The 43,570-nt window shown below is 57.4% G+C and carries 36 protein-coding genes; 28 read left to right on the forward strand and 8 right to left on the reverse strand.

What is annotated here, in order from left to right:
- Positions 1-170 precede the first annotated feature (170 nt).
- The 4 genes from V3W49_RS18270 (at position 171) to fabY (ending at position 4,047) form a co-directional block, all read left to right on the forward strand.
- Entirely contained in the window at positions 171-1,823 is a 1,653-nt protein-coding gene (locus V3W49_RS18270; protein ID WP_500147469.1) for a putative transporter, read from the forward strand.
- A 95-nt stretch (positions 1,824-1,918) separates the two neighbouring features.
- Positions 1,919-2,512, forward strand: coding sequence for a glucose-1-phosphatase (gene yihX, locus V3W49_RS18275; protein WP_500147419.1), 594 nt, complete (start codon positions 1,919-1,921; stop codon positions 2,510-2,512).
- Positions 2,513-2,620: 108 nt separating this feature from the next.
- Positions 2,621-3,058 (forward strand): D-aminoacyl-tRNA deacylase, encoded by a 438-nt coding sequence (gene dtd / locus V3W49_RS18280; protein WP_500147420.1) that lies wholly within the window; start codon positions 2,621-2,623, stop codon positions 3,056-3,058.
- A gap of 47 nt (positions 3,059-3,105) precedes the next feature.
- Entirely contained in the window at positions 3,106-4,047 is a 942-nt protein-coding gene (fabY, locus tag V3W49_RS18285; protein ID WP_500147422.1) for a fatty acid biosynthesis protein FabY, read from the forward strand.
- 3 nt (positions 4,048-4,050) lie between these two features.
- On the opposite strand, the gene V3W49_RS18290 is transcribed toward fabY, so the two are convergent.
- The gene (locus tag V3W49_RS18290) at positions 4,051-5,790 is read right to left on the reverse strand and encodes an AsmA family protein (RefSeq protein WP_500147470.1); all 1,740 of its coding nucleotides are present in this window, start codon (positions 5,788-5,790) and stop codon (positions 4,051-4,053) included.
- Positions 5,791-5,932: 142 nt separating this feature from the next.
- On the reverse strand, positions 5,933-7,339 hold the full coding sequence (locus V3W49_RS18295; RefSeq protein WP_500147424.1) for a nucleobase:cation symporter-2 family protein: 1,407 nt from the start codon (positions 7,337-7,339) through the stop codon (positions 5,933-5,935).
- A 228-nt stretch (positions 7,340-7,567) separates the two neighbouring features.
- On the opposite strand from V3W49_RS18295, the gene gltS reads away from it, so the two are divergent.
- Positions 7,568-8,770 (forward strand): sodium/glutamate symporter, encoded by a 1,203-nt coding sequence (gene gltS, locus V3W49_RS18300; protein WP_500147426.1) that lies wholly within the window; start codon positions 7,568-7,570, stop codon positions 8,768-8,770.
- A 203-nt stretch (positions 8,771-8,973) separates the two neighbouring features.
- Here the strand turns inward: gltS and recG are convergent, their stop codons facing one another.
- The 5 genes from recG to gmk are packed head-to-tail and all read right to left on the reverse strand — an operon-like array spanning position 8,974 to position 14,835.
- Entirely contained in the window at positions 8,974-11,055 is a 2,082-nt protein-coding gene (gene recG / locus V3W49_RS18305; protein WP_500147427.1) for an ATP-dependent DNA helicase RecG, read from the reverse strand.
- A 3-nt stretch (positions 11,056-11,058) separates the two neighbouring features.
- Positions 11,059-11,748: a tRNA (guanosine(18)-2'-O)-methyltransferase TrmH gene (gene trmH, locus V3W49_RS18310; protein ID WP_500147429.1), complete on the reverse strand. Its 690-nt coding sequence runs from the start codon at positions 11,746-11,748 to the stop codon at positions 11,059-11,061.
- Between the two features lie 2 nt (positions 11,749-11,750).
- Positions 11,751-13,862, reverse strand: a complete 2,112-nt coding sequence (spoT, locus tag V3W49_RS18315) for a bifunctional GTP diphosphokinase/guanosine-3',5'-bis pyrophosphate 3'-pyrophosphohydrolase (RefSeq protein ID WP_500147431.1) — start codon at positions 13,860-13,862, stop codon at positions 11,751-11,753.
- A gap of 19 nt (positions 13,863-13,881) precedes the next feature.
- Positions 13,882-14,157: a DNA-directed RNA polymerase subunit omega gene (rpoZ, locus tag V3W49_RS18320; protein WP_000135058.1), complete on the reverse strand. Its 276-nt coding sequence runs from the start codon at positions 14,155-14,157 to the stop codon at positions 13,882-13,884.
- 54 nt (positions 14,158-14,211) lie between these two features.
- Positions 14,212-14,835 carry a guanylate kinase gene (gmk, locus tag V3W49_RS18325; protein ID WP_500147437.1) on the reverse strand — a complete coding sequence of 208 codons (624 nt, stop codon included), beginning with the start codon at positions 14,833-14,835 and terminating at the stop codon, positions 14,212-14,214.
- Between the two features lie 258 nt (positions 14,836-15,093).
- Here gmk and ligB point away from each other — a divergent pair, with 258 nt between their 5' ends.
- Positions 15,094-16,851: an NAD-dependent DNA ligase LigB gene (gene ligB, locus V3W49_RS18330; RefSeq protein ID WP_500147438.1), complete on the forward strand. Its 1,758-nt coding sequence runs from the start codon at positions 15,094-15,096 to the stop codon at positions 16,849-16,851.
- On the opposite strand, the gene V3W49_RS18335 is transcribed toward ligB, so the two are convergent.
- A complete protein-coding gene (locus V3W49_RS18335) occupies positions 16,778-17,395 on the reverse strand; it encodes a trimeric intracellular cation channel family protein (protein ID WP_500147439.1) in 618 nt (205 codons plus the stop codon). The genes ligB and V3W49_RS18335 overlap by 74 nt on opposite strands.
- A gap of 707 nt (positions 17,396-18,102) precedes the next feature.
- Here V3W49_RS18335 and V3W49_RS18340 point away from each other — a divergent pair.
- The 22 genes from V3W49_RS18340 to V3W49_RS18445 form a co-directional block, all read left to right on the forward strand.
- Positions 18,103-18,612, forward strand: coding sequence for an SH3 domain-containing protein (locus V3W49_RS18340; RefSeq protein WP_500147441.1), 510 nt, complete (start codon positions 18,103-18,105; stop codon positions 18,610-18,612).
- Positions 18,613-18,637: 25 nt separating this feature from the next.
- Positions 18,638-19,135 carry a type VI secretion system lipoprotein TssJ gene (gene tssJ / locus V3W49_RS18345; protein ID WP_500147442.1) on the forward strand — a complete coding sequence of 166 codons (498 nt, stop codon included), beginning with the start codon at positions 18,638-18,640 and terminating at the stop codon, positions 19,133-19,135.
- Positions 19,136-19,159: 24 nt separating this feature from the next.
- On the forward strand, positions 19,160-20,503 hold the full coding sequence (tssK, locus tag V3W49_RS18350; protein ID WP_500147443.1) for a type VI secretion system baseplate subunit TssK: 1,344 nt from the start codon (positions 19,160-19,162) through the stop codon (positions 20,501-20,503).
- A gap of 15 nt (positions 20,504-20,518) precedes the next feature.
- On the forward strand, positions 20,519-21,757 hold the full coding sequence (locus tag V3W49_RS18355) for a DotU family type VI secretion system protein (protein ID WP_500147445.1): 1,239 nt from the start codon (positions 20,519-20,521) through the stop codon (positions 21,755-21,757).
- A 2-nt stretch (positions 21,758-21,759) separates the two neighbouring features.
- Positions 21,760-25,389: a type VI secretion system membrane subunit TssM gene (gene tssM, locus V3W49_RS18360; RefSeq protein ID WP_500147446.1), complete on the forward strand. Its 3,630-nt coding sequence runs from the start codon at positions 21,760-21,762 to the stop codon at positions 25,387-25,389.
- A 16-nt stretch (positions 25,390-25,405) separates the two neighbouring features.
- The gene (gene tagF / locus V3W49_RS18365; protein ID WP_500147448.1) at positions 25,406-26,113 is read left to right on the forward strand and encodes a type VI secretion system-associated protein TagF; all 708 of its coding nucleotides are present in this window, start codon (positions 25,406-25,408) and stop codon (positions 26,111-26,113) included.
- 8 nt (positions 26,114-26,121) lie between these two features.
- Entirely contained in the window at positions 26,122-27,129 is a 1,008-nt protein-coding gene (tssA, locus tag V3W49_RS18370) for a type VI secretion system protein TssA (protein ID WP_500147449.1), read from the forward strand.
- A gap of 77 nt (positions 27,130-27,206) precedes the next feature.
- The gene (tssB, locus tag V3W49_RS18375; RefSeq protein ID WP_500147450.1) at positions 27,207-27,734 is read left to right on the forward strand and encodes a type VI secretion system contractile sheath small subunit; all 528 of its coding nucleotides are present in this window, start codon (positions 27,207-27,209) and stop codon (positions 27,732-27,734) included.
- Between the two features lie 3 nt (positions 27,735-27,737).
- Positions 27,738-29,240 carry a type VI secretion system contractile sheath large subunit gene (tssC, locus tag V3W49_RS18380; protein ID WP_500147451.1) on the forward strand — a complete coding sequence of 501 codons (1,503 nt, stop codon included), beginning with the start codon at positions 27,738-27,740 and terminating at the stop codon, positions 29,238-29,240.
- 322 nt (positions 29,241-29,562) lie between these two features.
- Positions 29,563-30,045 (forward strand): Hcp family type VI secretion system effector, encoded by a 483-nt coding sequence (locus tag V3W49_RS18385; protein ID WP_500147453.1) that lies wholly within the window; start codon positions 29,563-29,565, stop codon positions 30,043-30,045.
- Between the two features lie 140 nt (positions 30,046-30,185).
- The gene (tagH, locus tag V3W49_RS18390; protein ID WP_500147454.1) at positions 30,186-32,030 is read left to right on the forward strand and encodes a type VI secretion system-associated FHA domain protein TagH; all 1,845 of its coding nucleotides are present in this window, start codon (positions 30,186-30,188) and stop codon (positions 32,028-32,030) included.
- Positions 32,030-32,824 carry a PP2C family protein-serine/threonine phosphatase gene (locus tag V3W49_RS18395; RefSeq protein ID WP_500147472.1) on the forward strand — a complete coding sequence of 265 codons (795 nt, stop codon included), beginning with the start codon at positions 32,030-32,032 and terminating at the stop codon, positions 32,822-32,824. Before tagH ends, V3W49_RS18395 begins: the two co-directional genes overlap by 1 nt.
- Before the next feature lie 18 nt (positions 32,825-32,842).
- Positions 32,843-33,751, forward strand: a complete 909-nt coding sequence (locus tag V3W49_RS18400) for a hypothetical protein (protein ID WP_500147456.1) — start codon at positions 32,843-32,845, stop codon at positions 33,749-33,751.
- A 14-nt stretch (positions 33,752-33,765) separates the two neighbouring features.
- Positions 33,766-34,581, forward strand: coding sequence for a type VI secretion system accessory protein TagJ (locus tag V3W49_RS18405; protein WP_500147474.1), 816 nt, complete (start codon positions 33,766-33,768; stop codon positions 34,579-34,581).
- Positions 34,574-35,143 (forward strand): type VI secretion system baseplate subunit TssE, encoded by a 570-nt coding sequence (tssE, locus tag V3W49_RS18410; protein WP_500147457.1) that lies wholly within the window; start codon positions 34,574-34,576, stop codon positions 35,141-35,143. Before V3W49_RS18405 ends, tssE begins: the two co-directional genes overlap by 8 nt.
- Before the next feature lie 2 nt (positions 35,144-35,145).
- Entirely contained in the window at positions 35,146-37,017 is a 1,872-nt protein-coding gene (tssF, locus tag V3W49_RS18415) for a type VI secretion system baseplate subunit TssF (protein WP_500147458.1), read from the forward strand.
- Positions 37,014-38,057 carry a type VI secretion system baseplate subunit TssG gene (tssG, locus tag V3W49_RS18420; RefSeq protein ID WP_500147460.1) on the forward strand — a complete coding sequence of 348 codons (1,044 nt, stop codon included), beginning with the start codon at positions 37,014-37,016 and terminating at the stop codon, positions 38,055-38,057. The genes tssF and tssG overlap by 4 nt, the downstream gene beginning before the upstream one ends.
- A 31-nt stretch (positions 38,058-38,088) precedes the next feature.
- Positions 38,089-38,844: a DUF4225 domain-containing protein gene (locus tag V3W49_RS18425; RefSeq protein WP_500147461.1), complete on the forward strand. Its 756-nt coding sequence runs from the start codon at positions 38,089-38,091 to the stop codon at positions 38,842-38,844.
- Between the two features lie 3 nt (positions 38,845-38,847).
- Entirely contained in the window at positions 38,848-39,168 is a 321-nt protein-coding gene (locus tag V3W49_RS18430; protein WP_500147463.1) for a hypothetical protein, read from the forward strand.
- Between the two features lie 44 nt (positions 39,169-39,212).
- Positions 39,213-41,825: a type VI secretion system ATPase TssH gene (gene tssH, locus V3W49_RS18435; RefSeq protein WP_500147465.1), complete on the forward strand. Its 2,613-nt coding sequence runs from the start codon at positions 39,213-39,215 to the stop codon at positions 41,823-41,825.
- Between the two features lie 27 nt (positions 41,826-41,852).
- A complete protein-coding gene (locus V3W49_RS18440) occupies positions 41,853-43,244 on the forward strand; it encodes a serine/threonine protein kinase (protein WP_500147466.1) in 1,392 nt (463 codons plus the stop codon).
- Between the two features lie 57 nt (positions 43,245-43,301).
- A partial coding sequence (locus V3W49_RS18445) for a contractile injection system protein, VgrG/Pvc8 family (protein WP_500147467.1) occupies positions 43,302-43,570 on the forward strand: 269 nt, incomplete at its 3' end.

Below are 43,570 nucleotides of genomic sequence, written 5' to 3' on the forward strand. Positions count from 1 at the left end.
CGGAAACGAGTGAGCGTTTCCGGATTCTTACACAACTATTGGATCGATCAACCGATCCTTAACTGATCGGCATTACCCTGACGGGAGCTTTTTTTGTGCGCCGACCCGCTGTTCATTTGAGAGGGCCCTGTCAGAATCCCTGTTGATAATGTGGTTTTCAGGGGGGGATGATGAGTGGAATCGCATTAACGGTCGGTGTACTGGCACTGGTAGCGATCATTGGGCTGTGGATTGGTGGTATCAAAATTCGCGGTGTTGGTATGGGAATAGGCGGTGTGCTGTTCGGTGGTATTATCGTCGGCCACTTTGTCGATAATGCCGGACTGGCGCTTAACGCTGATATGCTGCACGTACTACAGGAATTTGGCCTGATCCTGTTTGTGTATACCATTGGCATTCAGGTGGGGCCGGGATTCTTTTCATCGCTGCGGGTTTCCGGCCTGCGGCTTAATCTGTTCGCTATTCTTATTGTGCTGCTGGGGGCGCTGGTCACGGCGGCATTGCACTATTTCTTCGCCATTCCTCTACCGGTCATTCTGGGGATTTTCTCTGGTGCGGTTACTAATACGCCGGCGCTGGGAGCCGGGCAGCAGATCCTGAGCGATGTTGGTATGTCGACAGCGCAGGTCGATATGATGGGGATGAGCTACGCCATGGCTTACCCATTTGGGATCTGTGGCATCCTGCTCACTATGTGGCTGATGCGTCTGATATTTCGGGTCAACATCGCGCAGGAAGCCAGCCGTTTTGAGGAAAGCTGTGGCAACAATCAGGAGCGTCTTCATACGCTTAATGTCCGGGTTGAAAATCCTAACATTGATAGCCTTGCCATTCAGGATGTGCCGCTGCTTAACAGCGAGAGACTGGTTTGTTCGCGCCTGAAGCGCGGCGATCTGTTGATGGTTCCGTCGCCGACGACCCTGCTGCAGAGCGGAGACCTGCTGCATCTGGTGGGAAAGGAGCGGGATCTGCACGATGTGCAACTGATCATCGGCAGGGAGGTGGCGACCTCGCTTTCCACTCGCGGTAGCGAATTGCGGGTGGAACGGGTGGTGGTGACTAACGAGCGGGTGTTAGGAAAACGAATTCGCGATCTTAATTACAAACAGCGCTACGATGTGGTGATTTCCCGCCTGAATCGTACTGGTGTGGAGCTGGTGGCGGGAAGCGGCGCCAGTCTACAGTTCGGTGATATTCTGACGCTGGTTGGCAGGCCTGGCGCGATAGAAGCGGTGGCCGCGGAAATGGGTAATGCGCAGCAGAAGCTACAGCAGGTGCAGATGTTACCTGTATTTATCGGCATTGGGTTAGGCATGCTGCTAGGGTCCATACCGCTGTTTATTCCCGGTTTTCCGGCTGCGTTGCGTCTGGGGCTGGCTGGCGGGCCACTGATTATGGCGATTGTTCTTGGGCGCATCGGTAGTATTGGCCGTCTTTACTGGTTCATGCCGCCCAGCGCCAATCTGGCGCTGCGAGAGCTTGGCATTGTGCTGTTTCTGGCTGTGGTGGGGCTTAAGTCCGGCGGTGATTTCCTGGATACCCTGGTACAGGGTGAGGGGCTAAGCTGGATTGGCTATGGGGTGGCGATTACCGCATTGCCGTTGCTTGGCGTGGCGCTACTGGCGCGTCTGTTTACCGGCATGAACTATCTGACTCTGTGTGGGATGCTGGCGGGCTCCATGACCGATCCGCCAGCGCTGGCTTTCGCCAGTAGTCTGCATGCCACCAGCGGCGCGGCGGCGCTCTCTTACGCCACGGTTTATCCGCTGGTGATGTTCCTGCGCATTATTACTCCTCAGCTGCTGGTGGTGCTGTTTTGGTAATTATGGCAATCCAGGATGTTGCGGATGGCTAAAATGGCCATCCATCGCTACGCTTCACTAAGGACTCAAAATGCTACAAAGGGGATAACAGAAAAATGCTCTATATCTTTGATTTAGGGAATGTCATTGTCGATATCGATTTCAGACGTGTACTGGGCGCCTGGAGCGACTTCAGCCGTATTCCCCTGGCGGAACTGCAAAAGAGTTTTGTGATGGGGGAAACCTTTCATCGTCATGAGCGTGGCGAAATCAGCGATGAAGAATTCGCCAGCCAGCTGTGCCATGAAATGTCGCTGCCTCTGAGCTACGAGCAGTTCGCTACGGGATGGCAGGCCGTGTTTGTGGCGCTACGCCCGGAGGTGATTGATATCATGCACCGTTTACGTGATCGGGGACACAGGGTGGTGGTGCTTTCTAACACGAATCGCCTGCATACCACTTACTGGCCGGAACAGTATCCGGAAATTAAAGACGCAGCGGATCGCATCTGGCTGTCTCAGGATATGGGGATGCGTAAGCCTGAGCCGGAAATTTACCATAAAGTACTTAAAGAAGAGGGCTTTTCCGCCGAAGATACGCTGTTTTTCGACGATAATGCCGATAATATTAAAGGCGCCGAAGCCTGCGGCATTACCAGCATTCTGGTTGTCGATAATCGTACTATTCCTGACTGGTTCGCCCGGCGCTAGCCGCTCCGTTGTTCTTCCCCTTCTTGCGTTAATGCTATCCCCGTCTTGCCTGACGGGGAAATAGCTGTCACTCTCACAAGCGGTTATTCCGTCAATAAGAAAGTGAAAATGATTGCATTAATTCAACGCGTCGCCCGGGCTTCCGTCACCGTAGATCGGGAGACGACAGGTGAAATAGGCGCGGGACTTTTGGTTCTGCTGGGTGTCGAAAAAGAAGATAACCCACAAAAGGCCGACAGGCTCTGTGAGCGTGTGCTGGGTTATCGCATCTTCAGCGACGCGCAGGGGAAAATGAATCTCAACGTGCGCCAGGCGGGCGGTAGCCTCCTGGTTGTATCACAGTTTACGCTGGCGGCGGATACCGAACGCGGCATGCGGCCAGGGTTTTCTCGTGGTGCTGCGCCGCAGCAGGCGGAAGCTTTGTACGACTATTTTGTCGAACGCTGCCGCACCCAGGGGGGGAACGTAGAGACTGGTCGTTTTGCCGCCGATATGCAGGTATCGCTGGTTAATGACGGCCCTGTCACCTTCTGGCTACAGGTCTGATACGCCGTCGGCAGTTTCCGGCGGCGGCAACAGGAGAGAGCACGGTTATGTATTACCTTCGCGTACCAGAAACTGAAGAAGAACTCGAATGTTATTACCAGTTCCGCTGGGAGATGCTGCGTAAGCCGTTGCATCAGCCCAAAGGCTCTGAACGTGACGCCTGGGATGCTATGGCCCATCATCAGATGGTCGTGGATGAAGAGGGCAATACCGTCGCCGTAGGGCGCCTTTACGTAAATGCCGAAAATGAAGCTTCTATCCGCTTTCTGGCCGTTCACCCTTCGGTGCAGGATAAAGGTCTGGGGACGCTGGTGGCGATGACCCTGGAATCGGTAGCGCGCCAGGAGGGCGTGAAGAGAATGACCTGCAGCGCCCGTGAAGATGCAGTGGCGTTTTTCTCCCGATTGGGGTTTGTTAATCAGGGCGAGATCACCACGCCTCAGACTACGCCGATACGCCACTTCCTGATGATTAAACCGGTACAGACACTGGATGATATTTTGCATCGCGCCGACTGGTGCGGTCAGCTACAGCAGGCCTGGTATCAGCATATTCCGCTGAGCGAAAAGATGGGCGTGCGTATTCAGCAGTATACCGGCCAGAAATTTATAACCACCATGCCGGAAACCGGTAATCAGAATCCCAATCACACCCTGTTTGCCGGCAGCCTGTTTTCAATCGCCACTCTGACTGGCTGGGGGCTTATCTGGTTGATGCTGCGCGAGCGCCACCTGGGCGGCACCATTATTCTGGCGGATGCCCATATTCGCTACAGCCGCCCGATTAGCGGGCGCCCGAGCGCCGTGGCCGATCTGGGATCGCTGAGCGGCGATCTCGACCGCCTGGCGCGCGGGCGTAAAGCCAGGGTTCAACTGGAAGTGACGCTCTACGGAGATGAAACCGCCGGAGCGGTTTTTGAAGGCATCTTTATTGTCCTCCCCGCGCGGCCCTTTGGGCCGCTGGAGGAGGGAGGAAACGAAGAGGAGTAAGCTTCAGGGAGCAGGCATTGCCGCCTGAGGTACCAGCGGCGGGCGGGGCTGTTCCGCTGCCGCATTGCCTGCCAGCTCGCCGTTAATCCGTCGCTGTTCCGTTTGACGGCCCTGAGCGTCGGTCACCTCCAACAGGCCATTCACGCTGGGCTTCAGCGGCGCTCCGGCCGTCAGGCTGCCATTCAGGTTCAGTTGCAGATGGCCGTTGCCTTCTTGTCCCGGTAGCGACCATCCCCAGTGGCTCAACACATCGAGCGGCACGTTGCGGCCGTTCATCGTCAGCGAGAACTGGCGCTGCGGCAGCTGGGATACCGTGGCATTGGCCTCCATCAATCCTTCTCCGGCAAAGGCGCTCAGCTCGTTGACCCGAATTGCGTCAGACGCTGCTTCCAGCTTGATGGAAGGATGGCGCAGATCGGTACGGTTGAAGGTGGCCGTGGCGGCATTCAGACTCAGGGTGCCCGACCACAGTCCCCATTGACGGTTGCGCACCAGCTGAAGCTGGCGGCCGCTGCCGTCCAGACCCGTCAACTGGAACGGGAAGTCGGGATTAATATCGATCAACAGGTTACGGCTGGCGGAGGCGCTTTTTATCGTAATGGTGTTCAGCCATTCAGGCAGTTGTGTCTGCCACAGTGAACGCCAGTTTTCGGGCAGCGTATACTCAAAGCCCGCCAGCACCAGTTCATTCAGCGCCAGCGTTCGGCTGGCGCGTTGCCAGGAGCCTGTCGCCCGAACCATGCCGTTTTCCCAGCGTGAAGTGAATTGACGTAATTTCACGCCATCGGGGGAAAGGTCGGCATTAAAGATGGGATCGAACAGGTGAACTCTGCCGTAGATGAGTTCACTGGCGTTTAACGACAGGGCGCCGTCGTCGCTGCTCCATGCGCCATGGTTGAGCGTAACGTTACGCAGATTCAGATCCAGATCGGTCACGGCCCATCCAGGCCCCTGGAGACGGGCGTCGGTCACATCCATATTGTTTATCTTCACCGATGGCAAATCCCTTACCGGCTTTAAAAACCCGGTAAGGGATTTGTCGGACTGAAGGCGAATGTTGTTCAGGCGCAGCGTGTTGATTAGCCAGTGGCCGTCAGCATCGCGCCGGGCGCTGGCAGTTAACGCGCCGCGCGAAAGATCGGCGCCAACGGTGGTCAGCGTCAGGTTGCGATCGTGGATATTGCCCTGAATCAGGACATTACGTGCCGGAATACCGTTAAGCGTCAGCTCCCCCGCGCTGATTTCTAATTGTGCCTGGCTGCCGAATGGAGAGCCCGCTTCCGGTAGCCAGGGCGTGATGCCGCCATTGATCCGGCTCCCGCTAAACGCCCATGGCTCACCTGTCCGGTTTAGCGCCATTCTGCGCAGTCGCAGGGTATCGGCCTGCAGCGGGACGGTGAGCGGGCGATTATTCAGGTTCAGGGTACCGTCTGTTAGCGTCAGGGAAGAGACGCGGCGTAGCCCGGTCAACTGGCGAGCGCTCAGGCCAATATCCACATTTTTTGCCACCAGGGAGGCCGGATGACCATTCTGCCCGAAACTGACGTTTTCCAGCATCAGATGGGTTGGGGAGGCCCAGCGGTGATTCAGGCGATCGAAGGTCAGATGGTAGCGGCTGTGTTCGTTAATCCAGCCGGTGATCTGGTTTGCCCCCCAGCGGGTTTGCAGCATGATATACAGCGCCACAACCACCAGCACAATGGCAACAAGTAGCGTAACGATCAGTTTTTTAAGCAATGTGATTACCCCCATCCCCGGAGAAGCCTAAAGGCTGTTATGCACGATTTAACGCGTCGGCTCAAGGAGGAGAATCTCAAACAAAAACGGCGGGCGGTGAACAGAGTGTGCCACCGCCCGCCGTTTCGGGTTCGAAACAACCGAAACGTTATGACTGTTTTTCCTGCTCTGGCGGGAAGATAAGGTTCAACACGATGGCGGTGATACCTCCTGCGGCGATTCCGGAAGAGAGCAGATTTTTCACCCATTCGGGTGCGAACTGCAGAATCAGTGGCTGCTGAGACACGCCAAGGCCGACGGCCAGCGACAGGGCGATAATCATGATAGCGCGACGGTTCAGCGGCTCCCGGGAAACGATACGTACGCCGGATGCTGCGATAGTGCCAAACATTACGATGGTGGCACCGCCCAGTACCGGCTCAGGAATATGCTGCACAAAACCACTAACTGCCGGGAACAGGCCCAGCACCATCAGCATCAGTGCGACTATGAAGCCGACGTAGCGGCTGGCGACGCCGGTCAACTGAATCACGCCGTTGTTCTGGCCAAAGCAGGAGTTGGGGAAAGTATTGAAGATGGCCGAAACGAAGGAGTTCAGGCCGTTCGCCAGCACGCCTCCTTTCAGGCGCTTCATATAGACCGGGCCGGAAACCGGCTGCTCGGAAACATCGGAAGTCGCAGTAATATCGCCGATGGTTTCCAGCGATGTGATCATAAAGACCAGCATCAGCGGTAGCAGTAGATTCCAGTCGATGCCCAGACCGTAATAGAGCGGAGTCGGTACCATAAACAGTGAGGTGTTGCTCGGTGTTGTGTCTGCCGGCAGCATATCCATTCCCCAGGCGATCAGGTAGCCTATCGCCATGGCGATCACCAGCGATGAAATTCGCAGGTAAGGGTTACGCTGTCGGTTGAGCAGAATAATGGTCAGCAGCACCGCGCCCGCCAGCAGCAGGTTTTTCGGCGCACCGAAAGTGTGATCGTTCATTGCTGCGTAGCCGCCGCCGATAGAGGTGAGTCCTACCTGAATTAGCGAAAGACCGATAATCATCACCACCACCCCGGAAACCAGCGGCGTGATAATGCGGCGCGCCAGGTGAAGAACCCGGGAAATAATCATTTCGGTACAGCTGGCAAGCATCAGCGTGCCAAACAGCGCTGCCATCATTGTCGGGACATCGGCGCCGCCGTTTTTCAGCGCCAGCCCACCCATAATTAGCGGAGAAACAAAGTTAAAGCTGGTACCCTGAATCGACAGCAGGCCAGAGCCAACCGGGCCCCATGCTTTGATCTGAATAATGGATGCAACGCCGGAAGCAAACAGCGACATGCTGATAATGTGCTGGGTATCGGAGGCGGGTAAACCCAGCGCCTGGCAGATCAGCAGGGCGGGGGTGATGACAGCGACGAACATCGCCAGCAGATGTTGCAGGGCGGCAAACAGCGTCTGGGGCAACGGCGGTCGGTCTTCCAGACGGTAAATTAATTCGCTGGTGCTGGTCCGGGTTACCGGTGGCGCATTTTCCGGTTTAGCGGCTTTGGCGTTGGCGGACATTATAAAAACAATCCCATAGTGGAAAAGCGGTGATTTTATCGGAGTGTGACGGGTAAAAGCAAACGATTGCTTTGCGTGGGCGCAAATATTCAAAACTATAAAATCGGACTTTTATGTAACTTTTAACCACTTTTTGTATAGAATTCGGTGCCTGTTATTAAAACACAGAGAAAAACAGGGGAAGTGTTTCGCATTTGAGCGAGATGTTGCGTGATAAAGGAGCCAACTATGTTTCACCTCGACACCCTCTCCACCCTCGTAGCCGCCACGCTGGTGCTATTGCTCGGACGCAAACTGGTCCAGGGCGTTCCATTGTTGAAGAAATATACTATTCCCGAACCTGTCGCCGGTGGTTTGCTGGTGGCTGTAGCGTTGCTGGTGCTGAAACTGAGCATCGGGTGGGAAATCGACTTTGATATGAGTCTGAAAGATCCGCTAATGCTGGCCTTCTTCGCGACTATTGGTCTGAATGCCAACCTGGCCAGTCTGCGTTCAGGCGGCAAGGTGTTGGGTATTTTCCTGTTTGTGGTCGTGGGGCTGCTACTGATGCAGAACGCTATCGGAATCGGCATGGCCAGCCTGCTGGGGCTGGATCCGCTGATGGGGCTGCTGGCGGGCTCGATAACGTTGTCCGGCGGCCACGGAACGGGTGCGGCGTGGAGTAAGCTGTTTGTTGAGCGCTACGGCTTTGAAAATGCGACCGAAGTCGCTATGGCCTGCGCCACATTCGGCCTGGTGTTGGGGGGGCTGATTGGCGGCCCGGTGGCCCGTTTCCTGGTAAAGCACTCCTCCACGCCGGATGGGATGCCGGATGATAGCGAGACGCCTAGCGCATTCGAAAAACCGGATATCGGACGCATGATCACCTCGCTGGTGCTGGTGGAAACCATTGCGCTGATCGCTATCTGTCTGACCGTTGGCAAAGTGGTCGCACAACTGCTACAGGGTTCTGTGTTTGAACTGCCGACCTTTGTCTGTGTGCTGTTTATTGGGGTTATTCTTAGCAATACCCTGGCGTTTCTGGGCTTTTACCAGGTTTTCGATCGAGCGGTCTCTATTTTGGGCAACGTTTGTCTTTCGCTGTTTCTGGCGATGGCGCTCATGAGCCTTAAACTGTGGGAACTGGCGTCTCTGGCGCTGCCGATGCTGGTTATTCTGGCGACCCAGGCGCTGTTTATGGCGCTGTACGCTATCTTCGTGACCTGGCGATTTATGGGCAAGAATTACGATGCGGCGGTGCTGGCTGCGGGCCACTGCGGCTTTGGCCTGGGGGCGACGCCTACGGCTATCGCCAACATGCAGGCCATTACCGAACGTTTCGGGCCATCCCATATGGCTTTCCTGGTGGTGCCTATGGTCGGCGCTTTCTTTATTGATATCGTTAACGCACTGGTGATTAAACTTTATCTGCTGCTGCCGATTTTCGGCTAACAAATAACGTTATCCTGTCCACAACGGGTTACTGGCAATGATGCCCGTAACCCGTTTTTTTATGCATCCTGTCGCTGTTGTGCAAAAAACTGGGGGGCAACGTAATAACGTTTTTTGTTTCTCAAAGGCATCTGGTGACGGCGATGGCGCCCCGTCTTTCCCGGGGCTGCTCTTCGGGTTTCTCCTTTCTGGAGAAAGAGAGATCAGGCGTTAGAGTAGCGTTCAGTTTCCGGCATCCAGCGTTCAATCAGCGCCTGAGCCTGTTCCGGCCAGCGTTCATGAATATGGCGGGCCACGCGTTGCACTTCGGGGATCATGGCCTGGTCGCGCAACAGGTCCGCAACCTTGAATTCCGCATTACCGGTCTGGCGGGTGCCCAGCAGTTCGCCGGGGCCGCGAATTTCCAGATCCTTCTGGGCGATAACGAAGCCGTCGTTACTGTCGCGCAGCACCTGTAAGCGCTTCTGGGCGGTTTTCGACAGCGGTGATTTGTAGAGCAGCACGCAGTGAGAGGCCACGGCACCGCGCCCAACGCGCCCGCGCAACTGGTGGAGCTGGGCCAGTCCCAGCCGTTCCGGGTTTTCAATAATCATCAGGCTGGCGTTGGGCACGTCCACCCCAACCTCAATGACGGTGGTGGCCACCAGCAGATGCAGTTCACCCTGTTTAAAGGCCTGCATCACATCCTGCTTTTCCTGAGGTTTCATTCGACCATGCACCAGGCCGATATTCAGTTCAGGCAGCGCCACTTTCAGCTCCTGCCAGGTGGCTTCGGCGGCCTGGGCTTCCAGCAGATCGGACTCCTCTATCAGGGTACAGACCCAGTAGGCCTGGCGCCCTTCCTGAAGGCAGGCATTGCGCACCCGCTCGATAATATCGACGCGGCGGGTATCGGGGATAGCCACCGTGGTCACCGGCGTGCGCCCCGGCGGCAGCTCGTCGATTACCGAGGTGTCGAGGTCGGCGTAGGCAGTCATTGCCAGGGTTCGGGGAATGGGGGTGGCGGTCATAATTAACTGGTGGGGATGGAACCCCTGCTGCTCGCCTTTTTCCCACAGCGCCAGGCGCTGATGTACGCCAAAGCGGTGTTGTTCATCAATAATCACCAGCGCCAGGCTATGGAACTGCACCTGCTCCTGAAAGATAGCATGGGTGCCTACCACCATAGCGACCTGGCCGTTGGCGATGGCTTCCTGCTGGGCTAGGCGCGCTTTTCCCTTCTGCTTGCCAGCCAGCCAGCCGACTTCTAACCCCAAAGGTTCAAACCAGGCGCGGAAATTGTTGGCATGCTGTTCCGCCAGCAGTTCGGTTGGCGCCATCATCGCCACCTGCTGGCCGTTGGCGATAGCCCGCAGCGCCGCCAGCGCGGCGACCAGCGTTTTACCAGAACCCACATCGCCCTGAACCAGACGCATCATCGGGGAGTCCTGGGCCATGTCGCGTTCGACATCTGCCACCACGCGCTGTTGCGCGCCCGTGGGTTTAAAGGGCAGCGAGGTCAGCAGGGCATTTTTAAGGTTATCCCGCGCGTCGAGCGGACGGGCCAGATAACGTCTGGCGCCGGCGCGCAGCGCCAGCATACTGAGGTTATGAGCCAGCAGCTCTTCCAGAATCAGTCGTCGCTGGGCCGGGTGCTGACCGCTTTCCAGGCAGCTTAGTTGCAGCGAAGGCGGCGGCCGGTGTAAGGTGCGTAACGCATCGGGCAGGCTCATCATGCCTGAGGCCAGCTTGGGTGGCAGAAGTTCGGCAATGGCGCAACTTTCCAGTAAATCCAGCGCTTGATCGGTCAGTTTGCGCAGCGTGGCCTGACGCACACCTTCGGTGGTGGGGTAAACCGGGGTAAGGGTTTCCTGAAGCTCCGCTGTCCCCTGTTCTCCCTGGATGCGGTATTCCGGGTGGATCATCTCCGCGCCGTGCTGCCCGCGCTTTGCTTCGCCATAGGCCAGTACGCGTCGTCCCGGCGCCAGACTGTTCTTCATGGCGGCGTTGAAGTTGAAGAAGCGCAGGGTGAGGATGCCGGTGCCATCGCTTATCTGGCAGACCAGCATACGGCGGCGGCCAAAGGTAATATTGCTGTTCAGAACTTCGCCTTCAACCGAGGCGTGGATGCCGGGCAGAAGCTCGTCAATGGGGTAAAGCCGGGTGCGATCTTCATAGCGCAGAGGCAGATGCAGCAGTAAATCCTGAACGGTATGCAGGCCTATCTTTGCCAGTTTCTCACTCTGGCTGGCACCGACCCCGGTCAGCGAATTGAGCGGGATGGCATCAAGAAGTCGGCCCTTCATGGCTCACCCCGCCGCCTGCATGGCGGCCCACCAGCCGGGCTCGGCCTCGATTTCACCACTGTCGTTAATGCGGGGATAAGGCAACCCTTTGCGCTTCGCCACCCTGGCCAGAACCGGGAAACCGCCTTCGAACAGCAGACGTTGCCGATCGGCGTCGGGCAGCATGCTGTTTTGTCGTTCATACATGCCGGCATTCTGGCGCTGGCGTTGAGCCTCGTAGAGAATCAGGGCTGACGCCACGGAAACGTTAAGCGACTGCACCATTCCGATCATCGGAATAATGATGTCTCGGTCGGCAAGTTCAAGCGCTTCCCGGGTAATGCCGGTTTTTTCCTGCCCCATCAACACGCAAGTGGGGCGGGTATAGTCGATTTCGCGAAAGTCTACGGCGCTGCTGGAAAGATGGGTGGCCAGAATCTGCATCCCCTGCCGCTTCAGATGCGACACGGCGTCGCTGATAGTAGGATGAGTTTTTACCTGAACCCAGCTATTGCTGCCGGCGGCCGAGGAATACATGGTGCGCATTCGGCTACCCGGCCAGACGGCGTGAACCTCGTGGACGCCGACGGCATCTGCGGTGCGGATAATGGCCGAAACGTTATGAGGTTTATGCACCTGCTCCATACACACCGTCAGGTCCGGCTGGCGGCGGGCGAGCATTTCACGAATTCGGGCGTAGCGCTGGGCATTCATGGTCAGTTTCTGTTGCGAGTGACTTTTATCACATCCGGCATTACGCGGATCTTACGCATAATGTTCGCCAGATGAATTCGGTCACGGGCCGTCAGGCGGATAAAGGCGGTATAGACGCGGCCATCTTTCTCTTCGGTGTTCAGGCTCTGAATGTTGGAGCCTGCGGTGTTGATAGAGGCCGTCAGATTAGCCAGTGCCCCCTGGTGGTTAAACATATCCACCTTGATTTCGGTAATGAATTCCTGTTCGGTCTCTTTATCCCATTCGACGGCCATAAACTTCTCTGGCTCTTTCTGGTAGCCACGGATGTTTCGACAGGATTCATGGTGGATAACCAGCCCCTTGCCCGGGCTTACGTGCGCTACGATGGGGTCGCCTGGAATAGGGCGACAGCACTTGGCAAAGGTGATTAGTACGCCATCGGCGCCTTTGATCGGCAGGTGATGGTGGTTGGCGGTCACGCCCTGTTCGGACGAGGATTCGCCCTGTAGCAGATTTTTAGCCACTACCACGCTCATGGCGTTACCCAGACCGATTTCCGCCAGCAGATCGTCAAGGGAGCCGAGCTTCATGCGATCCAGCTCGCGTTGGATATTTTGCTGCGGAATTTCCGCCAGTTTGCGGCTGCCACCCAGCGCGTGATTCAACAGGCGGCGTCCCAGGCTGACGGAGTCGTCGCGCTTAAGGTTTTTCAGCATCTGACGGATGCGCGCGCGCGCCCTGGAGCTCACCACGAAGTTAAGCCAGGCGGCGTTGGGGCGGGCGCCTGGCGCGGTAATAATCTCGATGGTTTGCCCGCTGGTCAGCGGCTGAGAAAGCGGGTAGGGCTGTCTGTCGACCCGGGCGCCAACGCAGGCATGGCCGATATCGGTGTGTACCGCATAGGCAAAATCCACTGGCGTGGCGCCGGCGGGTAGTTCGACAATACGCCCTTCGGGGGTGAAAACGTAAATCTCATCCGGGAACAGATCGGATTTAACGCTCTCGATAAACTCAAAAGAACTCCCGGCGCTCTGCTGAAGCTCCAGTAGGCTCTGCATCCAGCGCTGGGCACGGATCTGCGCGGTGGTGCTGCTTTCCCCCTGTTCTTTATAAGCCCAGTGAGCCGCAACCCCCATCTCGGCCATCTGATCCATATCTTCGGTACGGATCTGCACCTCTACCGGCACGCCGTGCGGCCCAATCATTGAGGTGTGCAGCGACTGATAGCCGTTGGCTTTGGGGATGGCGATATAATCTTTTACCCGACCGGGACGCGGCTTGTACAGGCTGTGCATCTGTCCCAGCACCCGGTAACAGGTATCAACATCTTTGACGATCACGCGGAAGGCATAAATATCCATGATCGAGTGAAAACGCTGCTCTTTGAGCACCATTTTGCAGTAGATAGAATAAAGATGCTTTTCACGACCGCTGACGCGGCAGGGGATTCCCGCTTCCTGGAGTCTGCCTTCGATTTCAGAGAGGATTTTTTGAATCATCTCCTTACGGTTACCGCGCGCCGCCTTAACGACTTCTTTTATTACGCGGTAGCGGTTAGGGTAAAGGGCTTCAAATCCCAGCTCTTCCAGTTCAGTCTTCAGGTTATGAATACCCAGACGATGGGCCAGAGGGCTATAGATTTCCAGGGTTTCCCGGGCGATGCGGCGTCGTTTATCCGGGCGCAGGGCACCCAGAGTCCGCATATTGTGGGTGCGGTCGGCCAGTTTGATAAGAATGACGCGGATGTCCTGCACCATCGCCATAATCATTTTGCGGAAATTTTCCGCCTGGGCCTCTTTTTTGTCGCGGAATTTAAGCTTATCCAGCTTAGAAACCCCTTCCACCAGCTCGGCTACGCTTTTGCCGAACAGCTGTTCCATGTCCTGGTAGGTGGCGGGGGTATCTTCAATCACATCATGCAGCAGAGCGGCCATGAGCGTTTCATAGTCGAGTTTCATCTCGGCCAGAATACAGGCCACTGCAACCGGGTGAGTGATATAGGGTTCGCCGCTTGAACGTGTCTGGCCCTCGTGAGCGTCACGCGCAACTAAATAGGCCTGTTGCAGACGCTTAATCTGGTCTGCAGGCAGATAGTTTTGAATCAGCTGATTCAGGCTTTCGAACAGATACAAGGGCTACCCGCTATATGAATTAACGACGACCTTCGGCAATAGCGGTAACGGCCTGCAGTTCTGCGGCTTCCTGCTCCTGCTGCTCCTGGCGTTCACGCACATCAAGAATCTGGTTGTTAATCAGACCTTCTTCGATTTCGCGCAGTGCGATAACGGTCGTTTTATCGTTTTCTTCCGGTACCAGCGGATCTTTGCCGCCTACCTGCATCTGGCGAGCGCGACGCGCGGCGACCAGTACCAGGTCAAAACGGTTACCAATTTTCTCTACAGCGTCCTGAACAGTTACGCGTGCCATATTTAAAGTGCTCCACAGGTGAAGAAATGACTGGGCATGATACGAAAACCAGGCTCAGTCTGCCAATAGTTTGGTGATTAAAGCGTCATGTCGCTGTTTTTGACGACCCATTCGCAGACGCTCTGCGCGAATGATGGTTTTCAGGTCGTTCAGCGCGGTATCGAAGTCGTCATTGACTATCAGATAATCATATTCGGCGTAGTGGCTCATTTCCGCTACCGCCAGCGCCATACGGCGGGCGATGACCTCTTCGCTGTCCTGCCCGCGGCCACGTAAGCGGCGATCCAGCTCCTCTTTCGAGGGGGGCAGAATAAAGATGCTGCGCGCCTGCGGCATCTTGTTGCGAATCTGTTGAGCGCCTTGCCAGTCAATATCCAGAAAAATATCCACACCGGTAGCCAGTACCTGCTCGATAGTTTCGCGAGAGGTGCCGTAATAATTGCCGAACACCTCCGCATGCTCCAGAAAGGCGTCCCGGGCAATCATCTGCTGAAACTCTTCTCTACCGGTAAAGAAGTAATGTTCGCCATGTACCTCGCCGGGGCGTGCCGCGCGCGTGGTGTGAGAGACGGAAACCTGAGTATCGTACAGCGGTTGCGTTTTCAACAATGCCTGAATCAGGCTGGATTTACCCGCACCGCTGGGCGCGGAAACAATATAGAGCGTGCCCTGAACCATGAATTCTTTACTTAGATATGTATAAATGAAGTGTTTATACCCGCCTATTATACACGTCGCCGCGGTCTGACGTAGCTTTTGTCACATTTTTCCTGGCGTTTTGTTCACCTTTGCGAACCGCTTTCCCGTTTTTGTGTCGCCGCTATGTAACTGCGCAATAAGTCCGGAACCTTTCCTGAATAACCATATTTTAATACTGGTCATGATTGGCGGGGGGCCCTAGTGTCTGCCTGAAACACCACGGAGGGGGAGCGGAAGATGTGGAAATGCATGTTGCTGTGGCTGGTGAGCTTCTCTGCGCTGGCGGAATGCCCGGCCTGGTCTGCCGGCCAGTTACAGCATGAAACGAACCGGCTGGCGCAGAAAATCGCGTTATGGGATCGCGCTTATCATCAGCAGGGCGAAAGCCAGATAAGTGACCCCTTGTACGATAGCCTTAGCGAACGTCTGGCGCGCTGGCGCCGCTGTGCGGGTAATCCGCCTCAGGATGCGCATCGCTTGCCTGGTAAAGGGAGTCTGTTGCATCCCGTTGCACATACCGGAGTGGCGAAACTGCGTGACGGCGCGGGCCTGGAGGCGTGGATGAGGGACAAAACAGCGCTTTGGGTTCAGCCGAAAATTGATGGTGTTGCCGTAACCCTTGTGTACCGCGCCGGGCAGCTTGAACGTGCCATCAGTCGTGGCGATGGTGTCAGGGGTGAAGACTGGACGGCGAAAGCCCGGCGCATTCCCGCTATTCCTTCGCGTTTGTCTCCGCCTCTGGCGGATAGCGTACTGCAGGGCGAAATTTTTCTGAAGCGCGACGGCCACATTCAGGAACGTGATGGCGGGTTAAATGCGCGTGCGAAAGTCGCGGGCGCCATGATGCGTAAAGATTCGCCGCCCGATATCTATCGGCAATTGGGGGTTTTTATCTGGGCATGGCCGGATGCCCCCGGCGGGATGCGGGAACAGCTGGAAGCGCTGGCGGCGGCCGGTTTTACCCTGACCCGGGACTGGTCGAAGCCGGTCAGCAATGCCGGGCAGGTCGCGGCATGGCGCGAACGCTGGTTGAATCAGCCGCTGCCCTTTGTCACGGATGGCGTTGTGATCCGTAGCGAATGGGCGCCGCCATCCGTCGCCTGGCGTCCTGGGCAGGGGAGTTGGATCGCGGCATGGAAATATCCGCCCCGCATCCAGGTGGCGTCTGTCAGACGGGTACTGTTTCAGACCGGACGCACCGGTAGAGTCGCGGTGACGCTGGCGCTGGAACCCGTCATGCTGGGTGATAAGCGCGTCAGTCGGGTTAATGTTGGCTCTGTGGCGCGCTGGCGTCAGTTGGATGTCGCGCCAGGCGATTTGATAGGCCTGAGCCTGGCGGGGTTGGGGATTCCGCGACTGGATGAGGTGGTCTGGCGTGCTGCGCGTCGGGCCGCTGTTCCCGATTTACCGGATGAAAACAGCGCCCTGGACTGCTTCCGGGATTCTGAAAACTGTCGTGGGCAGTTTCTGGCCCGCCTGAACTGGCTTGGCCAGCGCCAGGTGCTGGATATCCCTGGGGTGGGGCCGTCAGGATGGAGACAGTTGCTTCAGGTGCATCACTTTGGGCATTTGTTTAGCTGGCTGGCGCTATCGCCAGAGGCGCTGCGTTTGACGCCGGGGTTGTCGCCGCAGCGCGCTATGGCGCTCTGGCATCGCTTTAATTTCACCCGCCGCCTGCCTTTGACGCGCTGGATAAAAGCGCTGGGCCTTCCTTTGCCGGAACAGGCCGTTTCAGCACTGGCGGATGCCCGCTGGCAGCTGATTGTCCGCTGGAATGAACAGGAGTGGCGTCGACTGCCCGGTGTGGGAGCAGTACGTGCCAGAGCGCTGATGGCGTTTCTCCGTCACCCGGATGTGATGATGATGACGCAGTGGCTGGCGCGCCATGGCGTGGAAGCCTTCGCCGGCGCAAACGACGCGATCAATGGGATGAATGCGTATAGTGAAACACCGGCAATCCCAGTCGAAAACGCAGTGCCAGTAAACGAGCGCTAAAACCAAACAACAGAGTGGCGATCACCACCATATCCTGGCTGGTGATCAGATGCTGCAGAGCGATATAAAGCACTGCCGAAGCGAAGGAGACGCCGGCATATAGCTCTTTTTGAAACACCAGAGGAATTCGTTTGCAGAACATGTCGCGTAGCACGCCGCCAAACACGCCGGTAATCACTGCGGCTATCGAGGCAATAATCGGCCCTTCCCCCATATCCAGAGCGATTTGCGCGCCAATAATGGAAAATACCACCAGACCCAGCGCGTCGAGTACCAAAAACAGGCGCCGCAGATGCGGCATCACCGGGGCCAGAATGGTGGTCAGAACCGCGGCTATTGCCACAATAACGACGTATTCTGGATGCCGTACCCAGCCGAGTGGGTAGTGCCCTAATAGCAGATCGCGTACCGAGCCACCGCCCAGCGCAGTAGCTGTAGCAATGATAATAACGCCAAAGGTATCCATGCGACGGCGGCCCGCTGCCAGTGCGCCCGTCATAGCTTCCGCTGTTATTCCAATAAGATAAAGAGTGTGTAGCAGCATAGCGCTCTCCGTAATCATTGCGGCGGAGAGTAACGATTTATATCGGAATCCTCGATTGAGATTTTTTTGCAGGATGTTTTATTGATAAGTTTTATTTATGCGATGTGTGTTTTATTTATATGTTTTTACTTGGTTTTTATGATTTTTCTGTTGGTTATTCTTATAAGTATTTTCTTCCTTTTTGTCAGGGTGAACCGCCGTCTGCATCGTCTTCCGACGCTGACGGTGTGGCTGAATGTGCGTTTCTCTAACTTTTTTGCGCTCTTTGCTGTTTAAATAATACCCAATAAAGTTCGTTTTCTAATTATTTACCAATGCAAAAAAGTTATTTCTTGTAGGATTTAGCTGAAACCTCTTTTTTTATATGGTCATGGTTTTTTCGATTTTTCTTTTTTAAAACGAAAGCTTACTTAAATAATGAGATTATTTGTCTGAATTGCTCCGATTGCGGGGGATGTATTAATGGGATTGAATTGTAATTTTTGTCATGTAAAATCTCGAAAAAACTTTTTAACAAAAAAATAACCATAGGGTTTTTCGGTGTAAAACCCCTGCGGTAGCTATGCCTTAACCCCACAAATATCAGGGAGTGGAGATCCTGCTCCTCAGTCTGAAAATATGCCTTTCGGTACCAGTCACAAAAATAACAACGCGTTATTTTCCTTTGTTAATCAAATAAAAAACGTAATCAGTAGTGGAAGAAAATAATGAAGATAAGAATCACCCTGGTTTGTCTGGTCGTCGCAGCAATTTCTGGTTGTCAGGCTCCCGCACCGAAGCCCTCTATTACCGACGACACGATTGTCTCGTCAGAAGTGAATGGCACTACGTTAACCCACCGCCATGCGGTGACGGCGCCCAGGCAATTCAAGCCCATCAATAAAGAATATCGGGCGCTATATGGCGCTGCGGTTATGAGTACGCCTGGTTTTGGTGGTACGGAGATCCGCCGTCTGCAAAGCGGTGCCACCTACAACGTTTTGGGGCAGGTGGAAAACTTCTGGATGGCGATAGCCGAGCGCGGCAGAGGCGAAATGCTGGGATATGTTCCGCTGCGCTCGGTGGTTCCCAGCGAACGCTATGAGCAGACCATTCGACGCCCGCGTCCGGCTCACCGTGCAGCGCCAAAAAAAGTAAAGAAAGATAACTGTGTCGCAGTAGGTAGCAGTAGCACCGCCTGCCGAAATGCGGATAGCGGTACCTGGATTATCGACTAACTCTGTTGACCTTGAGCGATGCCATATGACGAGAAGCGATCTGTTGCGCCACGCCTGGCTGGCGCTTTTTCTGGCCGCTTTTGCCCTGATAAGCGGCTGTAGTTCATCGACCCACAGCGATACCCCCTCATATCGCCTGACGTTCCGTGCTCACCCGCAGATTAACAACACTGCACCGCTTAAGGTCAGGGTGCTGTTGCTGAAATCTGATGCCGGCTTTATGTCCGCTGACTTCTGGTCGCTGCAGAGCAGTGACTCAAAAGCGCTGGCGGGCAATTTGCTGAACAGCGACGAATTCTTCCTGATGCCGGGTCAGCTTAATAAAACCCTGACCGGACACAGCTCACCCGAGGCTCGCTATATCGGCATCGTAGCGGAATACCAGCAGCTGGATGGAAAAAAATGGCGCATTTCGCTACCCCTTCCCTCCCCCGATGACAGCAGTTTCTGGTCATGGTCTTCCGATGAACTCCAGGCCAGCCTCTTTCTTGATATCAACGGTATTCGGGTCGTTGATAAGTAATGGGTCTCCCGACAGGAAAACAGTATGAATAAAGCAGAAAAGGTGGTCTGGACAGAAGGGATGTTCCTGCGTCCTCATCACTTTCAGCGCGCCGAAAGCTTCCTGCAAAATCAGGTAAGGGAGTGGGGCAGCGTACAGCGACCCTGGCTGTGGGGCTTTCTCGATCTGGAATTTGACGAAGCGATGCTGCGGCAGGGCTGCGTGGCGCTTAGCACAGCCCGCGGTATTCTGCCGGACGGCACGCCTTTCTCCTTTCGCGATGCCAGGCAAGGGCCGGCTCCGCTCGAAATCCCGGATAACCTGAGCAATGCCCGTGTGGTATTGGCGCTACCCGCACGGCGCGGCGGTCGGGAAGAGGTCATCTTCAGCGAAGCCCCGGACTCGCTGGCGCGCTATGTCACCTTTGAAGAAGAAGTGGATGACGATAACGCGCTTTCGGTCGGTCCGGCGGCGCTGCAGTTTGGCCGCCAGCGTCTGAAACTGATGCTGGAAGAAGAGCTTAGCCCGGAATGGACGGCTATAGGCGTTGCGCAGGTGATTGAAAAGCGTAACGACAATCAGGTACGCCTGGATACTGGCTATATTCCTCCCACCCTGAATGCCATCAATAACAGCCAGCTTTACAGTCTGCTCAGCGATATGCAGGGGCTGTTGCAGCAGCGCAGCCAGCAGATTGGTCTGCGTCTGCGCAAACCTGGTCGTTTTAATACCTCCGAGATGGTGGAGTTTTCGCTGCTGGCTCTGGTGAATCACCATATCGGGCTGGTCAGTCACCTGAAAGCGCTGCCACTGCTGCATCCTGAATCGCTGTGGCGCGACTGGCTGGCGTTCGCTACCGAACTGACCACCTGGGGACAGCAGCGTATGCCGGACGCCGTACTGCCAGCTTATGACCATGACGATCTGGCGGGTTGTTTCGGCAAGCTGATGCTGATGCTGCGCCAGTCTCTCTCGCTGGTGATGGAAGAGAGTGCTATCCAGATTCCGCTGGTGGAGCGTACCCACGGTCTGAACGTCGCTACGGTGCCGGACAGCAATATGGTGCGCGACTTCGGTTTTGTACTGGCGGTGAAGGCCAGCGTGCCGGGCGATACGTTACAGAGCCACTTCCCGGCCCAGATGAAGGTGGCTCCGGTCACCAAAATTCGCGATCTGGTACAGCTTCAACTGCCCGGCATGGTGCTGCGAACCATGCCGGTTGCGCCGCCGCAGATCCCCTGGCATGCCGGCTACAGCTATTTTGAGCTGGAAAAAGGGGGGGAGCTCTGGAAAGAGATGGAGAAATCCGGCGCCTTCGCACTGCATCTGGCCGGGGAATTTCCGGGCCTGGATATGGAGTTTTGGGCGATTCGCGGCCCGAAAGAGTAACGAGAAAGAGCATTTATGCAGGAACACCAGGTTACCGGCAGCGATGCCGATTTTTCCGGGGCAGGCGGAACCAATCCATTGGTTTCTGCCGCGAACCCGCTACTCAATGCGATAGTGCAGATCCGCCATTCGGTGTCTCACGACGACCAGAGCGGCCTGCGCCAGCGCCTGATTGATGAAATTCGCCGCTTTGAGGTGCGTTGTCAGAAGGCGGGACTAAGTTATGAAACCATTGTCGGCGCCCGCTACTGCCTGTGTACTGCGCTGGATGAAGCGGCCTCGCTCACGCCCTGGGGCAGTCGCGGCATCTGGTCAGGCAGCGGTCTGCTGGTGACTTTCCATAACGAAACCTGGGGTGGCGAAAAGTTCTTCCAGTTACTGGCGCGTCTGTCCCAGAATCCGCGCCAGCACATCGAACTGTTGGAGCTGATTAATTTCTGTCTGCTGCTGGGCTTTGAAGGGCGCTACCGGGTTATGGATAACGGTCGTACTCAACTGGATACCATCAAACAGCGCCTGGGGCAGATGATTCGGGGGGTACGCGGCAGCTATCCGCCTCCACTCTCTCCACATCCGGAAGATCAGCCGGTGATGGGCAAGCTGTGGCGTCCGGCGATACCGCTATGGGCCTGTGCGGCGCTGGCGGGATTCCTGGCCTGTCTGTTTTACATCATTCTCAACTGGCGTCTGGGCGATGCCACCAGTCCGGTACTGGCGAAGATCTATCAGACGCCGCTGCCGGAAACCAAAATCCAGAAACCCGCGGAGCCGCTTCCGGCTGTGCTGGATCTGCGCGGATTTCTGCGCCCGGAAATCGAAGAGGGGCTGGTGGCGGTTCGTGATGAAGCCGATCGCAGCGTGGTGATTCTGAAAGGAGACGGTCTGTTCGCTTCCGCATCTACTGTGGTGCGCGATCGCTACGAAGCGGTCATCAACCGCATCGCTCAGGCGATGAATAACGTCAGCGGCCGGATTCTGGTGATCGGCTACAGCGATAACCTGCCGATTCGCAGCGCCCGCTTTGCATCAAATTACGAACTTTCCCTGGCCCGCGCCGAATCGGTACAGAGCATGTTGCGCAAACATCTCTCGCAGCCAGACCGCGTTAAAGCGGAAGGGCGGGGCGAAATGGATCCCGTTGCGCCGAATAACTCGGCGGCGAATCGCGCCCTTAATCGTCGCGTAGAGATCACCCTGCTGGTGGCGCCGGGCACTACCCAGGCGGAGTTGAACGGGATGTCGCAAGGAAACTAAGCATGCTGAATACACTCATCGCAATTCTGACTAACCGTCTGCTCTGGGGCTTCCTGGGGGCCACTGCGGTGGCGGCGGTCATCTGGATGATTGGGCCGCTGATGTCTATTGCCGACACCCGTCCCCTGGAGTCCACGCAGAATCGGGTGATCAGCATCGGGCTGATCTATCTGATCTGGATCCACAGCCACCTGGTACCCAGGCTGTATAATGCCTGGCTTAACCGCAAACTGGTGGATAACCTTAACAGTGGCAAAGCCGCTGCGCAGGGAGAAGACGGCGCGGATCGTAAGCGCCTGAATAATGAAGAGGGCATTCTGGCCGATCGCTTTGACGAGGCGGCGCAGATTCTGAAGAAGGCCCACTTCAGCCAGAAGGATAAGCGCAGCGCGCTCTGGTCGCAGCGCTTCAGCAGCCAGTACCTCTATCAACTTCCCTGGTATGTGATTATCGGAGCGCCGGGCTCCGGTAAAACCACGGCACTGGTCAATTCCGGGCTACAGTTCCCGCTGGCGGATCGCTTTGGCCGCACGGCGCTGCGCGGCATTGGTGGCACCCGCAACTGCGACTGGTGGTTCACTAACGAAGCCGTATTGCTGGATACCGCCGGACGTTACACCACTCAGGAGAGCGAGCAGGCGCGGGACGCCAGCGAATGGCTCGATTTTGTCGGTCTGTTGCGCAAATATCGCCGCCGCCAGCCGATTAACGGCGTGATCGTCACCATCAGCGTCAGCGATCTGCTGACTCTGTCGCCGGAAGCCCGCGAACAGCAGGCGGTAAGCATGCGCCAGCGTCTGGCGGAACTGCATGAACAGCTCGGTATCCGTTTCCCGGTGTATGTGCTGGTGACTAAAGCTGACCTTCTGAAAGGGTTCCGCGACTATTTCGCCAGCTTTGATAAAGCGCAGCGCGACCAGATCTGGGGTTTCACCTTCCCCTGGGAGCAGACAAAGCAGGCGGGTTTTGATGTGATGGGGGCGCTACATCAGGAATACGCCCTGTTGCAGCAGCGTCTGGAAGCCGGACTGCCGGATACCCTGCTGAATGAAAGCGATTCCCAGGCCCGCGCCAACAGCTACCTGTTCCCACAGGAGTTCGCGGCGCTGCGCCCACTGCTGACCGATTTTCTGGGCACGGTGTTCGCCCGCTCGAACTTCGAGACCCAGTTTTCGCCGCGCGGCATATACTTCGCCAGCGGCACTCAGGAAGGGCTGCCGTTCGACCGGGTGATGGGCAATCTTAACCGGGCACTGTCGCTGCCCACCGGCGGTGATAACGGCGGTGACTGGGATTCGGTCAGCAAAGAAGCGCCCATTCCCGGCGCTAAAGGGCAGAGCTTCTTTATTAAAAACCTGCTGCATAACGTGATATTCCGGGAAGCGGGCATTGCCGGTCATAACCGCTGGTGGGAGCTGCGCAGTCGAGCGCTGCTCTGGTCTGGCTACGCGGCGTTGCTGGCACTGCTGGTGATTCTGGGCGCCCTGTGGCTGATTAGTTATGGCAAAAATCGCAGCTATCTGGATGAAGTGGATGCCAAAGTCCCGGGGATAGAACAGCAGAGCCGGGAGTTGCAGCAGCAGAATCAGCGCGATCTCTATTCCATGCTGCCGCTGCTTAACGGTCTTGTCACGCTGCCCCACAGCGATGCTTTTGACGTTAACGATCCACCGCTGGCGCGCCGTATGGGGCTGTATCGCGGTTTCGACGTCAGCGACGCTTCGCAGTCGCTCTACCAGAAAGCGCTACAGCAGATGCTGATGCCGGAAGTCGCGCAGCGCATTACCAGCTGGCTGCGCAGCGACGACGGCAGCGACGTGGAGTATAGCTATGAAGCGCTGAAGGCATACCAGATGCTCTACCAGCCGAAACACTACGACGGTAAATTCCTGCACTCCTGGGTGATGCTGAACCTGCAACGCAATTTGCCGCAGAACATCACCCGCGAGCAACTGGCCCAGCTTTCCGGCCACTTGCGTCAACTGCTGGAGCCGCAGATTCAGTCTTCGCCCTGGGAAAAAGACGACGCGCTGATCGCCAGAGAGCGGACGCTTATTAATCAGAACCCGCTGGCGACCCGGGTATATGGCCGACTGAAACGCCTTCTGGAGCGAGATGATGGGCTAAAGCCAGTATCGCTGGCCACTCTGGGGGGGCCCCAGAGCGAACTGGTCTTTTCCCGTAAAAGTGGCCAGCCGGTCAGCGACGGAGTTCCGGGGCTCTATACGCCGGATGGCTACTGGAACCACTTTAATGGCCAAATTGCCAGTGTTGCTGCCGATCTGCACAACGACGATGCCTGGGTGCTGGGCGTCAGCGGCCCTCAGGAATACAAACAGCAGACCGATAACGCGGTGCGCCAGCTCTATATGCGCGACTTTATCGCTCACTGGGACAACTATCTCGCCGATATTCAGCTCAATAACAGCGCCGACCTCTCCCAGCGAATCAACGCTGCGCGGGTGCTTTCGGGCAGTAACTCGCCGCTGCGACGGATGGTGATTAACCTCGGCAAAGTGCTGACCCTGTCGCGCAACGCTCCTCAGGTAGACGGCCAGGCCGACGCCGAACAGAAGAGCAGTAAGGCGACGCAAACGCTGGAAGCGCTGTTTCACAGCGACGGCGATGCAGCGCAGGGAGCGGCGGCCGCTCAGACCCCGGAACAGCTGGTGACCGAACATTATGCGCCCATTATCGAACTGGCTCAGCCGCTGGAAAAGGGCGGCAAAACCATCGTGCTGGACGACTTCCTGCGCCAGCTTGATGAGCTGTACCGCTACCTGACGTCGGTACAGGATGCCGCCAACAGTGGTATGCCCGCGCCGGGTGGCGAGGCCATCAGCCGACTCCAGGCCAGCGCCGGGCGTCTGCCCGGTAGTTTTAAAACCATGTTCAGCGGTATGGCGGTGGGTGCCAGCAGCGATACCCAGCGTCGAGAACTGGAAAACATGCGTAAGCGCGTGAATGTTGAAGTGGGCGGCTTCTGCCGTCAGGCCATCGCCGGTCGCTACCCGCTGGTGCGCTCAGCGCGCAGTGAAGTGACGCCGGACGATCTGGCGAAAATGTTCGCGCCGGGCAATGGAATGATGGACAGCTTCTTCCGGGACAATCTGGCCAACAAGGTAGATACCACACGCTCTAACTGGCGATTTATGCCGGGCATCGACGGTAAAACCCTGCCGGGTAGCGAAGGCCTGTTACGGCCCTTCCAGCAGGCGCAGTACATCCGTGATGCTTTCTTCGCCGGTAATGCTACCGCGCCTTCCTTCCGGGTGACGATTCGTACCCTGGAGATGGATAACAGTGTTCTGAACATGACTCTGGACGTGGATGGCCAGCAGTTACAGTACAGCCACGGCCCCCAGGCTTCGCGTCTGGTGAGCTGGCCCGGGCCTGGTGGCAGTAACCAGGTGCGTATGCAGTTGGGGCTGGCAGATGGCACCACGGCAACGCTGGTCACTAACGGCCCCTGGGCGCTTAACCGCTTCTTCGATCGGGCCCGCCAGTCGGCTGGTAGCAACAACCTGAGCCGCAGGGCCAGCTTTACGGTAGACGGACATCACGTCTCCCTGGAATTTACGCCTAACAGTATCCGTAACCCTTTCCGGTTGCCCGGCTTCTCATGCCCATAACGACAAGGACAGGAGAATGAGTCACTACCCTGCGATTAGCTGGTACGGGAAATTGCCCAGTGCCGGTGACTTTTTACAGCGCCGGTTCCCCGACGCCCTGCAACGCCAGTGGTCGCACTGGTTCCAGGTAGGGCTACTGAACTGGCAGGAAGAGGCGCAACGCAACGACGGTGAGCAACGTTTTGGCAGCGCACCGGTGTGGAATTTTGTGGTGCCGCCGATGCTCGGCGGCCAGCAGGTACAGATGGGCTGCCTGCTTCCCGGTCGCGACAGCGTGGGGCGTAAGTATCCCATCTGCGCGCTTTGCGCCTTTAACCCGGCGGACTGGTCGCCGCAGCAACTGGCGCTGGCGGAAGAGTGGTATCGCCAGTTGGGGCGGACGCTATTGCATGCGGTTCGCAACGGCTATTCATCCAGCCAGCTGGATGAAGCGCTGCTGTCAATTCCCGCGCCGCAACTGCCGTCGGACGAGCAGCGTTCAGACATTCTGGATGTGATTGGTTACGACGATGCGCCTGCGACCCTGAGCTGGCGCCAGGCGGCAGACTGCTTCGATCCCCAGCGGCAGACCAGTTTCTGGTGGACTAACCGCAGTGATGGTTATCCGCTCTACACCCACGTTCACAGCGGTAATTTCACTGCACAGCTTTTTTCGCTGCTGTTCGACCCTGCCGGTGGCGCCCGTCCGGGTCGCCATGGGCTTTATCCGCCGATGTTTGAATAGGTTGTGTCATGAATATTGAAGATTTCCTGACCCCGGTTAGCGAATCGCAGCCGTGCGGCGAAAACCTGGAGTACGACGCCGACTTCATGGCGATGGAGCAGGCCAGCAAAGGTAAAGCGGAACAGCAATTTGGCGACACCATTATCCCGGCTGAACCGGCAGACTGGAGTCGGGTGGAAAAACTGGCGTCGTCACTGCTGTCCCGCACTAAAGATTTGCGGGTGATGCTGGCGCTGACCCATGCCTGGACCCGCCGCCGCGGGCTGGAAGGCTATGCCGACGGCCTGTTACTGATTGAGCGCGCCATCACGCAGTGGTGGAGTGAACTTTATCCGCAAATGATAGATGACGGCGAGGAGGATCCTTTTTATCGGATTAGCGCACTGGCGTCATTAGGCGACCGTTCGGCACTGAGCGGCGCGCTGCGTCAGTCGGTGCTGTTAAGTGCCGGCAGCGATGTATTGACGCTACGCGATGCGCAGGCGCTGCTCGACGGCAGCCGTACCGAGTGCCCGGAGTATCCGGGTGGTCGGCCGCGTCTGGAAGAAGAGCTGGCGCGCGGCGGACAGCCGGGTGTTGAAGCGCTACTGATGATCCATCAGCGCCTGGAAACGCTGCGTCAGTACCTGATCGAACAGCTTGGGCAGGGGGGCGTACCGGAAATGGAAGAGCAACAGAAGCTTATCGGCACCATCGTTGCCGCCAGCCAGGGGAATCGCCCGGTGGAGCCAGCCGAGCCGCAGGCCGAACCGGCGCAGTCATCCGCGCCCGCCCCTGCGGCAGCGCCGACGCCGGTAGCGGACTGGCGCAGCGTATCGCTGGCTACCCGTGACGACGCCCAGCTGATGCTGGAAAAGGTTAAACAGTATTTCGCCCGTCATGAACCCAGCCATCCGGCTCCGCTCATGATTGAGCGGGTTCAGCGGCTGATTGAGATGGATTTTATGGACATTATCCGCGACCTGGCGCCAGACGGCGTCAATCAACTGGAAAATATCTTTGGACGCCGTGATTAATCGCGTCCGCCCGTTATGGCGGCAGTCTTCGGCTCGCCGCCGCCACACTTCACCGCGCATATTCGACGGAGAACAGCATGCCAACCAATAAATCCAGTGGGCAGAAATTTATCGCCCGTAATCGCGCGCCGCGCGTACAGATTGAGTACGACGTGGAGATTTACGGCGCGGAGCGCAAGATTCAGCTTCCTTTTGTGATGGGGGTGATGGCGGATCTGGTGGGGAAACCCGTTGACCCGCTGCCGGCCGTGGAAGATCGCAAATTCCTTGAGATCGACATCGATAACTTTGATGAGCGCATGAAGGCGCTGAAGCCGCGGGTGGCTTATCAGGTGGATAACACCCTGACCGGCGACGGTAAGCTGAACGTCGAGCTGACCTTTGAAAGCATGGAGGATTTCCAGCCGGATGCGGTGGCGCGCAAGGTCGAGCCGCTCAACAAACTGTTGGAAGCCCGTACTCAGCTTTCCAATCTGCTGACCTATATGGATGGCAAAAACGGCGCCGAAGAGCTGATCGCCAAAGTGCTGAAGGATCCGACGCTGCTGAAGGCGTTGAGCCAGATGCCGAACAAAGATGAGCCGTCGCAAGGTAACGGAGAGTAATCTATGAGCAAATCATCACAACAGCAGAGTTCGCAGGCTCAGTCCCAGGGATTCAGCACCGATGAGTTCAGCTCTCTGCTGAATAAAGAGTTCCGTCCGAAAACCGACCAGGCGCGTTCAGCGGTGGAAAGCGCGGTTAAAACCCTGGCAGAACAGGCACTGGAAAGCACGGTGACGGTCTCTTCGGATACCTATCGCACCATTCAGAATCTGATCGCCGGTATCGACGAGAAGCTTTCCCAGCAGATTAACCAGATTATCCACCATGAAGAGTTCCAGAAACTGGAAAGCGCATGGCGCGGGCTGAGTTATCTGGTCAACAACACCGAAACCGACGAGATGCTGAAAATCCGCTTTATGAGCATCTCCAAGAAAGAGCTGGGCCGTACCCTGAAGCGCTACAAAGGGGTGGGCTGGGATCAGAGCCCGATCTTCAAGAAAATCTACGAAGAAGAGTACGGCCAGTTCGGTGGCGAACCGTTTGGCTGCCTGGTGGGTGACTACTACTTCGACCATGGCCCGCAGGATGTTGAGCTGTTGGGGGAAATGGCGCGCATCGGCGCGGCGGCCCACTGCCCGTTCATTGCCGGTACATCGCCGGATGTGATGCAGATGGAGTCCTGGCAGGAGCTGGCGAACCCGCGCGATCTGACCAAAATCTTCCAGAACACCGAATACGCCGCCTGGCGCAGTTTGCGTGAATCGGAAGATGCCCGCTACCTGGGGCTGGCCATGCCACGCTTCCTGGCGCGCCTGCCGTACGGCATTCGTACCAACCCGGTGGACAGCTTCGACTTTGAAGAAGAAACCGATGGCGCCAGGCACGGCAACTACACCTGGGCTAACTCGGCTTACGCTATGGCGGCCAACATCAACCGCTCCTTTAAAGAGTTCGGCTGGTGTACCTCTATTCGCGGCGTGGAGTCCGGAGGCGCGGTGGAAAACCTGCCCTGCCATACCTTCCCGAGCGATGATGGCGGCGTGGATATGAAATGCCCAACCGAAATCGCCATCAGCGATCGCCGCGAAGCGGAACTGGCGAAGAATGGCTTTATGCCGCTGGTTCACCGCAAGAACTCTGACTTTGCTGCTTTTATCGGCGCCCAGACGCTGCAAAAACCGGCGGAATACCACGATGCGGACGCCACTGCCAACGCGCGCCTGGCTGCGCGTCTGCCCTATCTGTTCGCCTGCTGCCGCTTCGCGCATTACCTGAAGTGCATCGTGCGCGACAAGATAGGCTCCTTCCGCGAACGCGAAGAGATGGAACGCTGGCTGAACGACTGGGTGATGAACTACGTGGACGGCGATCCGGCTAACTCCTCGCAGGAAACCAAGTCCCGTAAACCACTGGCGGCGGCCGAAGTTCAGGTTCAGGAGATCGAAGATAACCCGGGTTATTACAGCGCCCGTTTCTTCCTGCGCCCTCACTATCAGCTGGAAGGGCTGACCGTCTCTCTGCGCCTGGTTTCTAAACTACCGTCGCTGAAAACCAAAGAAGCGTAATTCGTTCTCATATTTTGATATTTGAATTCGGTGGGGCTGTTTATCAACGCCCGCCGTTTATCCTGGCTATGCGCAGCATTAACCAGGAAATGAGGCAGAGGTGAAATATGGATGGTTTATGCCCCATGCTTTCCCGCTTGCCATAGATACTCGTCATATTTCAGGGCGCATCTTTATCTGGCTGCTTTTGCTCACTCCGGTCGCATAGTACGGCTATGTGACCGGAGATTCACTCAACTGCCGCCGCGATGCAACTTGAATTATTTAGAGTAGAAACGCTTTTTCACAAGCAATAACTGTCACTTAATGAAGAGTAGGTATTATGGCTATTGATATGTTCCTGAAAGTCGAAGGCGTGACGGGGGAGTCGAAAGATTCTAACCACAGCGGCTGGACCGATATCACGTCTTTCTCCTGGGGGGCTTCCCAGCCGGGTAATATGGGCGTGGGTGGCGGTGGCGGCACCGGTAAAGTGAACTTTAACGACCTGCACGTTAACGCGCTGATCGATAAATCCACTACGGCGATTCTGAAGCACTGCGCCAGCGGTAAGCACATCACTAAAATTGAGCTGTCTGTATGTAAAGCCGGTGGCCAGCAGGTGGAGTATTCCCGCATCACGCTGGAAGAAGTGCTGGTGACTTCCGTGCAGTACACCGGCGCGGAAAACGGCGACACCGTGGGTGTGACCTACGCTTTCCAGGCCGCGAAAGTGAAGCAGCAGTACTGGGAGCAGACCTCCTCCGGCGGTAAAGGCGCGGAAAGCAGCGCGGGCTGGAACATCAAAGAAAACCGCGAAGCGTAATCCCGCGTCTGACCGGTTCCCCTCTCCATGCCATGGAGAGGGGCGTTATATCCCTTTTCTTCCCCTGTTCCCTCAAATGCCGCGGTTTTCTCCGAGAGCCGCGACCTTTGAGCGCCGTAACGACCAGGCAGGACAAGACTATGCGATTTACCATCACCACCTTTAAACCCGGCAATCAGCCGCCTCAGAGCAGCTTTGAGTTTTCCGCGCCGGGCGGCACCATTGGCCGCGGTACCGATAACAACCTGGTTTTGCCGGACGGCGATCGCGCTATTTCCCGGCTTCAGGCCATCGTCCATATTTCGGCGGACGGTGAATGCCGCATTACCAATCGCGGCAACGTGACCCGGGTACTGCTTAACGATATTCCGCTGGAGCGGGGGCGTCAGGTGGAGCTACAGGACGGCGATATCATCGGTATTGATGAGTATCGGCTGACCGTGAGCGATCCACGCTCGGGAGAGTCGCAAAGCGCGCCGCTAAAGCCAGCGGCGGTGCAACCTTCTCAACCTGCGACACAGCCTCAGAGTGCCCCGACAGAGAGCGCTCCTACGGCGGTTCCGACCGAAATCTGGGACAGCCTGATGCAGGAGTTTTCGATCTCTGACAGCATCTCCAGCAACCGTCGCGCGGATCCAGAGCCTCAGGGTGTACCGGAAAATCCCTTCCATGCCCCCAGAGAACCGGAGCGTAATCCGGAGGATCCTCTGGCGCACTTTAACGGCGATAGCGACGAGCCGTTGTTCGAATCGAAGCCTGTCGCCACCGATAAGCTGTTCAGCGACGAAGAGCTATTCAGCGGCGACAGCATTCTGAAAGATGCTACGCCGTCCACTCTGCAGCAGCCGGAGTCCGGACGTCAGCCGGCAACAGAGCAGGAACCCGCGGACGGAGAGCTCGATCCGCTGGCGCTGTTTGGCTCAGGCGATGCCAAAGCGTCCGCCAGTCGCAGCACCCGCCATGACGATCCCCTGGGATTGCTGGGCGGTACGCCGTTGACTCATCCGGACGATTTAGCGCCGGAACACGCGAGCGCTACGGCGCCCGATCCGGCACCAGAGGCGACGCCTGAACACAGATCGGAGCCGGAGCGCGACGAAATGCCACTGGCTTCGCTTAGCGACTCGCCGCTGTTTGCCGATGAGCCTGCCGCGCCGCCGGTTCAGCCACCCCTCACCAGTGCGCAACAGCAAGCGCCGTCTGCGTCGCCGGAAGCCCCGCACACCGATATCCCGCTGCCCGAGCCTCATGCGGTTCAGCATCGGGCTGGCGCCAACACCAGTGGTCGCCTGCGTATCGATCCCGTTGCCGCCGCGCCGCGTGCGGTAAAAGTGGGGGAGGCGACTCCTGCCGCCGGTGGTGATGTGCTGCAGGGCGAACTGCTGGAAGCCCTGCTGGAGGGGATGGGTCTTAGCGATATGCAGCCGGTACCGCAGTTCGACTGTGACAATATGCGCCAGCTCGGCCAGATGCTCAGCATGTTTTCTCAGGGGACGGTGGCGCTGCTCTCGTCGCGCTCGATTCTTAAGCGCGGTGTAAAAGCCGATATGACCATGATCCTCGATGACGCCAACAACCCCTTTAAGCTGCTGCCTTCCGGTAAAACCGTACTGATGCAGATGTTCGGCTCTCGTATGCCGGGCTTTATGGAGCCTAAAAAATCGGTACGCGATGCACTGATTGATCTTCAGGCCCATCAGTTAGGCATGATCTCCGGCATTCGCGCCATTATCGCCGCCATGCTGCAGTCATTTAATCCGGAACAGCTGGAAGAAGAGGCGAAGCGTGAAGGTACCGCCTCGCGGCTGGCGCTGCCGGGGAGCCGTAAGGCCGCATTGTGGGACTATTTTGTCCGCCAGTATGGTGCCACCGCCGGTGAAATCGAAGACGACTTCCATACGCTGTTCGGCGAAGCTTTCCTGCACGCTTATGACATGGAAGTGAATCAGTACAAAGACTCCCAGAGCGGATCGGAAGGAGAATGATGAATATCACAACGGCCTCACTTTCCCGGCAGGGCGCCCGCGCCAGTAACCAGGATCAGACCGGTGAGACCATCGGCGACCGCTCGGCCTGCTTTGTGGTGTGCGACGGCATCGCCGGTGCGCCCGGCGGCGATGTGGCGGCCCGCCTGGCGCGGGATGCCATTCTGTCGCGCTTTGACGGTGAAGATCACCTCAACGCCCAGCATATTCGCGACTATGTCAATCATGCGAATCAAACCATTCGCGACGCTCAAAAAACAGAGCCTGAGCATCAGCGGATGGGTACGACGCTGGTGTCGCTGTTTATCGACCGCGACTACGAGCTGGCTTACTGGGCTCATGCGGGAGACAGCCGTCTGTATCTGTTTCGCCGCGGCTGGCTGTTTCACGTCACCACCGACCATAGCCTGATTCAGCAGATGAAAGATGCCGGACACCAGACGGAAGGCATCAACAGCAACCTGCTCTATTTTGCATTAGGTATGGGGGAAGACGAACGGGAAGCCAGCTACAGCGATGTGGTACCGATCGAAGACGGTGATGTCTTTTTACTGTGTACCGACGGTTTCTGGCACGGCGTGAGCGAAGCGCAGATGAAGCAGTCACTGCATATGGTCAGTAACCCTCAGGAGTGGTTGACCCTGATGGATCAGCTGCTGCAAAAAAATGCCGGGGCAGCGCCGGACAAACAGGATAACTACAGCGCCGTGGCTATCTGGGTGGGAGCCCCCCAGGAGACGACGTTGCTGCACTCGCTCAGCGATGCGGCGCAGTTCTTTCCCCTTCGCGACTGATTGTTAACAAGGACTTTTATGAAACTTTGGCTTGCGGGGCTGGCCCTGATGGCAGCGTCTACCGGCGCCTGGGCGATGGACTATCGTATTGTTCAGTCTCCTTCCCAGAAACTGGATGTCTGGATCGATAACGTAGCGGGCAAAAAGCCTGAAGCCTGGTGCGGCAATGCGCTGACGCTGCGTATTGTCACCGGCGGCAGGAAAGATCCCGAGGCACTAAAAGCCTTTATGCCGCGTCTGGGGATGCTGCTGGCGAAGCAGTGCTCCGCGCTTTCGCGCATTGACTGGCATCTGGAGGATGAGGCGGGCAAGCGACTGGCGGAAGGAAGCGCCAGCCAGGCAGCGAAATGGGCGTTGAAGGTAGAAGCCGATACGCCACTGCCTGACCCTGAAACGCTCTCTCCGCCAGCTTCCCGCGTGCAGCCGCAAACCTTCACGCTGAAGTCGGGCTGTCGGGTTCGTACCTTCTGGCCGCAGAGCGGGGCGCTGTTTATTCCTGAAAGGGGCGATAGCTGCAAAAAAGGCGAATGGCTGAATCAGCGCGGGCGGATGGCGGAGCACGACGTAGCCTTTGTCCAGGGCTATCCGGTGTCCGGGCTGAGTGAAAAAGCGCCGATCAACAACCTGAAAGTTAGCGCCGTCAGCCGCGAACGGCTGGTGGTGAGTGATGAACGGTCGCCCCGGAGCTGGATGATTCTGCCCTGGTCGGCGCCGGTTAACGGCTGGCGAATCCAGGGAACCGTGGCGGTCGAGATGACCCGCCATCAGGCGCAAGACGCCGCTGAACTGGAAGCGCGCCTGAAGGAAGTGCGTAAGGTCTGGTCGGCGTATCTTCCGCCCGGAACTACCCTGACGGTTCAGTTGATTGAAGAACTTCACCCCCGACTTCGCGATCCTGCGGCGGGTGCTTATCGCACCCTGAAGTAACAGGAGATTTAATGATGTATACCCTGGAACAACAGCTGGCGGGTCACTCACTCGCCGACGCTCTGGCAGCAATAGAAAGCGACATTAAAGCCAGACCTGCGGATGCCGACCTGCGTGCCGCCTTTGTACAGCTGCTGTGCCTGGCGGGAAACTGGACCCGTGCCGCCACCCAATTGAAAAGCTGGCTGGCGCTAAAGCCCGCCGCTCAACCGACGGTCACGCTGCTGGAACAGGCAATTACCGGAGAACTGCAGCGTGAGGCGGTGATGACAGGTGCGGCCGTGCCGGATATGCCGGTAACCCAATGGCCCTGGCTACAGGAGATGGCGAATGCTCTGACGGCAAGTACCGATGATGCCGCGGCGCTGCGCAATAAGGCGCTGGACTGCGCCGAGGTGAATCCCGGTACGCTCAGTGAACAGAGTCAGGAGCCCTGCGACTTTGACTGGCTGATGGATGGCGATGCTCGTCTGGGGCCGGTTTGCGAGCTTATCGTCAACGGCAAATATTGCTGGTTGCCGTTCAGCGCCATTGAAGAGATGCGTTTCCAGGCGCCGGAAGGGGCTATCGATCTGGTGTGGCGCCATACCCTGGTGCGGCTGGTGGATGGCAGCGAGCAGGTGTGCCAGATCCCGGCCCGTTATCCGCTGGCGCCTGGTGCCGCCGACCGCTTTTTGCTGGGGCGCGCCACCGAATGGCAGGCCCTGGATGCGGAGGGGATTCACTATCTGGGCCAGGGGCAGAAGGTGTGGCTGAACGCCGATGGCGAATTCCCGCTGCTGACTCTGGAAACTCTGGCCTTCCACAGCGGTAGCGATAGCGATGAGTGATTCATACCGCCATGGCAGCGACGATCTGCTGCGCGGCGGTTATCGCCACCGCCGCAGTCAGGAGCTGATCGCCTCGCGCGATAAAATGCAGCCTTCGCTGCTGGATCGCCTGACCGACGATCAGCCCCAGAAGCGGCTGGAGCCGGTCAACAGCAACCTGCTTTCCCACAGCGCCCTGCGGCGCCGGGTGCTGCGCGATCTGCAGTGGTTATTTAACACCATCAATAACGAATCCCAGTTGGATATGCGCGGCGCCGACCACGTACAGCGCTCGGTCTGTAATTTCGGTGTAGCGCCTCTGGCGGGCAAAAGAATGTCGGAGATCGAATGGTCGGATATTCAGCGCAAACTGACCGAAGCGATCCTGCATTTTGAACCCAGGATCCTACCCCAGGGATTACAGGTGCGCTGTATTTCCGATCCGCGCTCGCTCGATCTGCACAATGTGCTGTCGATCGAGATCAAAGGGCGCCTGTGGTGCGTGCCCTGGCCGCTGGAGTTTCTGTTTCGTACCGATGTGGATCTGGAAAACGGCCACTTTGAACTGAAAGATGTGGGGTAAGCGTGGACAGTAAACTGCTTGACTACTACAACCGCGAGCTGGCCTGGCTGCGCGAAATGGGGGCGGAGTTCGCTGAGCGTTACCCCAAGGTGGCCGGCAGACTCGGCATGCGCGGTATCGAGGTGGCGGATCCTTACGTTGAGCGCCTGATGGAAGGCTTCGCCTTTCTGACCTCCCGCGTACAGCTCAAGATGGATGCTGAATTCCCGCGCTTTTCCCAGCGCCTGCTGGAGATGATCGCTCCAAATTATCTGGCGCCGACCCCCTCGATGGCGATTGCTGAACTGCAGCCGGATATTGGCAAAGGCGATCTGAGCAACGGCTTCATGGTACCGCGTGGCACCATGATGGACAGCCAGACTCTGAAGAAGAACGGCGTTACCTGCAGCTATACCACCGCCCACGATGTGAACCTGCTGCCGCTGCGCATCGAGCAGGTGGAGCTGGGCGGTGTGCCCGCCGATGCGCCACTCAGCCAACTGGGGCTTAACCAGCGTGGCGCCGCCAGTGCCCTGCGTATCCGTATCGCCTGCGACGGCCCTATGTTGCTGACTCATCTGGATTTCGACCGCCTCGATTTGTTCCTGAGCGGCCCGGATATTCAGGCGCTGAAGCTGCTGGAGCTGCTGATGCAGCATCAGGTGGGCATTTTCTGTCAGAGCGTGGAGAAAAGGCCGCAGCGCATGGTGCTGGGCGACGACGCTCTGCGCCAGGAAGGTTTTGAGGCCGACCAGGCGCTGCTGCCGGACGATCTGCGCAACTTCGACGGCTACCGGCTGCTACAGGAGTATTTCGCCTTCCCGGCCCGCTTCCAGTTCATCAGCATCAGCCAGCTACGCGGCCTGCTTAAGCGCTGCGCCGAAGCCCGGGCCTTTGAGATTGTGATTCTGCTGGATAAGAGTGAAGGCCCTCTGGAGCGGGTGGTGGATCGCAGCCATCTGGCTCTGCACTGCACGCCGGTGATTAACCTGTTCCCCAAAGTTGCGGCGCGCCAGAAGATTGACGATTCGCGCAGCGAATGCCACCTGGTGGTGGATAACATTCGCCCTCTCGATTATGAAATTTTCGCTGTGAATAAAATCTGGGCCAGCTCAGAAGGGCGGCGCGAAGAGCAGATCTTCCGCCCCTTCTGGAGTACCTGGAGCCGGGACGACGGCGACTACGGCGCCTATTTTTCCCTGCGTCGCGAACAGCGCGCGCTTTCCGAACAGGCCCAGCGTTATGGTACCCGTACCGGCTATATCGGTTCAGAGGTCTTCGTTTCGCTGGTGGATGAAAGCCATACGCCGTGGCGCGATGACCTGCGCTACATCACCGCCGAAGTGCTGTGCACCAGCCGCGATCTGCCGCTGATGCTTCAGCAGGATATTGGCCAGTTTGTCCTTCCTGATTCCATGCCGGTACGCGGCCTGACCATGCGTCGTGGCCCGACGCCGCCACGCCCGGGTCTCGCAGAAGGGCTGAGCAGCTGGCGCCTGATTAGCCAGCTACAGATGAACTACCTGAGTCTGGTGGACAGCCAGGATGGCGAAGGCGCCGCATCGCTGCGCCAGCTACTGGGGCTTTATGCCCGGCTGGCGGAAGCCCCTGTCGCCCGGCAGATTGAAGGAATTCGCCACTGCCGGTTAAGCCCGGTGCATCGTCGGGTGCCGGAGCCGGGGCCGATAGTCTTTGCCCGGGGAACCGGTATTGAGATGACGGTGGATGAGCAGGCTTTTTCCGGATCCAGCCCCTGGCTGTTTGGCAGCGTGCTGGAGCGTCTGTTCTCGCGACTGGTGGCGATGAACAGCTTTACGGAATTCACGCTGAACAGCCAGCAGCGCGGCGAAGTCGGCTACTGGGGGCCGCGGATGGGGAAAAGGGCGCTGATATGAGTGAAGCCATTGCGGGTGCTTCCCCCATTCAGCGTCTGACCCGACTGCCGGACGATTTCTGGCAGCAGGTCACGGCTGCGCCCTGGCGTTACGACCTGTTCCAGCTACTGCGCCGTCTGGATGCCCAGGGCGGGCAGCGCTATCCGCTCGGCCGGGCGCCGCTGCCGCGCTTCGAGCCGCTGCGTATTGGCCAGAAGCCGTCGATGGCCTTTGCGCCTTCCACCCTGGCGGATGCCAGCCGACGCGAAGGATCGTCGCTTTATGATGTTTCAATCTTAAGCTTTGGACTGTTCGGCCCCAACGGCCCACTACCGGTTCATCTGACCGAATATGTCCGCGAGCGTATCTGGCATCACCAGGACGATACCCTGAGCGCCTTTGCCGATCTGTTCCACCATCGTCTGACCCTGCTGTTTTACCGGGCATGGGCGGATGCCCAGCCCACGGTGTCGCTGGATCGCGGCGATAATAAACGCTTTGAACGCTACCTGGCCTGTCTGATTGGTATGGGGCAGCCGGGGCAGATGGAAAAGGGCAGCCTGAGTCAGCACGCCCGCTACACTCTTGCAGGCCATTTGACGCGGCACGGGCGCGATGCTGAAGGGCTACAGAAAATCCTGCGTCACTATTTTGGCGTGCCGGTACGGTTGGTAGAAAACGTGCCCCAGTGGATGCCACTGTCGCGCCGCGAGCAGGCGCGCCTGGGGGCCGGGCGCCACTCTCCTCGCCTGGGGGAATCCGCTTTCCTGGGGGAAGCGGTGCGTGACGTTCAGCATAAATTCCGTATTGAAATCGGCCCGCTTACGCTGGAACAGTATCGCCGCCTGCTGCCGGGGGAGCCGGACGTGACGGCGCTGCGCGACTGGGTGCGCCAGTACCTGGGCATTGAGTACCAGTGGGAGATGTGCCTGATCCTGCGCGCGCAAGAGGTTCAGGGCGTGACGCTGGGGGGCGAAGGCCGCCTGGGCTACAGCGCCTGGCTGGGGTATCAGCCCACCCCTGAACCGCGCGGGGATCTGCAGTTTAGTCCGGAAGATTGAGCAATGATATTAAAGGATATTAAGAGGTAGCATGCATACGTTAGACTCTAACCGTCTGACACAGTTAGTTAAAGATATTAAAGAGTTAGCTTTATCTCTTGGTCTGGAATATTTATCAAATCATTCATCAAGGCATCGCTTTTTTTCAGAAATAGAAAAACTTACTTCATATGTTGAGAATGAAGTAAAGATTAATTGTATGTCCCTGAATGGTGCAATCAACATTCTTAATAAAGAGCTGGATTTTCTCAAAGAGCAAAGGTTTAGAATAGTATCGGGTAGGGCTATTCAGTATGCTAAAATGGAGAAAATCAAAATCGATCGAGGTATGAATATTGCACTGAAGCAGGTTGGGTTTATTGGAGGCGGAACTCAGGTTGTTGCTGGTTATGGCGTATGTGCAGCTTCATTGGGATTTGCCTGCGCTGCGTTTGGCTCGCCATTGATTGCTCACGGATTAAATAATGTGTATGAAAATGGACATTATCTTTTGTTTAGAAAGGATAAGGTAGGATTTGCTCGCGGAGCGTATCGATATGTTGCAGGGAAATTAGGATTTAGCGATAAGGATGCTGATTATGCATACTATGGCGTTGATCTTGCTTTATCTGCATATGGTATGGGAAGAAATGTTTTAAGAGAAGACTCCTTTCGTTTATTTAAACATATAAATAATGATTTTATTGTTGGCTGGCGCGAAATGGGAAAGGTACCTTTGCTTACAGAGATATCTGTTGATGGCGCAACGTCTTATGGAATATATAAAATGTCACAGGAAGGGAAATAAATCATGTATGATGATATTATTCTAACCCAACCAGGGGAGTGGGTGGGTTGGGCTTATTTTTTACTGTCGACAATTTTGTTGGTTGTCTTTTTAAAGATTAAGTCAAAACAGCAAGTGCTTCCCTCTTTAATAAAAGTTGTTTCTTTTATTCTTATTCTTATTCTTGCTGTTGCTCAGTTTTTTGCTTTTAGATTTGGATTGTCCGGAATTTATGATTTTTTCGGATATTTTCCCCAGGATTCACTCTATATTCGTTATGCAGCCCTGTTTTTTTGCTGTGGATATGCTTTTTCTCTCCCTGTTCGTAATATTCAGCATCAGTGACATTCATAGCCCTTACCGGGTATATCAGATAATCGGAACTTCACATGTCAGAAATCAGCCGCGCCGTACTGTTCGGCAAACTGGATACGCTGTTATTTACCGCGCTTGAGAGCGCCACCGCCTTCTGTAAGCTGCGCGGCAACCCGTATGTGGAGCTGGCCCACTGGCTGCATCAACTGATGCAGCAACAGCAGGGCGACCTGCAGCAGCTTATTCAGCACCTTGCGCTGGACGAAGAGGCGCTGGCCCGCGATATCGTGGCGGCGCTGGACCAGTTGCCACGCGGTGCCAGTTCGGTGTCCGATCTCTCTGAACATATCGATAGCGCCGTGGAGCGCGCCTGGATTTACGGTTCGCTGAAATTTGGCGTCAATCGTATTCGCGGCGGCCACCTGCTGATCGGTATTCTGAAAACCTGGAGCCTGGCCAGCGTGCTGCGTGGCATTTCGCCGCAGTTCGAACGACTGAGCGCCGATGCGCTGATCGACAACTTCGACGAGGTCTTTGCCGGTAGTAAAGAGGAACAACAGGCGGCGGCTGGTTCGGAAGAGGCAGCACCTGTCGCAGGGAAGGGAGCGCTGGCACAGTATGGCCAGGATCTGACTGCCCGGGCGCGGAATGGCGAAATCGATCCGGTGGTGGGGCGCGATGAAGAGATTCGCCAGATGGTGGATATTCTGATGCGCCGCCGCCAGAACAACCCGCTGCTGACCGGCGAAGCCGGTGTGGGAAAAACCGCGGTGGTGGAAGGACTGGCTCGCCGTATCGCCGCTGGCGATGTGCCCGAGCCGCTGCGTAATATTCAGCTGTGGCTGCTGGACATAGGCATGCTCCAGGCCGGGGCAGGGATGAAAGGCGAGTTCGAAGCACGACTGCAATCACTGATTAACGAGGTACAGTCCAGCGCCACGCCGGTGGTGCTGTTTATCGATGAAATCCACACCCTGATCGGGGCTGGCGGCCAGCAGGGAACCGGCGATGCTGCAAACCTGTTGAAGCCGGCGCTGGCCCGCGGCCAGCTGCGCACCATTGGTGCTACCACCTGGGCGGAATACAAAAAATACATTGAAAAAGATCCGGCGCTGACCCGCCGCTTCCAGACCGTGCAGGTGGCGGAGCCGGATGAAGAAAAGGCGGCGCTGATGTTACGCAGTACCGTTCCGGCGCTGGAAAAACACCACCGGGTGCTACTGTTGGATGAAGCGGTAAGCGCCGCCGTGAAGCTTTCGCATCGCTATATTCCGGCGCGCCAGCTGCCGGATAAAGCCGTGGCGCTACTCGATACCGCCTGCGCCCGGGTTGCGGTCAGTCAGAGCGCGCCGCCGCCACAGCTGGAAGCCTGTCAGCAGCGCATCGCCGCGCTGGAAGTGGAAAAAGAGATCGCCGGGCGCGAGGTGAAGGTCGGCGTCGGCGATCCAGACCGGATCAAGGCTCTGGAGGCAAAGCTTGCGGACGAGCAGGTGCAACATGAGGCACTGACCCAACGCTGGCAGCAGGAGCGTGCGCTGGTGGACGAGATTATCGCGCTGCGTGGGGAATTACAGCAGGCCGAAGAAGAAGATGCACTGGCGGAGATTCGCGCCACGCTGGATGCGCGTCAGCAGGCGCTGAACGAGCTGCAGGGTGAAGCGCCGCTACTGTTTGCCGCCGTGGACGCAAGCGTTGTGGCAGCAGTGGTTTCCGACTGGACCGGCATCCCGCTGGGCCGCATGGTCAAAAATGAGATCGACTCGGTGCTGAATCTGGCCGATACCCTGAACCAACGGGTTATCGGCCAGCGTCACGGTCTGGAGCAGATCGCCCGCCGGGTGCGTACCGCCCGGGCGCGGCTGGACGACCCCAATAAGCCGGTGGGCGTCTTTATGCTGTGCGGCCCGTCCGGCGTGGGGAAAACTGAAACTGCCCTGGCGCTGGCGGAGTCGCTGTACGGCGGCGAGCAGAACGTGATTACCATCAATATGAGTGAATTCCAGGAGGCGCACACCGTCTCTACCCTGAAGGGAGCGCCTCCGGGTTACGTCGGTTACGGCGAAGGCGGCGTGCTGACCGAAGCGGTGCGGCGTCGGCCCTACAGCGTGGTACTGCTGGATGAGATAGAAAAGGCGCATCCGGACGTGCATGAAATCTTCTTCCAGGTCTTCGATAAAGGCTGGATGGAGGATGGCGAAGGCCGTCACATCGATTTCCGTAACACCATTATTATTCTGACCTCCAATGTCGGTACCGATCTGATTAGCGCCATGTGCGCCGATCCTGAACTGATGCCGGAGCCAGAGGCGCTGACCGGCGCCCTGCGCCAGCCGCTGCTGCAGGTCTTCCCACCGGCGCTATTGGGGCGTCTGCTGGTGGTGCCTTACTACCCACTGAGCGATGCCATGCTGGCGGAGATTGTGCGCCTGCAACTGGGGCGCATTCAGCGCCGCCTGCTGGAAAATCACGGCATCGAAACCGAGGTGGACGACAGCGTAACGGCCCAGGTGGTTCAGCGCTGCACCGAAGTCGAGTCCGGCGGTCGTATGGTCGACGCCATTCTTACCAACACCCTGCTGCCGCAGATAAGCAAAATGCTGCTGACCGGAAGTCGACAGGCAGAAAAATACCGGCGCCTGCGCATTACCTTCGAACAGGGTGATTTTCAGTATCAGTTTTCGGCGTAATCGCCATCATCAGGAGAGTTTTCCACTATGCCGGATCGTGAAAACAAGCGCAGCGTGCCTGGCGCGCTGCCGCCCGGATATCGCTTCAACGAGTTTGAGATCGAAGAGGTGATTGGCGGAGGCGGCTTTGGCATTGTCTATCGCGCAAAGGATCACCAGCTTGAACGTACCATCGCCATTAAGGAATTTATGCCGGCCACTCTCGCGATGCGCGGCGAGGATATGCGGCTGGTACTGCGTAGCCAGCGTTTCAGCAAGGCTTTCCAGGCCGGACTGAACAGCTTTATTCAGGAGGCGCGGCTGCTGGCGCGCTTTAACCACCCGAATCTGCTGCATGTGCTGCGCTTCTGGGTACAGAACGATACCGCCTATATGGGCACGGTATTCTACAGCGGCACTACGCTGTCGCGTCTGCGGGAACAGCACCCGGAACAGATTGACGAAGCGTGGATCCGCCGGACCCTGCCGATGCTGCTGGGTGCGGTGAAAACCATCCATGACGAAGGCTGCCTGCATCGTGACATCTCGCTGGATAACATCCAGATCCAGGATAACGGCCTGCCGGTGCTGCTCGATTTCGGTTCGGCGCGCCGCAGTATCGGTAATGTGTCGGACGAAACTGAAACCATGCTGCGTCCTGGTTTCGCGCCCATTGAGCAGTACACCGATGATAACGAAAGCGAACAGGGGCCCTGGACAGATATTTATGCGCTGGGCGCGGTGCTTCATACCCTGATCGTTGGCGCGCCGCCGCCGGTCAGTGTGGTGCGCAGTATTCAGGATAGCTATCAGCCGCTGGCGGAACTGCGCCCTGAAGGTTATTCGCTGCCGCTGCTGCAGGCGGTGGACCGTGCCCTGGCGCTGCATATTGAGGATCGCCCCCGTTCGGTGGATGAATTTGCCGCGCTGATTGATATGGCGGTGGCGGACGTTGAAGAGGTCGCCAGCGTCAGGTCTGCCAGCACCATGCTGGCGGTGGTCGAAGAGGAAGAAGAGCCCGAAGCGGAGGTGCGCCCGGCGTGGTATCCACTGTGGCAGCGTTACAAGCTGCCGGGCATGGTGGCCGCGGGTGTGCTGGTGGGGCTGCTGGTGGGCGGCCTGATGTTCGGCGGCAGCGATGCGCCGCAAGAGGGCGCTGTCGAACCCGCCGTGGCCGACACGCAGCCCGCACCGCCTCCGGCGGCGAAGGTCGATAAACCCGCCGCTGCGCCATCCACTGACCCTGTTGCCAGGGTGCTGGTTCGCATGGCAAAAGAGGATGAGCTACGGGTCAACGATGAACCGCGCAAAGTACAGGTCAGCGAGGGCATAGCCGCGCTGGATCTGCCGCCTGGCCAGTATCGACTCAGTCTGGAAGGCCAGAGCCAGACGTTGAATATCGACCAGCCGGGTACCTGGCTGGTTAATCTTAAGGGTTAATTTTCTGACGCGCGGCCCTGTTGCCGCGCGCCTCTTTTCTATTCGGGACTCGCTTCTATGCTAGATCGCATTACCGTCCAGTTGCCCGTCCCCGGGCTGCTTTTCTGGAAACTTTCCGGGCGCGAGGCGCTCTCGGAGCCGTTTGAACTGAGCGTCACGCTGCTGGGCAGCGATGCACGTATTGACCGCAGCAGCCTGCTGGGCCAGCCGATAACGGTAACCCTCCCGACCCGGTCGCTGATGGGTAAGCGTTACCTGAACGGTAAGGTGACCCGGGTGGCGGTCAGCGCGGTGGAGCTGGGCGGTACCCGCTATGCGGAGTACCG

This window comes from Rosenbergiella sp. YN46 (genome assembly GCF_036620675.1).
In the GTDB taxonomy this organism is placed as follows: Bacteria; Pseudomonadota; Gammaproteobacteria; order Enterobacterales; family Enterobacteriaceae; genus Jejubacter.

Excerpts from the sequence above, each read along its gene's own strand:
- V3W49_RS18270 (WP_500147469.1), top strand. The coding sequence starts at position 171 with ATGAGTGGAATCGCATTAACGGTCGGTGTACTGGCACTGGTAGCGATC.
- yihX (WP_500147419.1), top strand. The coding sequence starts at position 1,919 with ATGCTCTATATCTTTGATTTAGGGAATGTCATTGTCGATATCGATTTC.
- dtd (WP_500147420.1), top strand. The coding sequence starts at position 2,621 with ATGATTGCATTAATTCAACGCGTCGCCCGGGCTTCCGTCACCGTAGAT.
- fabY (WP_500147422.1), top strand. The coding sequence starts at position 3,106 with ATGTATTACCTTCGCGTACCAGAAACTGAAGAAGAACTCGAATGTTAT.
- V3W49_RS18295 (WP_500147424.1), bottom strand. The coding sequence starts at position 7,339 with ATGTCCGCCAACGCCAAAGCCGCTAAACCGGAAAATGCGCCACCGGTA.
- gltS (WP_500147426.1), top strand. The coding sequence starts at position 7,568 with ATGTTTCACCTCGACACCCTCTCCACCCTCGTAGCCGCCACGCTGGTG.
- recG (WP_500147427.1), bottom strand. The coding sequence starts at position 11,055 with ATGAAGGGCCGACTTCTTGATGCCATCCCGCTCAATTCGCTGACCGGG.
- trmH (WP_500147429.1), bottom strand. The coding sequence starts at position 11,748 with ATGAATGCCCAGCGCTACGCCCGAATTCGTGAAATGCTCGCCCGCCGC.
- rpoZ (WP_000135058.1), bottom strand. The coding sequence starts at position 14,157 with ATGGCACGCGTAACTGTTCAGGACGCTGTAGAGAAAATTGGTAACCGT.
- gmk (WP_500147437.1), bottom strand. The coding sequence starts at position 14,835 with ATGGTTCAGGGCACGCTCTATATTGTTTCCGCGCCCAGCGGTGCGGGT.
- ligB (WP_500147438.1), top strand. The coding sequence starts at position 15,094 with ATGTGGAAATGCATGTTGCTGTGGCTGGTGAGCTTCTCTGCGCTGGCG.
- V3W49_RS18335 (WP_500147439.1), bottom strand. The coding sequence starts at position 17,395 with ATGCTGCTACACACTCTTTATCTTATTGGAATAACAGCGGAAGCTATG.
- V3W49_RS18340 (WP_500147441.1), top strand. The coding sequence starts at position 18,103 with ATGAAGATAAGAATCACCCTGGTTTGTCTGGTCGTCGCAGCAATTTCT.
- tssJ (WP_500147442.1), top strand. The coding sequence starts at position 18,638 with ATGACGAGAAGCGATCTGTTGCGCCACGCCTGGCTGGCGCTTTTTCTG.
- tssK (WP_500147443.1), top strand. The coding sequence starts at position 19,160 with ATGAATAAAGCAGAAAAGGTGGTCTGGACAGAAGGGATGTTCCTGCGT.
- V3W49_RS18355 (WP_500147445.1), top strand. The coding sequence starts at position 20,519 with ATGCAGGAACACCAGGTTACCGGCAGCGATGCCGATTTTTCCGGGGCA.
- tssM (WP_500147446.1), top strand. The coding sequence starts at position 21,760 with ATGCTGAATACACTCATCGCAATTCTGACTAACCGTCTGCTCTGGGGC.
- tagF (WP_500147448.1), top strand. The coding sequence starts at position 25,406 with ATGAGTCACTACCCTGCGATTAGCTGGTACGGGAAATTGCCCAGTGCC.
- tssA (WP_500147449.1), top strand. The coding sequence starts at position 26,122 with ATGAATATTGAAGATTTCCTGACCCCGGTTAGCGAATCGCAGCCGTGC.
- tssB (WP_500147450.1), top strand. The coding sequence starts at position 27,207 with ATGCCAACCAATAAATCCAGTGGGCAGAAATTTATCGCCCGTAATCGC.
- tssC (WP_500147451.1), top strand. The coding sequence starts at position 27,738 with ATGAGCAAATCATCACAACAGCAGAGTTCGCAGGCTCAGTCCCAGGGA.
- V3W49_RS18385 (WP_500147453.1), top strand. The coding sequence starts at position 29,563 with ATGGCTATTGATATGTTCCTGAAAGTCGAAGGCGTGACGGGGGAGTCG.
- tagH (WP_500147454.1), top strand. The coding sequence starts at position 30,186 with ATGCGATTTACCATCACCACCTTTAAACCCGGCAATCAGCCGCCTCAG.
- V3W49_RS18395 (WP_500147472.1), top strand. The coding sequence starts at position 32,030 with ATGAATATCACAACGGCCTCACTTTCCCGGCAGGGCGCCCGCGCCAGT.
- V3W49_RS18400 (WP_500147456.1), top strand. The coding sequence starts at position 32,843 with ATGAAACTTTGGCTTGCGGGGCTGGCCCTGATGGCAGCGTCTACCGGC.
- V3W49_RS18405 (WP_500147474.1), top strand. The coding sequence starts at position 33,766 with ATGTATACCCTGGAACAACAGCTGGCGGGTCACTCACTCGCCGACGCT.
- tssE (WP_500147457.1), top strand. The coding sequence starts at position 34,574 with ATGAGTGATTCATACCGCCATGGCAGCGACGATCTGCTGCGCGGCGGT.
- tssG (WP_500147460.1), top strand. The coding sequence starts at position 37,014 with ATGAGTGAAGCCATTGCGGGTGCTTCCCCCATTCAGCGTCTGACCCGA.
- V3W49_RS18425 (WP_500147461.1), top strand. The coding sequence starts at position 38,089 with ATGCATACGTTAGACTCTAACCGTCTGACACAGTTAGTTAAAGATATT.
- V3W49_RS18430 (WP_500147463.1), top strand. The coding sequence starts at position 38,848 with ATGTATGATGATATTATTCTAACCCAACCAGGGGAGTGGGTGGGTTGG.
- tssH (WP_500147465.1), top strand. The coding sequence starts at position 39,213 with ATGTCAGAAATCAGCCGCGCCGTACTGTTCGGCAAACTGGATACGCTG.
- V3W49_RS18440 (WP_500147466.1), top strand. The coding sequence starts at position 41,853 with ATGCCGGATCGTGAAAACAAGCGCAGCGTGCCTGGCGCGCTGCCGCCC.